Genomic DNA, 52,745 nt, shown 5'->3' on the forward strand with positions numbered 1-52,745 from the left:
CTTCCTGGTCTGGGCCATGATCTTCAATCCGCTGTTCGATGCCGTGATGAGTCGTCTGCTGGCGCGCAAGGCCGCGCGTGAGCAGCAGCTGGCACCCCACAATACGAGGTGATTCGATGAGTTATGTCTTCCTGGCAGTGGCCATACTGGCGGAGGTCGTCGCGACCAGCGCGCTCAAGGCCTCCGAGTCCTTTTCGCGACTCGGCCCCAGCATGATCGTGGTGGTGGGCTACGGCATCGCCTTCTATTTCCTGACGCTGGTACTGCGTGACCTGCCGCTGGGCGTGACCTATGCGGTGTGGTCCGGGCTCGGCATCGTGCTGGTCACCGTGTTCGGTGCGGTGGTCTATCGCGAGATGCCGGACCTGCCGGCCATCCTGGGGTTGGCGATGATCGTGGGCGGTGTCGCCGTCCTGCATCTGTTTTCCAGCGCCAGTCCTCATTAAGCTAGGGGCATCACGGCGCCTCCCGGCTGTGACATGGATGCTCACCGACGACGTCACTGGATGCCTCATGCCCCTATTTCGCACTGCACCGACCTCTGCGCGACCCTCCCGACTGTCTCCCCTGTTGCCCTTGCTGAAGGCGGCGCGCCTCGCAGTAGCGGGCAAGTCGCTACGTTTCACGCGCTCGCTGCGCCGACTGGCCATGGCGGCCGGTGCGACGCTTGTCGTGGCGGGCCCGGCGCAGGCGGCGGGTTTTGACAACCTGACGCGACTGACTGACAAGGGCTTCATCGTCAGTGCCCAGGCGCGCATGCTCGATACCGGCGAGACGCTGGCCTCGGTCAATCCCGACCAGCAACTGACGCCGGCTTCGCTCTCCAAGCTCTATATCGCCGGTGCGGCGCTGGACCGCTTCGGCCCGCAGTACCGTTTCTCCACGCGTCTGCGCAGCACGGGCACGATCAGCGGCGGCGTCTTGACCGGTGACCTGGTACTCGAGGGCAGCGGCGACCCGGCGCTGACCAGTGAAGAGCTGTGGCGGCTGACCGAGGAGTTGCGCTTTCGGGGCATTCGCCGTGTCGAAGGGCGCCTGCTGATCAGCCAGTGGCGTTTCGGGCCGGTGCCCTGCATCAGTACCGATCGCTGCAATGCCTCGCGTCGTTCCAGCAATGCCTATGATGCGCTGTTGTCGTCCGCGGCCAGCAACTATGCCAGCTGGTGCGTCAAGGTGATGCCGGGCGCGGGCAGTCAGGCGCCGGCGCGACTGGCCAGCTGCGACACCACCCAGCCCACCGAGATCTTCGACAACCAGGTCACCACGGTCGGCGCGGGAGGCAAGAGCGCCATCAATGCCCGCCGTACCACCAGCAATGGTCGCGATACGCTGGTCGTCACCGGCACCATCGCCGCCGACAGCCAGCCGCGCAGCATCTACCGCGCCGTCTCCAATCCTGCGCTGTACACCGGTGAGCTGATGCGCGACATCCTGGCGCGCGCCGGGATCACGGTGACCGGCGGGGTGGACATCACCTCGACGGCGCCGCCCTCCAGCGCCGCGCAGCTCGGTAGCGTCGAAGGCAAGCCGATGCAGGAGTTGCTGACGCGCATGCTCAACTACTCCAACAACTTCATGGCGGACCAGCTGACGCTGGCGCTGGTCGGCGGCAGTCAGGCCACCTTGCGCCAGGGCGGCGCCAAGCTCGAGACCTTCGCCAGCGCGATTCCCGGTCACGGCCCGCTGACGATGTATTCCGGCAGCGGCCTGACCTCCCAGAACCGCACCAGCGTCAGTGGGCTGGTGGCGTTGCTCGACAGCATGTATCACCGCCCGGCGCTGTTCCCCACCTTCGTGGCGGGCCTGCAGGCACCGGTCAATGGCCCGATGCGCTTCATCCGGCGTGGCAGCGAGACCTTCCGCAATCACGTGATGGTCAAGACGGGCACGCTCAACAATCCGGTGCCGGTGCGGGCCATCTCGGGATACTTCCGCACGCAAAGTGGCCGCTGGGGTGCTTTCGCGGTGATGGTCAATGGGCGGGCGGCGGTGCCTTATCTGTCCTGGCCGCAGGTGCTGGACCCGGTCGCCGAGGACCTGACCGCGATGATCGAGCGTAACTGAGCTCCTGATCGCGCGCATGAACACGAAAGCCCCGCCAATCGGCGGGGCTTTCGTGTTCATGGCCTGAGTGACAGACACAAAAAACCCCGCCCGAAGGCGGGGTGGACCTCCACACGCCCGGCATGGCTGAGGGGAGGGCACTCGGGACGCTCGACAGGGCGCAACGAGATAACAAGAGCATAGCGTTGTGTGACGGTGTTGGCTAACGCCAAAATCGCTATTGCACCGCAACAATCAAGGACTTGAAGCGTTTCTGGCGCTGCGAGGGCAAATTTTCCGTCGCGGGTCGTGCGTCGAGTGCCTTCAGCGCGTCGGATCGAGCAGCACGCGACCGCTGACGCGTCCGTCGATCATCGCCTCGGCACGTTCGGCCAGGCCTTCCAGACCGACCGTCTTGAGCTGCATCTGGGCGTGCATCTCGTCCGGCAGGTCGGCCAGACGCTGCCAGACCTGTTGACGGCGCTCTGCGTTGATCATGACGCTATCGACGCCCAGCAACGAGACGCCGCGCAGGATGAACGGCATCACGCTGGTGGGCAGGTCGGCGCCCGCCGCGAGGCCCACGGCCGCCACCTTGCCATCGTAATTCATCTGCGCCAGCAGATTGGCCAGCACCTGGCCACCGGCGGTATCCACGGCGCCTGCCCAGCGGCTCTTTTCCAGCGGACGGCCCTTGTCCTCGAAATCACTGCGCAGATGGACCTCACTCGCGCCCAGTGACTCAAGCCATTCACGCTGCTCGGCCTTGCCGCTGACCGCGTGAACCTCGAAGCCTTGCCCTGCCAGCATCTGCACGGCCCAGCTGCCGACCCCACCGGTGGCGCCGGTGACGATGATCGGGCCCTGCTCGGGCGTCAGACCGGCCTCCTCGAGACGCATCACGCACAGCATGGCGGTCAGGCCGGCGGTGCCGAAGGCCATGGCCTGCTCGGCGCTCAGATTGGTAGGGCGCTTGACCAGCCACTCGGGCTTGACGCGCATGCGCTCGGCCAGGCCGCCCCAATGGCGTTCGCCCACGCCCCAGCCGGTCAGGATGACCTCATCGCCCGGCTGATAGTCCGGCGAGTCGGAGGCCTCGACGCGTCCCGCGAAATCGATGCCCGGCACGAAGGGCAGCTCGCGCACGATCTTGCCACGGCCGGTGATGGCCAGCGCGTCCTTGTAGTTGAGACCGGAACGCTCGATGGCCACCGTGACAGGCAGGTCAGGCAGCTGATCATCGGAGAGTTCGACGACTCGGGCGCGTGGGGTCTCGTCGTGCAGCATCAGTGCGCGGGACATGGCAGTCTCCTCGTGATTGGCGTTGGTGTTGGCGCTCTTCCTGCGTGAAGGTGTCACGGCGTCTGGCGTGAGATGCGCCATCTCACAGTGCCTGCAAGCGACGCTGCGGGGAAGTCTCGGGATATCGACATTGGGATGAGACTGACGCAACCGGGGCCGCTGATCAGATGAAGCTGCGCACGGTGGCCAGCCCGACCAGCGTCATCAGCACCGTGTAGGGCAACGCCATCCACACCATGCGCCCGTAGGAGAGTCTGACCAGCGGCGCGATGGCGGAGGTGAGCAGGAACAGGAACGCCGCCTGGCCGTTGGGGGTCGCAACGCTGGGCAGGTTGGTGCCGGTGTTCACCGCGACCGCCAGCGCATGGAAATGCTCGCGGCTGATGTTGCCGGCCACGAACTCGTTCTTGACCTGGGTGATGTACACCGTGGCCACGAAGACATTGTCCGAGATGGCCGACAGCAGCCCGTTGGCCAGGAACAGCGCGCCGGCCTGTTCTTCGATGGGCAGACTGAGTACCCACTGGATGAACGGCTGGAACAGATGCTGCTCGTGGATGACCGCGACGATGGTGAAGAACACCACCAGCAGTGAGGTGAAGGGCAGCGATTCCTGGAAGGCGCGGCCGATCTGGTGCTCATCGGTAATGCCATTGCCGGCGGTCAGCAGGATGATCACCGCCAGTCCGATCAGCCCGACCTCTGCCATATGCAATGCCAGCGCCAATACCAGCAGCACGGCTACCACGGCCTGCACGATCAGCGCGGCGCGCTCCCGTGGCGTACGCCGTGAATCCTGATGATGGTCATAATCCTCGAGAATGCGTCGCACGCTGGCGGGCAGGCGCTGGCCGTAGCCGAACCAGCGGCCACGTTCCAGCAGCACGCACAGGGCGAGGCCGGCGAAGAAGGTCGGCACGGTGACCGGCGCCATGGCGAGGAAGAAGTCGACGAAGTCCCATTCGGCGGCCTTGGCGATCACCAGATTCTGCGGCTCGCCGATCATGGTGCTGACGCCTCCCAAGGCGGTTCCCACCGCGCCATGCATCAGCAGCGAGCGCAGAAATCCGCGGAAATCCTCGAGGTCTTCACTGTGCACGGCTTCGACACTGACATCATTGGCATGATCATGCTGGGTATCGAAATGCTTGCCCGAGGCCACCTTGTGGTAGACGGAGTAGAAGCCCACCGCGATACCGATGATCACCGCCGTCACCGTCAAGGCGTCGAGAAAGGCGGACAGCAGGGCGCTGGAGAGACAGAACATCAGCGACAGCCAGGTCTTGGAGCGCACGCCGAGGATGATCTTGGTGAAGGCATACAGCAGCAGCGGCTTCATGAAGTAGATGCCGGCCACCATGAACATCAGCAGCAGGATCACCGGCAGGTTGCGCTCCATCTCCTGCATGATGGCCTCCGGCGAGGCCATGCCGATGACGACGGCCTCCAGTGCCAGCAGACCGCCCGGCTGGAGGGGATAGCACTTGAGCGCCATCGCCAGCGTGAAGATGAATTCCCCCAGCAGCAGCCAGCCGACGATCACGCCACCCTGCGGGCCGCTGAACCACAGCAGCAGCGGATTGGTGATCAGAAACAGGCACATCAACTGCTTGTACCAGCGTGGCGACTGGCCGAGGAAGTTGCGCGCCAGTCCGCGGCTGAGTGTCTGGCGTGTGTCATGTGATAGCGAAGACATGGGCAGTTTCCGGCGTTGATTTGTTGTTGGAGGACGGGATCGGCAATGCCGCTTCAGCGTGTGCTTTGCTATCATCGCCGCCGTCATCGAGCGCCTGGCGGTATTAGAGCACGCCCGTCGGTGAGGTCTCGGGTAGCCTTTGGTCGTGAAAATCGCGCAGGCAGCGCTGCGCTGTCGCTGGCCGGTGTGCTGCGAGCTCTCCCGAGGCGTGTTGCTGGCAGACGTCGTCCGATTGAAAGATCGGCCTTTGCAGCCTCCGTGCTGCTTCTGTACGAGACCCGAAGATGAAATCACGGCATACCGGCTTGACCCACCTCAAGCATTCCGCGCGTTACTCGCTCAAGGGGCTCAAGGCTGCCTGGAGCAACGAAGAGGCCTTCCGCCAGGAGATCGTGCTGTGCGCCTTGCTGCTGCCGTTTGCCTGGTGGATCGGTGACTCGCATGTCGAGTGGCTGCTGCTGGTCGGCTCCACGCTGATCGTGCTGATGGTCGAACTGCTCAACTCGGCGGTGGAATCCGCGATTGACCGCATCGGCCCGGAATTCCATGAACTGTCCGGGCGCGCCAAGGACATGGGCTCGGCGGCGGTGATGATCAGCCTGATCTTCGCTGGCCTGACCTGGGGTACCTTGCTCTACGACAAGCTGTTCGGCTGAGCGACTTCGCCCCGATCTCATCATTGGAGGCTCAGTGGGCTGGGTCGTGTCATGTGCCTGCGGCCTCCGTTATGCTGAGGGCTGGATCGAAGGAGACGACCATGCCCCAGCCATCCCCCGCGCAGTCCCGCCCACTGTTGCCCGCTGATTTCCTTGCGCCGTCATCGCTGCTGGCCGAGCAGTCGGCTGACAGCCGTGCCACGCTCGAGAGCGCCCTGCACGTAGCCCAAGAGCGCCTCGAAGAGAGCCTGACCCAGGCTGAGAACCTCAGCGAGATGCGTGGCGATGACAGCTCTCCGCTGGCGACCTTTCTGGCCCTCGATAAGCGTCAGCGCAGCCAGCTTGGACGTCTGATCACGCTGTCCGACTTCGCGCTGGAGACGCTGTGCCGCCGCCCTGAACTGCTGTCCGAGCTGCTCGAGAGCGGCGAGCTGGAGCGTGCCTTGCCGGTCGCGCAGCTCACCGAGCGCCTCGCCGCAGGTCTCATCAGTGCCGAAGATGAGAAGGCGATGCAGCAGGTGCTGCGGCGTTTCCGCCAGCTGCGCATGCTGGGCATCGTGTGGCGCGACCTCAACGGCGCCGACATGTGGCAGACCGCGGCGGCGGTCTCGCACCTCGCCGAAGTCACTCTCGAGGGCGCGCTTGGCTGGCTGGAAGCCTCGCTTGAGCCGCGTTATGGCCGCCCCGCGCCGGACCGCTTCGGCGAGCCGCAGCGGCTGGTGGTGCTCGGCATGGGCAAGCTGGGCGCCGGCGAGCTCAACCTCTCCTCCGATATCGATCTGATCTTCGCCTTCCCCGACAAGGGCGAGACATCGGGCGGTCGCAAGTCTCTGGATCATCAGGAATATTTCACGCGTCTCGGCCAGAAGCTGATTGCCGCGCTGGACGCGATGACCGCCGATGGCTTCGTGTTCCGCGTCGACATGCGGCTGCGTCCGCTGGGGGACGGCGGGCCACTGGTCGGCAGTTTCTCGATGCTGGCCAGCTACTACCAGGATCAGGGCCGCGAATGGGAGCGTTACGCGATGCTCAAGGCGCGCCCGGTGGCGGGCAGTGTCGCTGCCGGCGAGCGCCTGATCGCGCACCTGCGGCCCTTCGTCTATCGCAAGTATCTGGATTTCGGCGCCATCGAGTCGCTGCGCGAGATGAAGGCGATGATCAATCGCGAGGTCAAGCGGCGCGGACTGTCCGACAACATCAAGCTCGGCTCCGGCGGCATTCGCGAGGTGGAATTCGTCGCCCAGGCCTTCCAGCTGATTCGGGGCGGGCGTGAGTCGGAATTGCAGGTCACCTCGCTCAAGCAGGCCTTTGCGCGCCTGCCAGCCCTGGGGTTGCTGCCGCAGGCGGTCGTGGATGAGTTGGTGCCGGACTACGTCTTCCTGCGCGATCTTGAGCACGCCCTGCAGGCCCAGGCCGACCGCCAGACCCAGACATTGCCGCTGGATCCGCTGGGTCGCGAGCGCCTCGCTCTGGCCATGAACCTGCCCGACTGGGAGGCGCTCACCGCGCGGCTGGAAGAAGTGCGCAAGCGCATCCGCCATCACTTCGACAACGTGATTGCCGCGCCGGAAGACGACGAGGCCGAGCAGGGCGAAGGCCAGCAGGCGCTGGATGAGTGGCGAGCACTGTGGCGTGGCGAGCTGACGGCGGAGGAGGGCGAGGCACTGCTCGCCGAGAGCGGCTTTGAGAGTGCGGCCGAGAGTTTCCGGCGTCTCGACAGTCTGCGGCGGTCACGGGCGGTACAGGGCATGCAGCGCATCGGCTTTGATCGTCTCGATGCGCTGATGCCGCCTTTGCTGCAGGCGCTGGGCTCGGCGGCGGGCGACCCGGAAAAGCCCGGCGAGCACGATGCCAGCCGAGTGCTGGAGCGCGTGTTGCCGCTGATCGAGGCGGTATTGCGGCGGACGGCCTATCTGGCGCTGCTGCGCGAGAATCCGGATGCGCTGGCGCAGTTGATGCGCCTGTGTGCGGCAAGCCCCTGGATCGCCGAACAGCTGGCGCGCTATCCGGTGCTGCTCGATGAGTTGCTGCACCCGCACAATCTGTACTCACCCGCCGACAAGACGCGCCTCGCCGATGAGCTGCGCACCGCGCTTTCGCGTATTCCCGAAGATGATGAAGAGGCGTTGCTCGAGGCCTTGCGGGTGTTCCGCCACGCCCAGGTGTTGCACGTGGCGGCCTCCGATATCGCCGGTGCCCGCCCGCTGATGAAGGTCAGCGACTATCTGACCTTCATCGCCGAGGTGGTGCTGGAACAGGTGCTGGCGATGGCGTGGAAGACCCTGACCCGCAAGCATGGTTTCCCCATCGGGCGCGATGGCCAGCCGATCACTGGCGACAGCCTGAGTGGCAGCTTCGTGATCGTCGGCTACGGCAAGCTGGGTGGCATCGAGTTGGGCTATGGCTCGGATCTGGATCTCGTCTTCCTGCATGATGCGGCCAGCAAGGGCCAGACGGATGGCCCGCGCCCGCTGGACAATCCACTGTTCTTCACGCGTCTGGGGCAGCGCATCATCCACCTGCTGACGGCGGTGACGCCGGCCGGTGCGCTCTACGAGGTCGACATGCGCCTGCGTCCGTCAGGCAACTCGGGGCTACTGGTCTCGAGTCTGGCGGCCTTCCGGGACTATCAGCTCACGCAAGCCTGGACATGGGAGCATCAGGCGCTGGTGCGTGCGCGGGCCGTGGCGGGAGACCCGGCACTGGCGCTGGCCTTCGAGGAGGTGCGCCGTGAGGTGCTCGGTCAGCAGCGGGACGAGAAGACGCTGCGTCAGGAGGTGATCACCATGCGCCACAAGATGCGTGATCACCTGGGCAGCAGCGCCAAGGACCGCGAGGCCGGCCAGTTCCATCTCAAGCAGGACGCCGGCGGCATCGTCGACATCGAGTTTCTCGCCCAGTACTGCGTGCTGGCGCTGAGTCATCAGGTGCCCGCTCTGCTCGAGTGGAGCGACAACATGCGACTGCTGGAAACCCTCGAGTCCTGCGGACGGCTGCCGGGCGAGCAGGCCGGCGAGCTGCGCGAGGCCTATCTGGCCTACCGCGATGTCAGTCATCGCCTGGCGCTGGAAAAGCACGGCAGCCTGATGCGGCTGGAGCAGCACCCGGTGATTGCCGCCCATCGTGAGCGGGTCATCACCCTCTGGCAGTCACTGTTGGGCGAAGATCAGGTCAGTCACGAGGGGGTTTAACGCCAAATCAATGCTCGCAATCCCCTGTCGCTGTCCCCAAGAAAGGGGGCACCAGACAACGTTGACAGGGGAGGTCAGCATGATGGAGTGGATCGCGAATCACTCGAAAACCATCTCGGCGATTGCCAGTATCGGCTCGTTCTTCATCTGGCTGGTCTACGCGCAGCTGCTGTATCACAACTTCCGTCGCCAGCGTCGCCCGCGAGTGCTGATCAATCGCGGCAAGTCCAAGGGTATCGACAGTCTGTGCATCGTCAGCAACATGAGTGCCGAATCGATCTTCATCGAGCACATCATCGCGCGGCTGGATACCAGTCATGGCAGCCTGCTGATGGATGTCACCGAGTTCGAACGCAGCTATCAGGAAGGTGACGAGCAGGGTGACAATCAGCAGGACGGCGACAGCGAGCAGTCCGCTCAAAAGGCCTCCAGCAGCAGTGAGTGGCGCATCTCCGATACCACGCGTCAGGGGCCGCTGGGCTCGGGCGACTTCCTGCATATCGGTACCTTTGCGGAAGTCATCGAGCGCATGGCGCGCCGCAATGGCATCTCGCTCGAGGGTCACTGGCCCAGCAATGAGCAGCTGAAATTCCAGCGCCTGACGCTGCGTATCATCGGCATCTATGGCAGTGAAGACCATCCGATCGGTGTCGAGCGTGCCTTCCGCCTGCACGATGCCGATGGAGAATGCGCATTGGTACCGGAGCGCTGGGATTCCAATCGCCTGTCATCACGCAGGCAGCGTCACAAGTTGCGCAAGCTTCTGGATCGCATCAGTGGGGAAGACATCAGCGAGCAGTCCACTTTCCAGCCCCCGAGTGACGAGGAGTCGCGCAACAAGGCTTCATGAATGCGGGCGCATGAGGCTGATGCATGAACCACTGGCCGCATGAAGCTAATGCATGAACCATCGGACGCATGAAGTCCCGGTCGCATGAACCACGGGACGCATGAATCATCGTAAGTATGACGGCGGTGTCTTCACACTGTCAGGGCGACGAGGATGGGGTAGGCTTTCCAGAGCCCATTCACGGAGAACCCTCGGATGCAGGAACGCGTCACGCCCTTTCAGTTGTTCATTCTGGTGCTGTCGATCTATGTGATCGGCGCCATGGTGGTGGACCTTGTCTTTGAGTTGTCACCGCAGGTCCAGCGGCTGCTGGAGTACATGGACTACGTGGTCTGCCTGTTCTTCTTCATCGATTTCTGCAAGCGCTTCGCCAGTGCCAAGAGCAAGCGCGAGTACATGAAGTGGGGCTGGATCGACCTGCTGGCCTGTATTCCGGCGGGGCTCTTCCAGGGCGCGAGGCTGTTTCGCGTGGTGCAGGTGCTGCGGGTGCTGCGCGCCATCAAGTCGATGGAAATGATCTGGAAGCTGCTGTTTCGCAACCGGGCCGAGGGGGTCTTCGCCTCGGCGGCCACTGCCACGGTGCTGCTGGTGGTGTTCGGCGCCCTGACCATGCTGATGGTGGAGACACCCAATCCCGACAGCCCCATCAATACCGCCGAGGAGGCGTTGTGGTGGGCAGTGGTGACGGTGACCACCGTCGGCTATGGCGACTACTACCCCATCACGACACTCGGTCGCGTGGTGGCGGTGCTGCTGATGGTCGGGGGCGTGGGGCTGTTCGGGAGTTTCGCCGCCTATATCAGCTCGATCTTCATCGAGGATGACAGTGAGCAGGAGGCGCGCGCAGCGCGTGCCCAGCGCGACATGACGCGTGCGCTCTACCATCAGATCAGCGAGCTGACGACAGAGGTGCGCGAGCTGCGTGAGCGACTGGATCAGGTCGCGCAGGAGCGGGGCGAGTCGCTGGCTGAGCGCGAACGCCACCGCGAGGCGCTGCATCGCCAGGTGAATGAGGAGATGGAACAGCGCCTGGGGGATGCCGCCCCGCCAGACCGCAAGGGCCCCGTCGACGAGCGCTGAGTCGGCAGGCAGGCAGCCAACCAACCAACAAAGAAGCCCCTGGCACCGTGAGGTGTCAGGGGCTTTTTACATACTGTCATCAGGCGTCAGGCAAGCAGACACAGGCGCTGCGACTGCCGTGCATCACCCGGGCGATGATCAGTCGAAGTTGCGCGAGTAGAAGATCTCGAGCATTTCACGACGCAGACGGCCTTCGATGTTGGTGGCTTCCTCGAAGGTCAGCTCGCGACGCGAGGTGCCGAAGAGGTAGTTGTCCAGTTCGAAGTCCTTGAGCAGCATCTTGGTGTGGAACATGTTCTCTTGATACACGTTCACATCGACCATCTGGTAGGCACGCTTGGTGTCTTCCGCCAGGTAATCCTGGATGGAGGTGATGTCGTGATCGATGAACAGCTTCTTGCCATCCACGTCGCGCGTGAAGCCACGCACGCGGTAGTCCATGGTCACGATATCGGAATCGAAGCTGTGGATCAGATAGTTCAGCGCCTTCAGCGGGCTGATCATGCCACAGGTCGAGACATCGATATCGAGACGGAAGGTGCTGATGCCGTTGTCCGGGTGGGACTCGGGATAGGTGTGCACCGTGACGTGAGACTTGTCCAGATGGCCGACGACCGTTTCCGGCAGCGGGCCCGGGCCCGGCGCGGTCTGGGACACGTCCTGCTCTTCCAGCTCGTGCTCGGCGATCAGGATGGTCACGCTGGCACCATGCGGCTCATAGTCCTGGCGTGCGATGTTCAGCACGTGGGCACCGATGATGTTGGTGACATCCTTGAGGATCTGGGTAAGACGCTCGGCATTGTAGAGCTCATCGATATAATCGATATACGCCGTGCGCTGCTCTTCGGTCTGCGCGTAGCAGATGTCGTAGATATTGAAGCTCAACGAACTGGTGAGGTTGTTGAACCCGTGAAGGCGGAGTTGATCGCTCACGTCCAGGCCTCCTTGAAATGGGAGGGTGGTATGACATCCGATGCGCCATTGCATTCAGTCAGAGAGGCAGGCATCGGGCCGAAGAGGACATCTCGAAAGGCCCGTCCCGGCCGCTGGCAGCATGACTCACAGGGAGCATTGCATACCATCCTTGCCACGAGACGACCGGTGAGACGACCGGTTTGAGGGGCGTATTATGCACAGGCAGGGCTGACACGCCAGCGACAATTCCCGCCGATCCCGGCGAGATGTCGTGAGTGGTACGCTCCCTCCCGCCGTCGGCGGGGCCTTGAGGGGCGGGAGGGTGAGGCGTGATCAGGCCGCGATGTCGATGACTTCGTAGGAGTGGGTGATCTCGACACCCCCGGCGGTCAGCATCAGGGAGGCGCTGCAGTACTTCTCGGCGGACAGCTCGACGGCACGCTTGACCTGGGATTCCTTGAGGTTGCGACCGGTGACCACGAACTTGACGTGAATCTTCGTGAACACGCTTGGCACGCTATCGGCACGCTCGGCGCTCAGTTCGGCGTGACAGTCGGTGACCTGCTGGCGGGCCTTTTCCAGAATCTGGATGACATCGAAGCTGGTGCAGCCGCCCAGACCCATCAACATCATTTCCATCGGACGCGGGCCGGTGTTGCGACCGCCGTTGTCCGGATTGCCGTCCATGACCACGCTGTGGCCGCTGCCGGATTCGGCGAGGAACTGGCGACCATCGGTCCATTTGATGCTGGCGTTCATTGCCATGTCGGAACGTCTCCTTCTGATAAGTCGTTGATGTGCTGCCGGCCCGAGGTCAGTGGTTTCAAGGGCCGGGGGCTCCAGTTACAAGAGCGCGGAGAGCACGATGGCGCACAGGGTAGCATTGTCATCGGCGCGCCCGGAGGAACGTCCAGCGCTGAGCTTATATCTCGCTGACTCAAGCCTTGTCGTGGCTCAGCAGCTCATCCAGCTCGGCCAGACGCTGTGGGGTGCCGACATCGATCCAGGCGCCGCGATGATGCAGGCCGCGCACCTCGCCATGCTGCATGGCCTCACGCAGCAGTGGCGCCAGCTTGAAGACGCTGTCAGGGCCCTGGTAGGCCGGTGTCTCGGCGATGGCGCGGCGGATCAGTCGTGGTGACAGCCACGACACACCGGAGAAGGTCAGGCGGCTGCCGGTCTGCACGTCCTTCTCGTCCTGTTCGTCGCTCTCGGCGCGGGCGTCATCCTTCACTATCCCCGTCGGGGTGAGCAGGAAGTCCCCCTCGGGATGGTGTGGCGGGTTATCCACTAGCACCAGCCCCGCCAGCGCCTGGGGCTGATCGGCAAGTGGAGCAAGTGAATGGCTCGCCAGCGCCTGGATGGTCAGCAGCGTGAGGTCGACGTCACACCAGACATCGCCATTGATCAGCAGGAAGGGCGTGTCATCGCCTGCGTCCTGCGTCAGCGCCTCGGGCAGTGACAGGGCGCGAGCGATGCCGCCGCCGGTTTCCAGCGGCGTCTCCTCGCGCGAGAAGATCAGTGTCAGGAAGCGCTTGCGCCCCTGCCAGCAAGCTTCGAGCTGGCCCCGGGCATTCGGTTTCGCTGCGAAGTGGCTCACAATCCTGTCGGCCAGGTGGCCGACGTTGATGACGACCCTGTCCACATCGATCGCTTCCAGGCGCAGCAGGTGGTGCTCCAGCAATGGCAGCCCGGCGACTTCCAGCAACGGCTTGGGGGTGTGGTCGGTCAGCGGGCGCATGCGCGTGCCGAAACCGGCCGCCAGAATCATCGCGCGCATCAGTGGCTCCCTGGCTGGTTATCGGCATTTGCTGCGCTGTCCTTGCTTTCCCCACCTGCCGCAGCGCTCTTCGCCGTATCCGCGGCGGCCGCATTGCGCTGCAGGCGGGCAGCGCGATCGGCGAGTGCTGCCAGCTCATCGTAATCATCGAGGTTGATCTCGGGGCGCTCGCCATTGGCGAGACGCAGGTCGCGCGCCTCGCATTCCTCGGCCAGGCGCAGCGACAGTGCCGGCGTCAGCACCTCATCCAGCCAGTGGGTGAAGGAGATCAGTTCCGGGCAGAAGGCCAGACCCTCGCGCAGGTGACCGAGGAAGCGCGGCATCAGCGTCAGGTAACGTGGCTTGGCATCCCGCAGTGTCAGGCGCGCGAAGATGCCGAGAATCTTGAGATTGCGCTGAACGCCCATGCGCTCGACGCTCTGGCGGTATTCCAGCGGGCTCGGTGCCGGCAGGCCGGCCGCGGCGTAGCGTGGCAAGGCGGCCAGACGCGCCTGCTCGATCCAGCGCGCCATGGCGGGTTCCGGCCAGCGCCAGTGACGGTCGCGCAACAGCGAGATCAGGTCGTAGTTCTCGGGGCCGCTGACGGCGTCCTGGAAGTCGATGATCCACAGTCGCGGCTGGTCCTGGGATGCCGACTGATGCAGGAACAGGTTCTGGGCATGGAAGTCGCGATGCACGGTCACCACCGGTTGCGCGCTGGCGGCCGCGAGCAACTGCCCCGTCAGCTTGTCCCAGGCGGCGTAGCGGCGGTCATGTGGCATGTCGAGCAGCTGGCCGAGGCACCACTCCGGAAACAGCGCCAGTTCGGCAGACAGCCGGGCGTCGTCATAGGCAGGCAGGTTGCCGGGCGGCAGCTGATGCAGCTGCTCGAGCAGCCCGATGGCTTCGCCATAGTAGTGGTCAGCGTGCTCGGTGCTGGTCAGGGCGGTCATCAGCGGGGTGTCGCCGAGGTCTTCCAGCTCCAGGAAGCCGAGTGACTCGTCGAAGGCGAAGATCTCGGGCAGCGGCAGGCCGGCGTCGCGCCATTGGCGAGCGATGGCGACGAAGCCGTGGCTGTCTTCCTTCTCGGGCGGGGCATCCATCAGGATGCGCGCCGGCGTGGCCGGGTCGAGCTCCTCGAGGTGCAGGCGGAAATAGCGGCGGAAGCTGGCGTCGTCAGCCACGGCGCTCATGCGCACGGCCTCTGGCGTGAGGTCGTGGCGGGCGGCGGCCCAGGCGTGCAGCGCCTGGCGGCGGGCGTCGGATGTCATGGGGCTTGGGCTCCTGTCGGCGTGTGCGGGGCCGGCTGTCAGTTGACGCCTGTGCCGCGGCCCCGCATGCTGTCGTGTGGTGACGAGAAGGCAGGCGGAACCGGCAAGCAGGAAGGCCGGTTGCTGGGCCTGTATAATACCGATTCCCCCAGCCAAGGACACAGAGCAGCCATGGCCCAGCGCAGCCATTCATCCCATCCGGGCAAGCCGACGACCGCTCCCGGGCGACGTCAGCGTCGCTTCGCGACTCCCTCTCTGTCTGCTCATTCCCGGCAGGCACCGATAGCCCGATTGGGCGATGACCGCCCGGTCTGGCAGCTCAAGCCACTGGTTTTCCGTCTGTTGTGGACGCTGGCGCCACTGGCCGCCGGCGCCCCTCTGATGGCACAGGCCGCTCCGCCCGAGCCCCTGTCAGCCAGTCAGCTCGATTGGCAGCCCTATGATGAGGTGCCGCGGGGCAAGCTGTGCTCCGGGCGCTATGTCACGCCGGCCTACCGTATCGAGGCGGGCGACACGCCGGAGCAGGTCACGACCTCGGCTGACAAGGCTAATTACGGCAACGATGGCGTCGCCACCCTGATGGGGGAGGTGGTGCTGCGCCGCGGCGATTCCCAGCTGGAATCGCCCGAGGTCAGCGTCAACGAGGCGCGTGACACCGCCACCGCCAAGGGGCCTGTCACCTATCGTCAGCCCGGGGTCCTGCTGCGCGGCGACGACGCGCGGGTCTCGCTCAACAGCGATGCGGCCAGCGTCGACAACGGTCACTACGTCTTTCACGAACAGCATGTGCGCGGCGACGCGGTGCAGCTGGCACGTCTCGAGGATGGTCGCTACCGCCTGAAGGATGCCAGCTTCACCTCCTGTGAGCCGGGCAACAGCCTGTGGCGCCTGGTCGGCAGCGACATCACCATCGATCAGGATTCCGGCTGGGGAACGGCCAAGCATGCGCGCATGGAAATGGGCGGCGTGCCGGTCTTCTACTGGCCCTACGTGCGCTTCCCGGTCGATGACCGCCGCCACACGGGCCTGCTGTGGCCGCAGTTCAGCTACACTAGCTCCAGCGGCTTCGATTACGCCCAGCCGATCTACCTGAATCTGGCCCCCAATTACGACGCCACCCTCACGCCGCGTTACATCTCCGAGCGTGGCGAGATGCTGGAAGGCGAGTTCCGCTATCTATTGCCGCGTGGCGATGAAGGCAGCATCGAGGGCGCCTGGCTCGCCGATGACGATGGCGGCAGCGATCCCGACGATGATGAGGAAGACCTGATCGGCGAGGACCGCTGGTACATCAACTACCAGCATGCTGGCCGCTATGATGCCCGTACCGACTACCAGTTGAAGTACGGCGCCGCCTCCGATGGCAATTATTTCGACGACTTCGGGCGCAACTTCGGGGAAACGGAAACCGATAGCCTCGAACGTCTGGCACAGCTCGATTACCACGGCGATGTCTGGGACCTGCAGTTCAAGGCGCAGGGCTATCAGCGCATGGACTACCCGCTGGATAACGATGACAAGCCGTTCTACCGTCTGCCGAGCCTGACCGCGGATGGTCGCTGGAGTCAGTCCAACGGTTTCTACGAAGAGTGGAATTCCAACGCGACCTACTTCTGGCGTGACGTCGATGAGACGGATACCGACATCGACGAAGACCAGGCCGCCAATGGTTCGCGCCTGCGACTGGCGCCGGCGCTGGGCTGGCGCAGCGACCAGAGCTGGAGCTTCATCGAGCCGCGCGCGCAGTTGGTCAGCCTGTCATACAGCCTGGACTATGGTGACCGCGAGACGGACCGCAGCACCAGCCCGTCCGCCACCATCCCGGTACTGTCGCTGGACAGCGGCCTGATCTTCGATCGCGAGACCGAATGGTTCGGCGACGGCTATACCCAGACGCTGGAACCGCGCCTCTATTACGCCTACGTGCCGGAGGTTGATCAGTCCGATCTGCCCGACTTCGACACCTCGGAAGACGCCTTCAGCTGGAATCAGCTGTGGTCTCCGTACCGCTTCAGCGGAGGTGACCGTGTCGGCGATACCAACAAGGTCTCCTACGGCGTGTCGTCACGCTTCATCAGCGATGAAAGCGGCCGTGAACGCCTCAAGCTGGGCGTCGGCCAGTCGAGCTACCTGTCGGACCGCAACATCGACATGGACGGTGATCCGGACAAGACCTCACGCTCCGACTTCGACAGCTACTCCGACTACTATCGTGCGACGCGTGACCGCTCGCCGGTGGTCTTCCAGGCCGATGTGGTGCTCAACGACCAGTGGACCGCCTCCCAGGCCGTGTTCCAGGATTTCGATCGTGGCGTGACCGAAAGTGCCCAGACCTCGCTGCGTTATCGTGCGGAACAGGGCACGGTACTGAACTTTGGCTTCAATCGTGAGATCGAAGGCTTCGTGCCTTACGACGATGAGGACGAGGATGACGTGCTGGGCTATACCCGCAACGAGTGGGATTTCTCCTTCGCGACGCCGATGAGCGAGAGCTGGTCGCTGCTGGGCCGCTACATGTATGACAGCACCAATTCCCGTTCACTGGAGAAGGTGTTGGGCGTGCAGTACAACGATTGCTGCTACGGCGTGCAGGTCACCTGGCGTGAATGGCAGGATGACAACGACACCGCCAACACCATCTCGGATGACGAAGAGAAGAATGGCATCTTCCTGACCTTTGAATTCAAGGGCTTGGGAGGCGTTGGCCAGAGTGCTGACAGCTACCTGGAACAGGCCGTACCGGGCTATCGCAACGCGGGCTTCTGAGTCGCCGCGCCAGGCCGTGAACGATGACGCCAAGGCGCCGCCGCAGGGCGGCGCCATCAACATTTTTACGCCGAGAGAACATGTGATGCGCAAGACCCTGATTGCCCCGCTGGGGCTGGCATTTGTGCTGGCGAGTCTGCCGGCCGGTGCCGCCGAGTTGCTCGACCGCGTGGTTGCCGTGGTCAACAAGGACGCCATCATGCAAAGCGACATGGAGCAGCGCGTCACCCAGGCGAGTCAGCAGTTGCAGAGCCGTGGCATCAACCTGCCGCCGCGCGACGTGCTGGAGCGTCAGGTTCTTGATCGTATGGTCAATGAGCAGATTCAGCTGCAGCTGGCGGAACAGGCCAACCTCAGCATCGATGACACCCAGCTCAACGCCACCCTGCGCGGCATCGCCAAGGACAACGGCATGAGCCTGGAAGCCTTCGCCGACAAGCTCGAGCAGGACGGCATGTCACTGGCCCAGGTGCGCGATCAGGTGCGTCGTGAGCTGCTGGTGCAGCAGATCCAGCAGCGCAGCGTCGCCAGTCGGGTGCGGATCTCCGATCGTGAGATAGATCGCTATCTCAATCAGCAGAATGTCGGCAGCGACGTCCAGTACCATCTGGCCCACCTGCTGGTGGCACTGCCCCAGGAGCCGACGCCGGACCAGGTCAAGGCCGCGCGCGCCAAGGCCGACAGCCTGCGCCAGCAGATCGAGCAGGGCACCGATTTCGCCCAGCTGGCTGCCGCCGAATCTGCCGGCAGTCAGGCACTGAGCGGCGGTGATCTCGGCTGGCGTTCCGGCGGTGAGCTGCCGACGGTGTTCGCCGATGTCATTCCGAACATGCAGGCCGGCCAGGTCTCCGAGCCGCTGCGCAGTGCCAGTGGCTATCACCTCGTCAAGCTGATCGAGAAGCGTGGCGCGGGCAAGGCGTTGATTTCCCAGACGCGCGCACGCCACATCCTGATCCAGCCCAACCCGAACCTCAGCGATCAGCAGGCGCTTGAGCGCGCCGAGTCCATTCGTCGCCGTCTGCTGGGGGGCGAGGACTTCGCCGCGTTGGCCCAGGAGTTCAGCGACGACAAGGGCAGCTCTCTCAAGGGTGGCGAACTGGGCTGGGTCAGCCCGGGCCAGACGGTCTCCTCCTTCGAGACGGCCATGAATGGTCTGGACGTGGGCGAGATCAGCCAGCCGGTCAAGAGTCGCTTCGGCTACCACATCATCGAAGTCGAGGAGCGTCGCCAGCAGGATGTGACCAACTCCAGCCAGCGTGACAAGGTCCGCAAGACCCTGTTCCAGCGCAAGCTCAATGATGAGCTCGAAGCCTGGCAGCAGCAGGTGCGTGCCGAGGCCTACGTCGACAACCGTCTCGATGAGCAGTAAGTCCGAGTGGAGCAGCGAGACACCGTCATGAATCGTCGCGAAGAGATTGCGCCCGATATCATCGCTCTGACCGCCGGTGAGCCGGCGGGCATCGGTCCCGAGCTGCTGGTGATGCTCGCCGGTCAGGCGGAAGCGTTCCCTGCGCAGCTGGTCGCCGTGGCAGACCCCGCCTTGCTGGTCAGTCGTGCCCGCCTGCTGGGTCTGCCGCTGGTGGTGCATGAGTTGTCGCCGGGCGATCCGCTGCCGCCGGTTCGCAATGGTGAGCTTGCCGTGTGGCCGGTGCCGCTGGCAGTGCCCAGCGAGCCGGGCGTGATCGATGCGCGCAATGGCGATCATGTGCTGGCGATGCTGGATGTCGCCATCGCCGCCTGCCAGGCGGGGCATGCCAGTGCCATGGTGACGGCGCCGCTGTCCAAGGCCGCCGTGATCGAGGCCGGGCATGCGGGCTTCACCGGCCACACCGAATACCTGCGCGATGTCTGCGGGGTGGAGGAGGTGGTCATGATGCTGGCGTGCCCCGGGCTGCGGGTGGCGCTGGCCACCACACACCTGCCGCTGCGCGAGGTGGCCGAGGCCATCACGCCCGAGGGCTTGACGCGGGTGATGAAGATTCTCGCCAAGGACCTGACGCGCTACTTCGGCTGTGCCGCACCGCGCATCGCGGTGTGCGGGCTCAATCCGCATGCCGGCGAGGGCGGGCACCTGGGGCATGAGGAGATCGAGGTGATTTCCCCGACGCTGGATGCCCTGCGCGCGACCGGCATGCAGCTGGATGGCCCGCTGCCGGCCGACACCCTGTTCACGCCGCGGCATCTGGAGGGCGTGGATGCGGTACTGGCGATGTACCACGACCAGGGCCTGCCGGTGCTCAAGTATGCTGGCTTCGGTGAAGCCGCCAACATCACGCTGGGCCTGCCGATCGTGCGTACCTCCGTGGATCACGGCACGGCGCTGGACCTCGCCGGCAGCGGGCGTGCCGACGTCGGCAGCCTGTTGCAGGCCGTGCGTGTCGCCATCGAGATGGCAGCCGCCGCGCGAGCCTGAGATAATCCCCGCATCACTCGGGCGTGACCGCATGGCGGCACGTCAGGCGTGCGCCACAGCGTGGCGTCTCGCTACCCCAGTCATTCGACCATCGAGGATGGTCTCGCCGCCCCGGTCTGCCTGTGTCCCTGCAGGCCATGGCGGCGTCTTGTTGTCGGGAATCCCGACGGATTCCCAGGAGGAAGGTCAGTCCCATGTCCCAACATTTCCCCGCGCATCGCGCTCGCAAGCGTTTCGGTCAGAACTTTCTGCAGGACCTTGGCGTCATCTCTCGCATCGTGAATGCCATTCGTCCCGCGGAAGGCGAGCGCCTGGTCGAGATCGGTCCGGGGCAGGGTGCCTTGACCGGCCCGCTGTTGGAAGCGGCAGGCAAGCTGGAAGTCATCGAACTGGACCGTGACCTCATTCCGGGCCTGCGCGTGCAGTTCTTCAACTACCCGGACTTCGTGATCCATGAAGGCGATGCCCTGCGCTTCGACTTCCCGGAGCTGGTCGGTGATGGCCCGGCACTGCGCGTGGTCGGCAATCTGCCGTACAACATCTCCACTCCGCTGATCTTCCACCTGCTGGAAGCACGCGGCGCGATCTCCGACATGCACTTCATGCTGCAGAAGGAAGTCGTCGAGCGTCTGGCCGCCGAGCCGGGTGGCACCGACTGGGGCCGCCTGTCGGTGATGACCCAGTATTACTGCGCAGTGGAAAATCTGTTCCTGGTGCCGCCGAGCGCCTTCTTCCCGGCGCCGAAGGTGGATTCCGCCATCGTGCGTCTGGTGCCGCACCGTGAACTGCCGCATCCGGCCAAGGACGAGAAGCTGCTCGCCGTCATCGTGCGCGAAGCCTTCTCCCAGCGCCGCAAGACGCTGCGCAACAACTTCAAGGGCCGCATCGATGCCGACCAGCTGACCGCGCTGGGCATCGATCCCTCGCGTCGTCCGCAGACACTGACCGTCGCTGAGCTGGTGATGATCAGCAACCACCTCAGTGAGCAGGGCATGACTGTGGACAAGGCCAACAAGGCACCGAAGAAGCGTCCGCGCAGCAATGTCGGCCACGGTGCGCCGGCAGCCGACAGTGCCAGTGATAGTCATCGTGATAGCGCCAGCGGCGAACGCCTCGATGCCGAGAGCGATGCCAAGGGCGACGCCCGCAACGCCAGCGACCACGACGCATGAGTAGCGTGGCGGACATCCGTATTGACGCCGTACCCGAGTACTGCGCCGACGAGAGTCGTCCGAGCGAGAACCGGCACGTGTTCCGCTACACCATCACCGTGCACAACGGGACGAATGAGACCGTGCAGCTACTGGCGCGCTACTGGAAGATCACCCAGGGCAGCGGCGATCAGCAGGAAGTGCGTGGCAAGGGCGTGGTCGGCAAACAGCCGCTGATCGCGCCCGGCGAGAGTTTTCGCTATACCTCGCGCGCCGTGCTCGACATGCCGGTCGGTGTGATGCAGGGGGCCTATACCTTCTGTGACGCGACCCATGCGCGCACCTTCGAGGTCGCCATCGCACCGTTCCGGCTCGCCGGGCCGCATCAGGTTCACTAGGGTGGCCGCGTGATGCAGTGTTTCGTATTCAAGACAGCAAGTCAGACCGCCACGGCGGTCAGGGAGTGGGCATGACGCAGTGGGCGATTGGCGATTTGCAGGGCTGCCACGAAGAGTTCGAACGGCTGTTGCAGCGCCTCGATTTCACGCCGGGGCGCGATGTGCTGTGGCTGGCGGGAGACCTGGTCAATCGCGGGCCGGGCTCGCTGGAATGCCTGCGCCTGGTCAAGTCGCTGGGTGATGATGCGCGGGTGGTGCTGGGCAACCATGACCTCCACCTGCTGGCGGTGGCGGAAGGTTTCAGCCGTCACAAGCGCTCCGATACGCTGACGCCGATTCTCGAGGCGGCGGATCGCGACGAGCTGCTGGACTGGCTGCGTCGTCAGCCGCTGATGGTGGATGCGCTGGTCGGCAATCGCCGCACGGTGATGAGCCATGCCGGCGTGTTGCCGAGCTGGACGCTGGACCAGGCGGCCGGCTATGCCCGCGAAGCGCACGCTGTGCTGGCGGGAGACGACTATCGGAGCTTTCTCGGCGAGATGTACGGCAATACGCCGGACCGCTGGCAGGAGGAGCTCGAAGGCACGCCGCGCCTGCGCTGCATCGTCAATGTCTTCACGCGCATGCGCTTTCTGCACAGTGATGGCCGACTGGATTTCGCGGCCAAGGAAGGGCTGGACAGCGCGCCGGAGGGATGTCGCCCCTGGTTCCAGTACCCACGTCCCGAAGGGGCCTGGGATGATTCGCCGCGCCTGCTGTTCGGCCACTGGGCTGCTCTGGAGGGCGAGGCACCGGCGGCGCGTCAGGATGTCGAGGCGCTGGACACCGGCTGCGTGTGGGGCGGTGGCTTGACGGCGCTCAATCTCGAGACGGAAGAGCGCGTCTTCGAGCCGGCGCTGACCTCGCGCTGAGCGCCCTCCCGTCGCCAGTGACAGCAGGTCTGCCGTCGCTGGCGAATGCCTTTCCCCTTACTCAACAAGCGGAGTCCGCATGAGTTTCGAACATCTTGATCTCGCAACCCTCAGTGACTGGCGCCAACGCGACCCGTCGCTCGTGGTACTCGATATCCGCGATCCGCTCAGCTTCACGCAGGGGCGTATCCCGGGCAGCCGTCATCTGGACAACGCCAGTGCCGGTGCCATCCTGGAAGACACCCCGCGTGACAAGCCGCTGGTGGTGGTCTGCTATCACGGCCATTCCAGCCAGCAGGCCGCCGCCTGGCTGGCGGGGCAGGGCTTCGAGAAGGTCTATTCCCTCGATGGTGGCTTTACCCAGTACCAATTGACGCATGGCGATGACGTCGAGAGCGGTAGCTGACGCCGCCTACACGTGACAGCCGTCACTGGCCGTACTTCCTCACTTTCCTCATTCAGCTTTGTATCTCGTGCCGCAGGGCAAGGACACTCGCATGACTCAGACGACGCCTTATTCACCGACCGATTCGCGTGACCGCCTGTTGAGCGGGCTTGAGGTCTATCGCGTGGGCGGCGCGGTGCGTGATGCGCGCCTGGGTTGGCCGTGGCACGAATGTGACTTCGTGGTGGTGGGGGCAACGGTGGAAGACATGCAGGCGCGTGGCTTCCGGCCGGTCGGGCGGGACTTCCCGGTCTTCCTGCATCCGCAGACCCAGGAGGAGTACGCGCTGGCGCGTACCGAGCGCAAGTCCGGTCACGGTTATGCAGGCTTCAGCGTGCATGCCAGCCCCGATGTGACGCTGGAAGAGGACCTCATTCGTCGCGACCTGACCATCAATGCCATGGCCGAGCCGCTCGATAGCACGCCGGGGCAGGGCGAGGTGATAGACCCTTACGGTGGCCTGGCGGATCTCGAGGCGCGCGTGTTGCGTCACGTCTCGAGCGCCTTCAGCGAAGACCCGCTGCGCGTATTGCGCGTGGCACGCTTTCTGGCGCGCTATCAGGGGCTCGGTTTCACCGTCGCGGATGAGACGCGGCAGATGATGGTCGCCATGGTCGAGAGCGGCGAGGTCTCGCATCTGGTGGCCGAGCGGGTCTGGAAGGAGACCGAGAAGGCGCTGGGCGAGGCCAGTCCCGAGGCCTACTTCCAGCTGCTCGATGAGCTGGGGGCGCTGACGGTGCTGATGCCGCCGCTGACCCGCGATGCCGAGCAGCTGGCAGCGGCGCTGGCGCGTCTGGACCGCCTGCCGCGACAGCTGGTCGATGAGGCGGAGATGGTCTGCTGGCGCATGGCGCGCCTGGTGGAGCACCTGTCACGCGACGAGATCGATGCCCTGGCGCAGGACTTGCGTCTGCCCAGCGCCGTGCGTGACGCCGCCCAGCAGGCGCGTCTGTGCCGGGAATTGAACGAGGCCTCGCGGCGGGAAGGTGGCGTGAGCGCAGCCGATCTCAAGGCCTGGCTGGATGGTGTCGATGCCTGGCGGCGTGGCGAGCGCCAGTCGGTGCTGGTGGCCCTGCTGGCCGTCGAGGACAAGGGGTTGGCACGGTTGGGCAATGCCGCTTGGCAAGCCGCGACGGCGGTGTCGCCGCAGTCTCTGGTCCAACAGGGCCTGAAAGGGGCGGAGATCGGGCGTGCGCTCAGTGAACAGCGCCAGCAGGCCATCGAGCAGGCGCTGTGCGAATGGCAGGCCATGCCGGAAGTGCACGCGCCTCATTGCGGCTGCGGACACAGTCACTGATCACCTGCTCGCTGCTGAGTACCTGACCCCGAAAGCCCCGGCCCTGCGCTGGGGCTTTTGTGTTTTGGTTGCAGGAAGGGGGTGTGAGAGAGCGAGCGTATTTTTCAAGAAGAACGCAGTGTGTGAGCAGAGCATGCTTACAGGCGCGGTTCGCTGCCATCGCTCAGGCGGCGCAGATTCAGCGCATGACGAATCACGATCAGACTGGCGAAGACCAGAATCACGCCGCTCATCTGCGGCGCCAGCCACAGGCTGAACAGGGGCGCCGCCAGTCCGGCCACCAGTGAGGCGATGGCCGCCGTACGCAGTCGCCAGGCCAGCCCGACCCATAGCGCGGCGCAGCTCAAGGCGACGCCCGGAGCCAGCATCAGCAGCACGCCAAAGGCAGCGGCCACGGCCTTGCCGCCGCGATGACCACGGTGCCACAGCGGCAGACTGTGGCCGATCAGCACGGCCAGCCCGATCAATCCCAGTGCCCAGGGTGGCAGCGAGAGCGCCAGCCCCAGCCAGAGTGCCGGCATGCCCTTGGCGGCATCGAAGACCAGCACCAGGGCAGCGGGCAGTGCGCCATGCAACCGCAGCACATTGGAGAAGCCCGGATTGAAGGACCCCGCCAGGCGTGGGTCGGGCAGCCCCAGTCGCTGACAGATCCACACCGCGCCCAGTACCGAACCGCTGGCATAGGCCACGGCCATCAGCAGGCTCAACTGTTGCCAGGAGGCCAGTTGCGCGGTCCACTCGATCAGGCCCGTCAGCATGATGTCGACTCGCTGCGAGCCCGAGGTGTCGCGCACAGGCAGGGAGAGAGGGGCTGGCAGCTTGGCCAAGCAGGGGCCGGGTGCAGTAGAATCAGTCGCATGATGGCGGGGCCTTGGGCGTCGTTTTTATTCGTTCATTCGACAAGCATAGAGGTAACGCCGTGGATCGTGTGCTGATCGAGGCTCTGGCCGTGGAAACCGTGATTGGTGTCTATGACTGGGAGCGTACCATTCGCCAGCGTCTGGTGATGGATCTGGAAATGGCCACGGATATTCGTGCCGCAGCTGCCGACGATGACCTGACGCACACCCTGGACTACGCCGCCATCAGCGCGCGCATCCAGACCTTCGCCGCAGAGAGCCGTTTCGAGCTGGTGGAAACCTTCGCCGAGCGCTTGGCAGCGCTGCTGCGTGAAGAGTTCGGCATTCGCTGGCTGACCATGACGGTGCGCAAGCCGGGCGCCGTGCCGGAAGCCGCCGCCGTTGGCGTTCGCATCGTGCGTGGCAGCCTCGAGACCGCCTCGGATGCGCCGGCATGAGTCTGGTACTGATCTCCATCGGTAGCAATATCGAGCGCGAGCATCATGTGCGGGTCTGCCTGGATGCCCTGCAAGCGACCTTCGGCAACCTGACGCTATCCTCTGTCTACGAGAGCGAGCCGGTGGGCTTCGTCGACGGGCGCAACTTCCTCAACCTGGTCGCAGGTTTCGAGAGTGACTGGAGCGTCGGCGAATTGCAGGCCTGGTGCAAGCAGCTCGAGCTGGCCAATGGTCGCCTCAAGAACAGTGCCAAGTTCAGCCCGCGCACCCTGGATCTGGACCTGCTGACCGTCGGTACCCTGACCGGAGAGGTCGATGGCGTGATGCTGCCGCGCGATGAGGTCGATCGCAATGCCTTCGTGCTGCTGCCGCTGGCCGAGTCGTTCGGTGAGGAGCGCCACCCCGTCACCGGCGAGGATTACGCCTCGCTGTGGAAGGCGTTCGTGGCCGCAGGGCGCGCCGAACAGCAGCCTTTGTGGCCGGTGGATTTCAGTTGGCGTTGCCGCATGATCTCGCGCGCTGGTGCCATGGTCTGACGCCATCAGGCACCACGTTGCCGGTGTCAGTGACCGGCGGTGAGCTTGACCGGCCCCTCAATGACAACGCCCTGCCGATTCTCATCGGCAGGGCGTTGTCGTCTGGCAGGGCACTGGTGTCTAGCAGGGCGTTGTCGTCTGGCAGGACTTAGCCTCAGTCCTGCGCTGTGCTCGGGGCCGCCAGACTGTCCAGCGGCCAGCGCGGCACGGCCTTCATCGGGCCAGTGTCCTGCTCGCCGGCATTCAGGCGTTGCGCGCCCACGTAGGCGATCATCGCACCGTTGTCGGTGCAGAAGCGGCCGCGCGGGTAGTAGGCGCGGGCATTGCGCTTGGTCAGCTCATGGCTCAGGCGCTCACGCAGGCGGGTGTTGGCGCTCACCCCGCCGGCGACGACCAGGCGCTTGAGGCCGGTCTGGTCCAGCGCGCGACGGCACTTGATGACCAGAGTGTCGACCACGGCTTCCTCGAAGGCGCGTGCGATATCGGCGCAGTGCTGCTCATCCAGGTTGTCCGCGGCCTTGGCCTTCTTGAGCGTGACCATGGTGTGGGTCTTGAGACCGGAAAAGCTGAAGTCGAGGCCCGGGCGGTCCGTCATCGGGCGCGGGAAGCGATAGCGCCCGGGGTCGCCCTGTTCGGCCAGCTTCGCGACCTGCGGGCCGCCGGGATAGGGCAGTTCCAGCATCTTGGCGGCCTTGTCGAAAGCTTCGCCGGCCGCGTCATCCACGGACTCGCCGAGCAGCTCGTATTCGCCCAGTCCGCGCACCGCGACCAGCTGGGTGTGTCCGCCGGATACCAGCAGCGCCACGAAGGGAAATTCCGGTGCATCGTCTTCCAGCATCGGTGCCAGCAGGTGGCCTTCCATGTGGTGGACGCCGAGCACCGGTACCTGCCAAGCCTTGGCGAGCCCATGCGCGGTGGACGCGCCAACCATCAGCGCGCCGACCAGGCCCGGGCCTGCGGTATAGGTGATGGCATCGATGTCAGCGGCCTTCAGCTGTGCTTCGTCCATGACCTGCTGGATCAGCGGCAGCAGCTTGCGAGTGTGATCACGCGACGCCAGTTCCGGCACCACGCCGCCGAACTCGGCGTGCATGGCGATCTGGCTGTAGAGGGCATCTGCAAGCAGGCCCTGGTCCGTGTCGTAGATGGCGACGCCGGTCTCGTCGCAGGAAGTCTCGATGCCGAGCACACGCATGGCTGACTCTCAGGAAATATCAGAAGTAGAGGGCGGCACGGCCAGCGAGGCTGCCTGAGCGAGCCCGAGAGGCGTGTGTGCCGTGAATGCGCGACATTCTACTGGCTGTGAGCACGGGTGTCGCGCCAGCTGGCGTTGAGGGAGAGAGGATTTCCGGTTTCCGCGTTTGCAAAGCCGGGGGCGGGTGTCTAGAATATGGCACTCTGCAAGACTGGGTCGTGCATCCGACCACCCCGCAAAAGCTCCCCGAATCATGATTCCAGCCAGCGACGGCTACCCTCACCGGTGGTGTCGCAGGCGACTGATTGATGCTGGATCGACCTGCAGGTGGCGGTTTACCGTCGCTGGCTGGTGGCTCCTGAGGAGTGGCTGCACCGGATGTGCGTTCAAACCGAACTCATGATCTCAAGGTAGGTGAGTGTTTAATGCCTTCAGTTAAAGTACGTGACAACGAGCCGTTCGACGTCGCCCTGCGCCGTTTCAAGCGCTCCTGCGAAAAAGCCGGTGTTCTTTCCGAAGTGCGTCGTCGTGAGCACTACGAGAAGCCGACAGCTGTTCGCAAGCGTCAGCAGGCGGCCGCTGTAAAGCGCCACGCCAAGAAGGTTCAGCGTGAGCGCAAGCGTTTCGAGCGTCTCTACTGATCCGTACTTTTGGGGAGTGATATTCTGCTCTCTGGAAGGACACCAAGCGGCTGCCTCACGGTGGCCGCTTGTTTTTGTCTCTAGTGGTCCGTTTGTTCTCGAGCCGTGTGCCGTTGCCTGGCACATGTCGCTAACTCGAGGAATGGCCTGACCCGAAGGTAGCCGCTCACTCCACTGAGCCGACACTATCTTGCGGTCAGTCCGTTTTTCCACGACTTCTGGCGAATCATGGCTGGTCTCATCCCTCAAGGCTTCATTGACGATCTGCTGGCCCGCACCGATGTGGTCGAGGTGGTGGGTGAGCGCGTCCAGCTGAAGAAGGCCGGCAAGAGTTATGTCGGCCTCTGCCCGTTCCATCAGGAAAACTCTCCCTCGTTCAACGTCATCCCGGACAAGCAGTTCTATCACTGCTTCGGGTGCGGGGCGAGCGGCAGTGCCCTCAAGTTCCTGATGGAATTCGATCGCTTGCCGTTCCCCGAGGCCGTCGAGCAGTTGGCCTCGCGGCTGGCGCTTGAAGTGCCGCGCGAAGGCGGCAACCAGAGTCCGCACGAGCGCCGTGAGCGGCAGCGTCGTGAGCAGGCCCGCGAAGAGGGCGTCAATCTGCTCGAGGCGGCCGCGGACTTCTATCGTCAGCGCCTGACGGAACCGGCCGCGCAGCCGGCGCGTGAGTATCTGGAAGGGCGGGGTCTGTCGCGCGAGGTCATGCGTGATTTCGGCATCGGCTTCGCGCCGGAAGGCTGGGAGCATCTCAAGCATCACCTGAGCAAGCTGGGTGTCAGCGAGGATGTGCAGATCGAATACGGTCTGCTGATTCACCACGAGGAAAGCGGTCGCCGCTATGACCGCTTCCGCGATCGCGTGATGTTCCCGATCCGTGACTGGAAAGGCCGCACCATCGCCTTCGGTGGTCGCGTGATGGGCGATGCCAAGCCCAAATACCTGAATTCTCCCGAGACTCCCGTCTTCCACAAGGGACGCGAGCTCTACGGTCTGTATGAAGCCCGTGAGGCGAATCGCAAGCTGGAACGCATGCTGATCGTCGAAGGCTACATGGACGTGGTGGCGCTGGCGCAGTACGGCATTCGCAATGCCTGCGCGACCCTGGGCACCGCGACCAGTGAGGAGCACCTCAAGCGTCTGTATCGCCTGGTCGATGAGGTGGTGTTCTGCTTCGACGGCGACAAGGCCGGTCGGCAGGCGGCGCGTCGCGCGCTGGAGACCGTGCTCGAGGTCATGATCGATGGACGTCAGGCGCGCTTCCTGTTCCTGCCCGAAGGCGAGGACCCGGATTCCCTGGTACGCAGCGAGGGGCAGGAGGCATTCGGGAAGCGTGTCACCTGCGCCTCCGGGCTCTCCGAGTTCCTGTTCGAACAGGCCGCGGAAGGACGTGACCTCAAGCGCATGGAGCAGCTCGAGCGGTTCGTGACCCAGGCGCTGGAGTGGATCTCGCGCGTGCCAGAGGGTGTGCTGCGCTCGCTGCTGCTCAAGGAGCTGGAGCGGCGCAGTGGTCTGGAGCGTGAACGGCTGGATGCCATGCTGGTCGAGCGCGCCGCGGCGCGTGAAGCCCAGCAGGCTCGGCTGCGTCAGCACCAGCAGCTACGTCAGCAACCGCAGCATTTGCAACAGCAACAACGTCAGCCCGGCGCGCCGCGTTCAGCGCCCGCTGCCAGTCCTCAGGACGGCGCGACGCTGAGTGACGCACAGGATGAGTGGTCGTCGCTGGAGGCGATGGCAGATGCCGGCTTCGGCGATAGCGAGTCCGATGGCTGGCAGCCGGATGACTGGCAATCGCACGGCGAGATGTCAGCGGGCCAGGGTGCTCAAGCTTCGCGCGCGACGCCGGCCAGGTCTCAGAAGCGCACCTCGGTCAGCATGCTGACGCGCCTCTTGCATCTTCTGGTGCACGAGCCGCAGCTGGTCGCCGAGCTGCCTGACGCCAATGAGTGGATAGAGGGGGCGGGCGAGCCGGTCGACAGCGAGGATGCGCAGCTGTTGAACGATGTGGTGCGTCTCTTGAAGGCGGGGCAGTATCGTTCGCCACAGGTGCTGTTGGCACACTTCCTCGGCACCGCACAGGGACCGAGACTTGAGCAGCTGGCAGCCCGCGAATTGCTGATTCCGCGTGACGTGCGCAGCGAAGAGCTGAAGGGTCTGGTGGAGCATTGCCAGCATCAGCAGGCGCGCACGACGCCGGAAGCGGAATATCAGGCCTTGCTGGCCAAGGAAAAGCGTGGCGAGAAGTTGTCGGCAGAAGAGAAGCAGCGGCTGATGGCCCTGCTGATGGAGCTGGCAACACGGCGCTGACGCAGTCTCGGTGCCAGGAAGGCCGACAATGGTGGAAATGCCGTGAGAGCTGAGGTGATGGCGCAGGAAAATACGTCCCATGGCCTTGAAAGACGCACTCATGCCCACTATTTAATGAGGTAGCTCCCGATGCGGACTGCCGCAACGTAACCGATAACGCTAACACACCTGGATGGTCCGGCAAATACGCCGCTGGCAGCATCTCCTGATGGCACGCTATACTGGTGCGCTTGATGCTCTCTTCGTCCCTATACCGGCGCCATGCTCACTTGCTGAGCCGCGTCGCGTCCAGGTGCTTCATTCTTCTTCGTCGAGATAGGGGTTCTATGGCTGGTAATGCGCAGCAGCAGTCGCGTCTCAAGGAGTTGATCGCGCGCGGCAAGGAACAGGGTTACCTGACCTATGCCGAGGTCAACGATCACCTGCCCGAGGATATCGCTGATCCCGAACAGGTGGAAGACATCATCAGCATGATCAACGATATGGGCATCAAGGTCGCGGAAGAAGCGCCCGATGCCGATACCCTGATGATGTCTGATTCCTCCACTGACGAGTCTGCCGCCGAAGAGGCCGTTGCTGCCCTCGCCGCGGTGGAAAGCGATGTGGGACGCACCACCGACCCTGTCCGCATGTACATGCGTGAGATGGGCACCGTGGAACTCCTGACCCGCGAAGGCGAAATCAAGATCGCCAAGCGGATCGAGGAGGGCACGCGTGAGGTGATGTCGTCGCTGGCATTCTTGCCGGGGGCAGTCGACTCCATCCTGGAAGCCTACGACGGCACTCTGGGCGAAGACGGCGGACGTCTGTCCGATCTCTTCTCCGGTTTCATCGACCCTGACGAAGGCGTGCCGGGTGTCGCCGAAGTCGAAGTCGAGGAAGTCGAAGAGATCCCCGAGGGCGAAGAGTCCGAAGGCGACGAAGACGAAGATGACGATTCCGCTTCTGAAGGCGGCCCGGACCCCGAGCTGGCCCGCGTCCGCTTCGAGCAGATCCGTGAGCAGAACGAGGCGACCAAGGCCGCCATCGAGAAGTACGGCTCCGGCTCTGCCGAAGCGAAAGCCGAGCAGGACCGTCTTGCCGAGCTGTTCTCGCCGATCAAGCTGGTGCCCAAGCACTTCGAGCGCCTGGTCGGCCAGGTTCGCGTGTCCGTCGAGCAGGTGCGCGAGCAGGAAAAGGTCATCCTGCAGATCTTCGTCAAGCGCGGCAAGGTGCCTCGCAAGAGCTTCATCAAGGCTTTCCCGGGTCATGAGTCCGACATGGACTGGTTCGACAGCTTCATCGGTGGCAGCAAGAAGTACGCCGACAAGCTCGAGCCGTTCCGTGCCGACGTGCTGCGTGCCCAGCGCAAGATCGCCTTCGAGCAGGACATGGTCCAGCTGCCGGTCAGCGAGCTGAAGGAAGTGAACCGTCGCCTGTCGATCGGTGAAGCCAAGGCGCGTCGTGCCAAGAAGGAAATGGTCGAGGCCAACCTGCGTCTGGTCATCTCCATCGCCAAGAAGTACACCAACCGTGGTCTGCAGTTCCTGGATCTCATCCAGGAAGGCAACATCGGTCTGATGAAGGCCGTGGACAAGTTCGAGTACCGTCGTGGCTACAAGTTCTCGACCTACGCCACCTGGTGGATCCGTCAGGCGATCACCCGCTCCATCGCGGACCAGGCACGCACCATCCGTATTCCGGTGCACATGATCGAGACCATCAACAAGCTGAACCGTGTCTCGCGTCAGATGCTGCAGGAAATGGGTCGCGAGCCGACGCCGGAAGAACTGGGCGAGCGTCTCGAGATGCCGGAAGACAAGGTGCGTCGCGTGCTCAAGATCGCCAAGGAGCCCATCTCCATGGAGACGCCGATCGGTGACGATGATGATTCGCACCTGGGTGACTTCATCGAGGACGGCACCATGGTCTCGCCGATCGACTCCGCCACTGGCGAAGGCCTGATCGAAGCGACCCGCGGCATCCTGTCCGGCCTGACCGCACGTGAAGCCAAGGTGCTGCGCATGCGCTTCGGTATCGACATGAACACCGACCATACCCTCGAGGAAGTCGGCAAGCAGTTCGATGTCACCCGTGAGCGTATCCGTCAGATCGAAGCGAAGGCGCTGCGCAAGCTGCGTCACCCGTCGCGCTCCGAGTCACTGCGTTCCTTCATGGAAGAGTGATCTGAAGCGTTCGGGGCCACGCCTCAACTGCTGGCTCCGCTGACAAGACAACGCCCGCCCCCATGTGAATGGGAGGCGGGCGTTGTCGTTTGTGGGCTTTACGTTACGGGCTTTTCTTTGCCGGGCTTGCTCTACGGGCCATGCCATCTTCGAACTGTGTCGTTCCAGAGTTGAGTGATGTGCCCTGGGGGCTGTCAGGCGCCGTGGCGCAGCTGATGAGACGAAGGCGTTGCCGCCACGCTGAAGACGACACGGCCCTTGATGCACTGCCGGGAAACCGGGCCCATCTGCTCGCTGCTCAAGCCGTCGGGATGCTCGCCACGTAGCCAAAGGCGGCCGTTGTCATCGATGCGATGCAGGCGCTTGACCAGCTGGCCCAGCCTGGGATGTTCCACCACGACGGTGGCGCCGGGTGTCAATCGCCAGCGGCTGGGCCAGCGCATGCTGATGATGAGGCTGTGCTGCGGGAGACTGGGGGCAAGACTATGACCGTGCAAGCGGTAGCTACTGAACCAGCGCATGTGAGGCTCCTTGAGAATGAGGGCATGACACGGTCAAGATCCTGTCGGTGCTTTCCTGTGGCAGTGGCGATAGTTGAATTGTATCCACTGCTTAGTAAAATATAATCATTCTCATTTGATGTCCAGTCGTTTCCTGTCAGCGTCTCGCGCAATGGCTATCGAGAGACGGCTGTCTCGCGAAGCCTGTCGAGAGAAGACTGTTGAAAGTAAAGACGAAAAAAAGCCGCGGCTCTGGTGAGCAGCGGCTTTCGGGAGAGTCACGGGTCTGTCTGTCTCTTGCGCTTCGTGCTGTGCTTCATGTCATGTCACGTCACTTCGCGTTGTTTCATGGGGCAGCGCGAAGTGACGGTCGTGCGACAGGTCTTGCATGCAGCTCGGCAAGAGGGTTTTGCTGCCGGGCTCAGTCGTTGGCGTTGAGCTCACGCAGCAGGGCGCGGCGCTGGCGGCCCATGCGGATCGCCAGCAGCACGATCTCGATCACGGCGATGGCCATCAGGGTGTAGCCGAACAGTTCGGTGACTTCCTCGGCGGCATTCTTGACCGAACGCAGGTAGGAGTCCCCCATCAGGGTTTCCCAGAATTCCGAGCGACCATAGAGTCGTGAGAAGACGTAGGTCGCGAGGAAGCCGGCGCCGAACAGGCCGAACGCGAAGCTGCGCCCGAAGTGCTCGAACTCGGCGATGAAGCGGCTGCGGTTGCGCCATACGCCGATGATGACCGGGATCGCGACCACGCTGACCAGGAACTGCCAACTGCCATCGCCGATCATGCCGTCGAGCAGGGCATCCTGTTCACGGATCAGGGACGCCGCGAACAGGCCGAACAGCAGCAGGCTGATGGTACGCAGGTCCGGCAGGCGTGAATGTACCAGCCACATGGTGGCTGCGCTCAAGGCCAGCAGAGTGCTCTGCATGTGTTCTGTCCAGCTGGCTTCGCTGAAGCCGACATCACCGAAGTGGTGGGCATCATGCATGACCAGCGACATCATCGCGGCTACCAGTGGCGCATAGATGGCCAGGCGCAGGCAGGCTTGCATGAAGAGCGAAGTGGGCTTGCGCCCATACAGCGGTTGTTCGGCGCTGATGGGGAGCGGGACAGCGTTATGGTGCTGGGTATGCGAAGTCAGGCGAGACAAGGGACTCTCCGGACAGTCCATGGACTGCCTGTCAGGGTGAGGGTGTTGTTTGCCTGCTCATTATAACGATGCAAAGGTGCTCAGTTAATATTCTGGTAAGAAAACTGTGAGATTCCATTTCAGCATCGATGTTGCGCCGAGCGGAAATGTTCGTCAGTTCTGACGTAACCGATCACGCTCGGCCTCCTCGACGATCCAGTCATGCACGGCCTGGATACGGCCATCATCCAGGGTGCCGTGGGGGTGGACGATGACGTAGCGCTTGCCGGTCAGTACCCGCTGCGTGAAGGGCGCGATCAGCGTGCCGCGGGACAGCTCGTCGGTGATCAGCGTGCGCCTTGCCATCGCGACTCCCATGCCGGCGATGGCAGCTTCCATCGACAGATGGTTGCGGTTGAAGGTATAGCCACGCTGAACGTTGATCTCGGGAGCGCCGATGCTGGCCAGATAGAATTCCCACTCGGCGTGATCGTGACTGCCGCGCCAGGCGGTGATGTCGTGCAGCAGCGGATACCAGGCGAGGTCCTCTGCGCTGCGCAGCGGTGGGCGGCCGCGCATCAGACCGGGATGACAGACGGGGAAGATCTCCTCTTCCATCAGGTCGGTGACCTGCATGCCCGGGTAGTGACCATCGTTGAGGTCGACCGCCAGCTCGAAATCGCCCTCGCGCAGTGGCGAGTCACTGTCTTCGGCGCGCACGTGCAGCTCGATATCCGGGAAGCGTGCCTGCAGGCGCGGCAGCCGGGGCGCCAACCATTTGGAGAGAAATGACGGCACCGAACGCAGCCTGAGTACACCGCTCATCAAGCCGCTGCGCAGCCGTTTGACCTCCAGTCCCACCGCGCTATAGGACTGCTCCACCACGCGCGCCAGTCGCGCGCCTTCCCCTGTCAGTTCGAGTCCGCGTGAACGACGCAGAAACAGCTTGAAGCCCAGCCGCTCCTCCAGCTGCTTGATCTGCTGACTCACCGCGCCCGTGGTGACGTGCAGTTCTTCCGCCGCACGCGTGAAGGAGCCGTGGCGCGCGGCGCAGGCGAAGACCTGCAGCCAGGCATGGGTCTGACCATTCAGGTGGCGCAGGCTCGGTGTGGTGGCGGGCGTGCCGGTCGCCGCCGGCGGCACGACGGGGCCAGTGCCAGGCGAGTTGTCGAGGGAAGACGTCATGGGCAGGTCTCATGCAAGCGCTGGAGGCAGATAGAGGGCGAAACCGCGATGGCCAGACGCAGATGGCGGTGATAGCTAAAGGCATCAGGGCACAAGGTGGCGTGAAGAGCATAGTTTACGCCGTTTTTGATGCATAGAGTTTAGTCAGGCTAAACCCACGACCAATTTTTATGGTTTGTCGCGTCCCGTCCCCATCCATCATCATTGCCTCATCCACTGGCAGGCGCTCAGGCGCGGCGAGTTTCCGAGATGAGGTGTTGTCATGTCCATCAGTGTATTTGATCTGTTCAAGGTCGGTGTCGGCCCCTCCAGCTCGCACACCGTCGGCCCGATGCGTGCTGCCGCGCAGTTCGTCGAGACCCTGCGCTCGCGTGACCAGCTGGAGCGCGTGGCGCGCATCGAGGTGCAGTTGCATGGTTCGCTGTCTGCCACCGGCGTGGGCCACGGCACCGACAAGGCGACCATTCTCGGCCTGATGGGCGAGCTGCCGGAAACGATCGACCCTGCGATCATCGATCCCTGCATCGAAGAGCTGCTGGAGTCCCAGACACTGCTGCTCGACAACCGCATCGCGGTGCCCTTCGTGTGGGTACGTGACATGCAGTGGCACGATGCGCCGCTGCCGTATCACCCCAATGCCATGCGTCTGATAGCCTACGGCCATCGCGATGAGCTGTATCGCAATGTCTATTACTCGGTGGGCGGCGGTTTCGTGGTCGACGAAGTCGAGGCCGCGCGTGACCCGCTGCTGGAAGATGAAAGCCTGCGTCTGCCGTATGAATTCAACACCGCCAATGAATTGCTGGCGCTGTGTCGCATGCACAAGATGCGCATCAGCGAGCTGATGATGGCCAACGAGTGTGCGCTGCGCAGTGAGACCCAGGTGCGACGTGGGCTATGGCGCATCTGGGAAGTGATGAACGAGTGCATCGACAACGGCCTGACGCACGAAGGCGTGCTGCCCGGCGGGCTCAACGTCAAGCGCCGTGCCAAGCGTCTGCATGCGCGTCTGCTGGATGTGGAATCCAGCAAGTCGATCATCACCTCGACCTTCTCGGCGATGGACTGGGTCAACCTGTTCGCGCTGGCGGTCAATGAAGAGAACGCGGCCGGTGGTCGCATGGTGACGGCGCCGACCAATGGCGCGGCCGGCATCATTCCGGCGGTGCTCAGCTATTACATGAAATTCCAGGAAGATGCTCGCGAGGAGGACGTGGTCGACTTCCTGCTCACGGCAGCCTCGGTGGGCATCCTGTGCAAGAAGAACGCCTCCATCTCCGGCGCGGAAGTCGGTTGTCAGGGCGAGGTGGGTTCCGCCTGCGCTATGGCGGCCGCCGGGCTTGCCGAGCTGATGGGCGCGACGCCGGAGCAGGTCGAGAACGCGGCGGAAATCGGTCTGGAGCACAATCTGGGACTGACCTGTGACCCGATCGGCGGCCTGGTGCAGATTCCCTGCATCGAGCGCAATGCGATTGCCTCAGTCAAGGCGATCAATGCCGCCCAGATGGCGATGTGTGGCGATGGCGATCACTTCGTCTCGCTGGACAAGGCGATCCGCACCATGCGTGACACCGGCCGCGACATGCAGGACAAGTACAAGGAGACCTCCAAGGGCGGTCTCGCGGTCAACGCCATCGAATGCTGATGCGCCCAGTGGCCACTGACAGGTTCACCGGCTCTGACTGGATTGAGTCTGCGCGATGTGAACCTGTGTGATGTGAGCCTGAGTCGAACTGCCATGACTTTCCGCCGGAGGCCAGCCGCCTCCGGCCAAACCCGTTGTCTCTTGTCAGGTACATGATCTCCGGCCAGAGGTCATGATCTCGGCAACCCTCGTTGACGCCTCTTCGGCGCGGTATTCCGCGACGGGCAGGCGTCTTTTTTATGGCGGAAATAGCGCTCATCTCGACTGTTCGGCTCGGGTTGCTGGGGGAAGCTGCCGGCCTCGAGATGTCTCGGGAGAGCTACTTTGTAAAGAACTCGCTGATATATCGGCTATTGGTCGAGTGAGCGCGCTTGCCGCTGGCAGCGCGCCTCTCGCTATTCTAGTTTACGTTAACGTCAGTTGCGTCGGTCGCAACGATGGCGCATATCAAGGGCCTGTGGATAGCGCCTGTTGATGCTGTGTATCGATGACGAACCGCGATGTTGCGGGCATCCACGCTGACGAACAGCCCTCATGTCTCTTGGAAGACACAGACCACCGGCTTGCCGGTCAGGACGGAGTACTGACATGCCATCACCGCCCATTCAGGGGCCGCGTGCCAGCGGGGGCGCATCAGCGACAGCCCCGATTCTCGAGACGCGTGGCTTGAGCAAGGATTTTCGGGGTTTCACGGCCGTCGATGACGTCAATCTCCAGGTGCAGGAAGGGCATATCCATGCCCTTATCGGCCCCAATGGTGCCGGCAAGACGACAGTCTTCAATCTGCTGACGCGCTTTCTACCGGCCACCCGCGGCGAGATTCTCTATCGCGGCAAATCCATCACTCGCATGAAGTCGCATGAGATCGCGCGCCTTGGGTTGGTGCGCTCCTTCCAGATATCGGCGGTGTTTTCCCAGATGACGGTGCTCGAGAACGTGCGGGTCGCCCTGCAACGCCCGCAGGGCACCTCGTTTCATTTCTGGAAGCCGGAACGCAGCCTCGACAGCCTGAACGAGCAGGCATTGCATCTGCTGGAGCAGGTAGGGCTGCGCGATGACGCCCACCGTGTGACCGCCAGTCTGCCCTATGGCCGCAAGCGGGCGCTGGAGCTGGCGACCACGCTGGCGCTTGAGCCCACGCTGATGCTGCTGGACGAGCCGACCCAGGGCATGGGCGCCGAGGATGTGGACCGTGTGGTCGAGCTGATTCGTGTCGCGGCGCGGGGCCGTACGGTGCTGATGGTCGAGCACAACCTGAGCGTGGTCAGCCGTCTGTGCGATCGCATCAGCGTGCTGGCGCGCGGCCGGGTGCTGGCGGAAGGCGATTACGCCAGCGTGTCGGCCAACCCCGAGGTGCGTGAAGCGTATCTGGGCAGTGAAGCGCCCGAGTCCACGGCGGATGAGCACAAGGAGGTTTCATGACGGTGGTTATGGAGCAGGCGACGGACAGGCAAGCCTCGGCGGCCGACTCGCCGCTGGGGGAAGAGCAGCTCTGCCTGCGCGAGCTGAACGCCTGGTATGGCGAGTCCCATGTGCTGCATGGCGTCAACATGACGGTGCGGCGCGGCGAGCTGGTGACCTTGCTGGGGCGCAACGGGGCCGGTCGCAGCAGTACGCTACGCGCGATCATGAATATGGTCGGCCGGCGCAGCGGCGAGATCCTCATCAAGGGGCAGGACAGCATGGAGCTGGCGCCGCACCGCATCGCCCATCTCGGTGTCGGCTTCTGCCCCGAGGAGCGTGGCATCTTCGCCAGCCTGAGCGTCGAGGAGAATCTGCTGCTGCCACCGCTGGTCAAGAGCACAGGACATGACCAGGGCCGGAGCCAAGGCCAGGGCATGTCGCTGGATGAGCTCTATGCGCTGTTCCCCAATCTGCATGAGCGGCGCACCAGTCAGGGCATGCGCCTCTCCGGTGGCGAGCAGCAGATGCTGGCGTTGGCGCGCATCCTGCGCACCGGGGCAGACCTGCTACTGCTGGATGAGATCACCGAGGGGCTGGCGCCGGTCATCAACCAGAAGCTGGCCGAAGTGCTGATGATGCTGAAGGCGCGCGGCATGACCATCGTGCTGGTGGAGCAGAACTTCCGCTTTGCCGCACCGCTGGCCGACCGTCATTACCTGATGGAGCACGGCACCATTCTGGAAGAGATCAGCGCGGCCGAATTGCCGGCCCGCCACGAATATCTGCACAAGGTACTGGGGGTCTGAGCTCCCGCTCGAGCTGAGCTGCACAGGGCTGGCCGCCATGCACAGCCTTGCACTCGCCAATCTGAAGTCCGTACGTCTCGCCACAACAATCACAATATTGCCGGGAAACCGGTCTGGAGATGTCATGCACGCCACTGCTTCATCCAACGCCACCGTTTCATCCAACGTCACCCCTGTCGCGTCACCGTTGTCACGCCGCATCACGGCGGCCACACGCCGGCGCCTGTTGCCGCTGTCCGCGCTCATGATGGGGTCACTGCTGTCGGCGGGAATCGCGCAGGCCGATATCAGCGATGGCGTGATCAAGATCGGCTATCTGGCCGACATGTCGGGCACCTATCGTGACCTGGCCGGCCCCGGCGGCCTCGATGCGCTCAAGATGGCCGTCGAGGACTTCGGTGGCAGCGTCAACGGCATGCCGATCGAGGTATTGAGTGCCGATGACCGCAACAGCGCCGATGTCGGTGCCAATACGGTACGCGGCTGGATCGATCAGCAGAATGTCGACATGGTCGCAGGCCTGGTGGCCTCATCGGTGAGCATCGCGGTGACGCGGATTCTCGCCGAACAGGACACGCTGGGAATCGTTTCCGGCTCGGCGGCTTCCAGTATCACCAATGAGCATTGCACGCCCAATCATGTCCACTGGGTATACGACACCTATCCGTTGGCGCACGGCACGGCCAAGGCGATCGTCGATGAAGGCGGCGACAGCTGGTTCCTTTTGACCGCGGATTACGCCTTCGGTCATGCCCTGGAAGGCGATGTGGAAAAGGTGGTGAACGAGAACGGCGGCACCATCGTCGGCAAGGTACGTCATCCGTTCCCGACCAGTGATTTCTCCTCCTACATCCTGCAGGCGCAGGGCTCCGGGGCCAAGATCGTGGGGCTGGCCAACGCCGGGGCGGACACCGTCAATGCGTTGACCACGGCGAGTCAGTTCGGCGTGGTGCAGTCGGGGCAGTCGCTGGCGGGGCTGTTGATCTTCCTCAACGACGTGCATGCCCTGGGGCTTGAGGTCGCGCAGGGGCTGCAGCTCACCACCGGCTGGTACTGGGACCTCAATGACGAGACGCGTGCCTGGTCCCAGCGCTATCACGAGCGCAATGCGCGCATGCCGACCATGGTGCAGGCCGGTATCTACTCCAGCACCCTGCATTACCTGAATGCGGTCGCGGCCACCGGCAGCGATGACACCGCCACCGTGCGGGCGAAGATGGGCGAGACGCCGGTCAATGACATGTTCGCCAACAACGGCACCATCCGTGCCGATGGGCGCATGGTGCACGACATGTACCTGGTCAAGGTCAAGACGCCCACCGAGTCCCAAGGCGAGTGGGACGTCTATGACGTGATCCGCACCATTCCCGGCGCTGAGGCCTACCGACCGCTGGCGGACAGCCAGTGCGAGCTGGTCAAGGGCTGAAGGCGAACGTCAGTCGAGTCGCTGAGACGTATGGCATGGCGCTGCCGGTCAGATGATCGGCAGCGCCGAGCGGCTGACGCAAGTGGGCGCTGAAAAGGACTGAGCGGATGACGATGATTCTTGGAATACCCCTGATGGTGCTGTTCGGTCAGCTGATGCTGGGGCTGATCAACGGTGCCTTCTATGCATTGCTGAGTCTGGGGCTGGCGGTGATCTTCGGTCTGTTGCGCATCATCAACTTCGCGCATGGTGCCCAGTACATGCTGGGCGCCTTCGCGGCGCTGCTGGGGGCGCAGTATCTGGGGCTCAACTACTGGACGGCGCTGATCGTGGTGCCGCTGGTGGTGGGGGCGCTGGGCATTGTTGTCGAGCGCTTCCTGCTGCGCCGCATCCAGCATCTTGATCACCTCTATGGCCTGCTGCTGACCTTCGGTCTAGCGCTGATCTTCGAGGGCACGCTGGTGAATCTGTTCGGTGTCTCGGGGTCGAGCTACCCGATTCCCGAGGCGCTGAGTGGCGGCTTCAAGCTGAGCTTCATGTTCCTGCCCACCTATCGCGCCTGGGTGCTGGTGGCGGCACTGGTGGTCTGCTTCGGAGTCTGGTTCCTGATCGAGCGCACGCGTCTCGGTGCCTATCTGCGCGCGGGAACCGAGAATCCTGAGCTGGTGCAGGCCTTCGGCATCAATGTGCCCTTGATGGTGTCACTGACCTACGGACTGGGTGTGGCGCTGGCCGCCTTCGCCGGCGTGCTGGCCGCGCCCCTGTATCCCGTCTCGCCGACCATGGGCTCGAGCCTGCTGATCGTGGTGTTCGCGGTGGTGGTCATCGGCGGAATGGGCTCGATTCTCGGCGCCATCCTCACCGGGCTCGCGATGGGGCTGATCGAGGGGCTGACCAAGGTGTTCTATCCCGAGGCCGCCAATACCGTGATCTTCGTGGTGATGGTGATGGTCTTGATGCTTCGCCCCGCCGGGCTGTTCGGAAAGGAGGCCTGACATGGCCGTACTGCAACAGGACCACCAGGCCGCGCGTGCAGGCAGCGCGCCGCGCAGAATCACCCCGCTGGGCGTGCTGTATCTCGTGCTGTTCCTGCTCGGGTTGCTGGCGCCCTGGGTCGCCTATCCCGTCTTTCTGATGAAGATTCTGTGCTTCGCGCTGTTCGCGAGCGCCTTCAATCTGCTGCTCGGCTTCGTGGGGCTACTGTCCTTCGGGCATGCCGCCTTCCTGGCCACGGGTGCCTACATCACCGGCTTTCTGCTCGCGGAGTATCCGGGCCTGAGTCCCGCGCTGGGCATCGTGGCCGGCACCTTGGGGGCCGTGGTGCTCGGCACGCTGTTCGGCGCGCTGGCCATCCGGCGGCAGGGCATCTACTTCGCGATGATCACGCTGGCCCTGGCACAGATGATGTTCTTCTTCTTCATCCAGGCGCCGTTCACCCATGGGGAAGATGGCCTGCATGGCGTGCCGCGCGGTGAGCTGTTCGGCGTGTTCGATCTGGCGGACAACCACACGCTCTATTACGTCGTGTTCGCGATCTTCGTGGCGGCCTTTGCCCTGATCCGCCGTGTGGTGCATTCCCCCTTCGGTCAGGTGCTGAAGGCGATTCGCGAGAACGAGCCGCGTGCCATCTCGCTGGGCTATCACACCGATGCCTACAAGCTGGTCGCCTTCGTGCTGTCGGCGGGGCTGGCGGGGCTGGCGGGAGCGACCAAGACGCTGGTGTTCCAGCTCGCCTCGCTGGGCGATGCCAGCTGGCACATGTCGGGGGAGGTGATCCTGATGACATTGCTGGGCGGCGTCGGCACGCTACTCGGGCCATTGGTGGGCTCAGGACTGGTCATCGGGCTGCAGCATCAGTTGGCGCAATCCGCGCTGGGGGATTGGGTCAGCGTGATACTGGGCGCCATCTTCGTGGTCTGTGTGCTCAGCTTCCGCAGCGGCATCATCGGTGAATGCCAACGCTGGATCGCGCGTCGTCAGCAGCGAAAAGAAAAATGAGCGGCGAGGGTAGGGATGAGAAGCGCGGTCAGCAAGAAGGTGCAGGTGGCGCGTACTGCTCTCAAGCAAAGTAAATCAATGGCTTGCCGATGACGTCAGGCATAAAAAAAGTCCACCCAAGTGGGTGGACTTAAATGCCATTGTATATCGAGGGGGATACGCCGGTCCCGGATCCTCGACTCAGCAATGAGCACGCCATGCGAGATAGCCGCCATTTGCCATCTCGCTGTATAGATTGCATGCCCGATGCCAGGTTTTCAATGTTCTCAATAAAAACAATAGCTTGAGGAGTTTTTGTCCGTTCCTGGCCTGCCAAGTGGCGGTCAGCTGAGTCGTGGCGTGCGCACTGCTGGGCGATTCATGGTGCGTTGCAGCATGGTTATGCACCAAATATGTGCCGTTTTTCGAGCATATGCGTACGTCATCAATAACTTATGTGGATTGTGGGTGTGGATAGCGGGCGTGGCTGGCAGGCATCGTCCGCCCGCTCGCTAGCACTGTATCTGTACCTCGCCGCCAGCCAGACGCACAGGCCACACCGTCAATGCGAGCGTGTCGTCGTCCAGGCATTGGCCATCACTGAGTCGATAGCGCTGCTTGTAGAGTGGTGAGATCACCAATGGCTCTCCGGCATGATCGCCCAGCAGGCCGCGGGCAATCACGTTGGCGCCTGACACCGGGTCATGATGGTCGATGGCGAACAGCGTGAGGTCGTCGCTATCGGCGGTGGCCGGTAGCGTGAACAGGGCGATCTGGCAGGCCTGACCATTCGCCTCAAGCCAGGCGGCGACGCCGGAGCCCGGCACCAGGTCCTCGCGCTGACAGAGTGTCACCCAGCGATGGGATGATGTCGCCGTGGCGGAGTGGGGCGATGCAGTGTTCCGTGTCGTGGCAGGTGCAGGCGATGTCATGAGCGTACCTCCGTGGCCAGGTGGGTCGTTGACTGAGGCTGATGTTCTGCCACTGCTTCGCGTGCACCACCGTCGCTGGTGATCAGATTGCTACTGGCCAGTTCATCGCGGCTGGCGGGGCGGATCTGGTCGCGTTCGACGATGTTGACCACGGCCGGGTCCGGGCGCTGATCATTCACGTAATTGCGGAAGCGTTTGAGCTTCTCGGGGCTCTTGAGCGCATTGGCCCATTCACATTCATAGCGGTCCACCACCTGCTGCATCTGCTCTTCTAGGGTTTCGCCAAGCCCCAGACTGTCCTCGAGGATCACCTCCTTCAGATAGTCGAGCCCGCCTTCGAGACCCTCGCGCCAGACGGAGGTGCGCTGCAGACGGTCGGCGGTGCGAATGTAGAACATCAGGAAGCGGTCGATGGTGCGGATCAGGCTCTCGTCATCCAGGTCGGTCGCGAACAGCTCGGCATGACGCGGACGCATGCCGCCGTTGCCGCAGACATAGAGGTTCCAGCCGTTCTCGGTGGCGATCACGCCGACATCCTTGCTCTGGGCCTCGGCGCATTCGCGGGTACAGCCGGAGACGGCGAACTTGAGCTTGTGCGGGGAACGCAGACCCTTGTAGCGGTCTTCCAGCGTCAGCGCCATTGCCATGCTGTCCTGCACGCCATAGCGACACCAGGTGCTGCCGATGCAGGATTTCACCGTGCGGGTGGACTTGCCGTAGGCGTGGCCGGTCTCGAAGCCGGCGGCAATCAGCTCGCTCCAGATGTCCGGCAGTTCATGCAGCTGGGCACCGAAGAGGTCGATACGCTGGCCGCCGGTGATCTTGGTATAGAGGTTGTAGCGCTTGCCGATCTCGCCGATGGCGATCAGCTTGTCCGGTGTGATCTCGCCGCCGGGAATGCGTGGCACCACGGAATAGGTGCCGTTCTTCTGCATGTTGGCCATGAAGGTGTCATTGGTGTCCTGCAGCGGAATGTGCGAGGACTCGGTGATCGGTGCGTTCCAGCATGAGGCCAGAATCGAGCCCACCGCCGGCTTGCAGACCTCGCAGCCCAGGGCATCGGGATGGCGACCGTGGCTGGCCATCAGCTCGGCGAAGGTCTGGATGCCTTCGACGCGCACCAGTGAGTAGAGCTCCTGACGGGTATGCGCGAAGTGCTCGCACAGCGAGCGATCGACCTCGACACCACGGCTTTCCAGCTCGGCATCCACCACCTTCTTGAGCAGCGCCGCACAGCCCCCGCAGCCGGTACTGGCCTTGGTGCAGGCCTTGATGGCGCCCAGATCGCTGTTGCCGGCGTCGATGGCGCTGCAGACATCGCCCTTGGAGACGTTGTGGCAGGAGCACAGGGTGGCGCTGTCAGGCAGAGCATCCGCGCCCAGGGTGATGGCTTCGCCACTGGCATCCGGCAGGATGAGTGCCGCCGGATCCTTGGGCGCCGCGATGCCATTGGTGACGTACTGCAGCAGGGTGTCGTAGCGCGAGTTGTCACCGATCAGTACCGCGCCCAGTACCTGCTTGCGATCCTGTGAGACGATAAGGCGGCGATAGACACCGTCGGCCTCGTCACAGTAGCGATAGCTGATCGCACCCTCGCTCTTGCCGTGGGCATCGCCGATGGAGCCGACATCCACCCCCAGCAGCTTGAGCTTGGTGGACATGTCGGCGCCCTGGAAGCGGAAGCGCTCCTGCGCATCGCTTGTGGCATCGCCAGTGCTGGCGGCCAGCAGGGACGCCACGCCGCGTGCCATCTGATAGCCGGGCGCGACCAGCCCGAAGATGCGCGATTGCCATAGGGCGCACTCGCCGATGGCAAAGATTTCCGGGTCCGAGGTGCGGCATTCGTCATCGATGATGATGCCGCCGCGCTCGCCGATCTCGAGGCTGGCGCTGCGTGCCAGTGCATCCTGAGGACGGATGCCGGCGGAGAAGACGATCAGATCCGCTTCCAGATGCTCACCGTCGGAGAAATTCATCCGCCACTGGTACTCCTCGCCGGGCACGATGTCGGTGGTGGCGCGATTTAGGTGCACGCCGACCCCCAGCGCAGTGATGTGTTGCTTGAGTGCCAAGCCGCCATCCTCATCCAGCTGCACCGGCATCAGGCGCGGCGCGAATTCGACCACATGCGCCTCCAGGCCGAGTGACTTGAGAGCGTTGGCGGCCTCAAGTCCCAGCAGGCCGCCACCGACCACCACGCCACGCGTCTTGCCGTCGGCAGCGGCGCGTATCTGGTCGAGATCTTCCAGGGTGCGGTAGACCAGTCGATTGCTGGCGGCAGCTTCGCTGCCTGGCTCGCCAAGGCCCTGGATGGGCGGCACGAAAGGCGTGGAGCCGGTGGCCAGCACCAGGCTGTCGTAGGGATAGCGCCCTTGGGGAGTGATGACATGGCCGCCGTCGCGATCGATCGCCGTGACGCATTCGTCGAGGTGCAGCGTGATACCGGCGCTGGCGTAATCCTCCACGCTGCCGAGTGCGAGAGATTCAGCATCGCGCCCGGTGAAATACTCCGAGAGATGCACGCGGTCGTAGGCGATGTGGCGCTCTTCGCCGAAGACATGAATCTGGTAGTGCGCGGTGGCGCCCAGCGCGATCAGCTGTTCGACGCAGTGATGGCCAACCATGCCATTGCCGATGATGATCAGGTGTTTCATGCGGCCTCCTCGAAGGTGTCAGGGGTGTTGTCGTTCTTGTCTGTTGTGTCGATCTTGTCGGTCTTACCAGAAGCGTCTTGAGTGCCTGACTTGCCACTGGGGTCATCGGGTGCCGTCGGTGGTTCGTCCTGCGTCAGTCCCGCCAGGGCTTCTGCCGGCATCAGCAGGAGGCCTTCGCGAATCCTGGTCAGAAGTGTGCCGGCCTTGAGGGCATCGAACAGGGCGTTGCCGGCACTGACGTCGCCGTAGAGCACCACGCCGACCAGGCGCTTCTCGCGCAGCAGCAGTCGGCGGTAGTCGCCCAGGGCGTGGTCCTGATAGACCAGCACCTCATCATTCGGCAGTGGGGCAAGCTCACCGCAGCTATAGAGGTCTATTCCGCTGACCTTGAGGCGCGTCGCCAGTGGCGCATTGCGATAGGGCGAAGTCGGTTGCGCGAGAAGCTGGCGGGCGAGCACTTCGATCTGCGCCCAGATGGGCTCGATCAGGCCGAAGGTCTCGCCATCCACCTCGCAGCATTCGCCCAGCGCATGAATGTGCGGATCGCTCGTGAGCAGGTGGCCATCGACCTGGATGGCGCGCTGGCAGGCCAGCCCCGCAGCACGCGCAAGCTCGATCTCGGGGCGAATGCCGGTGGCGGCGATGGTCAGTCCGGCGCGCAGTTCGCGGCCATCCTTGAGGCGTACGCCGCCGATGCGGCCCTCCGGGGTCTCGAGCCACTCTTCGAGGTGCGCGGCCGTGATGATGTCGAGGCCACGCTCGCGAAGTTCCTGCTCCAGCAGCCCGGCTGCGACCTGATCCAGCTGACGGTTCATCAAGCGCTCGCTGCGCTGCAGCAGCGTTACCTCAAGGCCACCCTTGCGCAGGCCCTCGGCGGCCTCGAGCCCGAGCAGCCCGCCGCCGATGACTATCGCGCCAGTGCCCTGGTCATCGGCGGCGAGGCAGGCAGCCTGCATCCGCTCGACATCCTTCAGATCGCGAAAGCCCATCAGCCCCGGTGGCCAGTCATTGGTGTCGAGTGCCTGTGGCTGATGAGCTGGGAGTGGCAATGGCAGCGCCGGACGTGAGCCTGTCGCGATCACCAGCCGCTGATAGGGGATGCAGCCACCGCTGGCGGTCTCGACACAGCGGGCGGCGCGGTCGATCTGGGAGACAGGTTCACCGCTGACCCGTGTGATGCCGTGCCGCGAGAACCAGTCGGCCTGCTGGCTGATCAGGTCATCGGCGTGTGTCTCGCCCGCCAATAACGGCGAGAGCTGAATGCGGTTGTAGGGCAGGTTGGGCTCTTCGCCGATCACCGTGACCGGCCAGGGCAGTTGCTGATCAGGGCTCAGCGAGACCAGCTGCTCCAGCAGTTTCTGCGCCGCCATGCCATGGCCGATGATGACCAAACCTGGCGCATTCCCGCGGGTGAGAGATGATGCGTGCATGCTGCCTCCTTGCGCTGATGTTCTGACGCATGAAAAAGATGCATAAAAAAAGCGCCTGCTTGCCGCCGTGATGATCACGACGTCAAGCAGGCGCCTTTGCCTGGAAGATGAGGGCTAAGCATTGGATAGCGAGTGGCAGTATCAGGTGACGATGTCGCTGTTACCCGGCACTGCGGCAGGTCTGGCGGACCGTTGGCTGCTGCATGTCACTCATCAGAGTGATGCGCTGCGAGACCTGCGATTCGGGGTCGTCATTGACCCAACCTGCCAAGACAACAGCGAATTTGATGCCGATTGATAAAAAAACTCTTGTTTTCATTGGTTTGTGTGCAGGACGAGAGTTGAGTGCAGCTACCTTGACGAGGGGAAGGGGCATGAGAGAGTGCCTCGGCGGCAGTGTGTGGTGCAGACATCTCTCGAGGTGCACAGGGCTGGTGCATCAAAGGGTGCCAGGTAGCGAGGGGGCTCAGGTTCTCTCATTACCTTGCAGAGCCTGTGTAGCGCAAGTCGCTGTTATCCATGATGAAGTGTTGATGTTGGTCTGGTATCTGCCTTCTTCAGGACAATACCTGTGCGGCATGATCGAGGGATATGGGTTCGAGTCGACGAGGACTCGGAGCGCTTCATCCAGCCAATGGCGGCGATATCTGTCATGTCTCGCAGCGACCCGTTCAGGGTCTGACCGCTATCAACAACAGGCAAAGGCGCCTGATGACCGACATTCGTGTCCGGTCGTCAGGCGCCTTTTTCGTGGCCAATGTTTTCGTGCTCCAAGCACCAGGGAGTGATATCGATGCAGATCAAGAGTCCCCCGCACACCTCGGACCCCACCTCGTGTCGTGCCACCACCACTTGCCCATATTGTGGTGTCGGATGTGGTGTGGCTGTCGAGCTTGAGCAGGCGCCGGACGGTCTGCGCATCGCGTCTCTGAGTGGTGATGACGACCACCCGGCCAATTACGGACGTCTGTGCGTCAAGGGCTCTGCGCTTGCCGAGACACTGTCACCCAGCGGACGCCTGACACATCCGCAGATACGTGATGCTGCAGGTGTGCTGCGAGAGGTCAGCTGGGATACGGCGCTGGATTTGATCGCCGCTCGCTTCGGTGAGCTGCGCAGCGCCCATGGTGGGGACAGCATCGCCGCCTATCTGTCGGGACAGCTGTTGACCGAGGACTATTACCTCGCCAACAAGCTGTTCAAGGGCTTCATCGGTACGCCTCACCTGGATACCAATTCGCGGCTGTGCATGGCCTCGGCCGTCGTGGCGCACAAGCGTGCCTTCGGGGCAGACGCTGTGCCTTGCAGCTATGAGGATCTCGAACGTGCCGAACTGGTGGTGCTGGTCGGCAGCAATCTGGCCTGGAATCACCCGGTGTTGTTCCAGCGTCTCAAGCAGGCACGTATCGACAATCCGCTGCTGCGTATCGTGGTGATCGACCCGCGCCTGACCGATAGCTGCGAGATCGCGGACCTGTACCTGGGCATTCGCCCCGGCAGTGATGCGCGCCTCTTCAATGGCTTGCTGGCCTATATGGCCGAACGCGGACGCACCGACCGTCTCTATCTGGAGGCCCACACCCAGGGCTTCGATGCAGCGCTCAAGCAGGCGAAGCGTGACGACTGCTCGCTTGCGGCGATCGCGCGGGATTGCGATATCGACGTGGAGCGTCTCGAGACCTTCTATTACTGGTTCGCCACCCAGCTGCATGTGGTCACGCTGTTTTCCCAGGGCGTGAATCAATCGACCAGCGGCACCGACAAGGGCAACGCGATCATCAATTGCCATCTGGCGGGCGGAAAGATCGGGTTACCGGGGGCGGGGCCGTTTTCCATCACCGGGCAGCCCAATGCGATGGGCGGTCGCGAGGTCGGGGGGCTGGCCAACCAGCTGGCGGCACATATGGATTACGACACGCCGGGCGCGCGGGCGCTGGTCAGCGAATTCTGGCAGGCCCCGAACCTGCCCGAGGGGCCTGGTCACAAGGCGGTCGAGCTGTTTGCGGCGCTGGGGCGCGGCGAGATCAAGGCACTGTGGATCATGGCGACCAACCCGGCGGTGAGCCTCCCGGATAGCGCACGAGTGCGTGCGGCGCTGGCGGCCTGCCCGCTGGTGATCGTCTCCGAGTGCATGGCCGACAGTGACACCCTGGATTACGCCGATGTGGTGCTGCCGGCCAGCAGCTGGAGCGAGAAGGATGGCACCGTCACCAACTCCGAGCGCTGCATCTCGCGCCAGCGGGGCCTGCTAACTCCGCCGGGCGAAGCGCGTCATGACTGGTGGCAGCTGGCGGAGGTCGGCAAGCGCATGGGCTTTCAGGAGGCTTTCGACTACTCGGGGCCCCACGCGATCTTTCGAGAGCACGCTCGTCTTTCGGGGTTTCGCAATGCTGCGCCGCGTCTCAAGGCCGGTCGCAAGCCATCGGCGACTTCCTCGGTCAAGCGGCTGTTCAACATCGCGCCGCTGGCGGAGCTGGATCGCGCGGGCTACGACTCGCTCAAGCCGATCCAGTGGCCGGTACGCCGTGGGGACAAGGGCGAGCTGGTCGGCACGCCGCGCCTGTTCGAAGATGCCACCTTCAATACGCCCAATGGTCGCGCACGGCTGGTGCCCGTAGTACCCCAATTGCCGCAACAGGCGCTGAGCGATGCGGCGCCGCTGCGCCTCAATACCGGGCGCATTCGTGATCAGTGGCACACCATGACGCGCACCGCGCGCAGTGCCCGCCTGATGAATCATCGTGCCGAGCCTTTCGTGGAGCTTCATCCGCAGGATGCCGCGGCTCGCGATTTGCAGGATGGTGGTCTCGCGCAACTCAAGGGGCGTGATGAGCAGGGCGGGCTACGTGGGGATTATCGGGCTCGCGTGCGCATCAGCAGTGGCCAGCGTCGCGGGGAGGTGTTCATTCCGATGCACTGGAGCGACCACTTCGCGAGTCATGCCCGGGTCGGTGCGCTGCTGGCGGCGCTCGTTGATCCCTTTTCCGGTCAGCCGGAATCCAAGCATGGCGCGGTCGAGGTCGCGCCATTGCCGTGCGAGTGGCAGGCCACTCTGTTGATCGCCCCCTCCATCCTGGCTGAGCGTGAGGATCTGGCAGATGCCGTGGCCCAGCTCGACGGGCGCTACTGGGCGCGTATTCCGCAATCGGCATTGGTGCGCTACCAGCTGGCAGGTCAGGGTCAGCCGGATTGGCCGCATTGGTGCGAAAGCCATCTGGGTGTCCCGGCGGGGCTCTGGGCGCAGGACGCCGCCCTGGGTGGCATCAGCGCCGCGGGCTTTCGTGATGGGCGCCTTGTCTGGTGGTTGAAGGTGATGTCGGGTGACGCGCATCTCGATCGCCAGCCCAATATCGCCTGGCTGGGCGAGTGCTTCGCATCAGAGCAGCTCTCCGCGCATGAACGCCGCAGCCTGCTGGCGGGGCGTCTCTCGGGACAGGCGGATGTCGGGACTATGGTCTGCGCCTGTCATCAGGTCGGCGAGCTGACCATTCGCCAGGCCATCCAGTCCGGTGATTGTTCCGTGGAAGCCCTGGGCGCGCGCCTGGCCTGCGGCACTCGCTGCGGTTCCTGCCTGCCTGAACTCAAACGTCTTGTGGAAGAGGAGCGATCCGATGAGCGGACTGATTCGTTGGAAATGGCGTGACCTGATGTCGGTATCCAGCAGCACAGAGTCTCTCGGGATTCTCATGGCGCGACTGACCGATGGCCTGATGTCGCGGCGCGAATGGCGTGGCGAGAATCGGCATGTGCCAGCGCGCAGCGACGCCAACGGGATTTCTCCCGCCTGGGAGGCGTTTCTTCCGGGCCAGGTCGCGCTGGTGGGCGCGGGGCCGGGGGATCCGGACCTGATGACGCTCAAGGCTTGGCGAATGCTGAATGCCGCGGATGCGGTGGTCTATGACCGCCTGGTCGGCGATGAGATTCTCGCTCAGCTACCGGTTCACTGTGAGCGCTATTACGTCGGCAAGGCCTGCGGCAATCATAGTGTGCCGCAGGACGAGATTGGTGCGCTGATGGTGCGCCTGGCGGGGGAGGGCATGCGAGTCGTGCGCCTCAAGGGCGGTGACCCCGGTGTCTTCGGGCGCATGGGGGAGGAGCTCGCGGCCCTCGATGATGCCGCCATCACGCGTCATATCGTGCCGGGTATCACCGCAGCTTCCGGTGCGGCCGCTGCCCTGGGGATGCCATTGACGGACAGGGCGCATGCACAGCGTCTGCGTTTCGTGACCGCTCAGCTCTGCAGCAAGAGCGAGCAACCTGAATGGCAGCAGCTGGCGCGTCGCGATGAAACGCTTCTCTTCTATATGGGGCTCAATCGTCTCGAGGTGATCTGTGATGAGCTGCAGCGTCATGGATTGCCGGCGGACTGGCCGATGATGCTGGTCGCCAATGCCAGCCTTCCCGAGCAGCAGACTCTACATGGCACCTTGGGCAATATGGCGGCACGTCTGGCCAAGCATCTGCTGCCGACCCCATGCCTCATCATTGTGGGCAGTGTCTGTCAGATGGCGGCGGGGCGAGAGAGTGCGCTGGCCGATGCCGTCGCGCATGCAGCGGCTCACATGTCTTGCAGGGAGGCTTTTGAAGAATCATGTTGAGGGTTTGGAAGGTGCGCTTGATGGGGTGGCGCTGGAAGCGCCCGTGGAAAACTGACGGTATAGAGGGCTCTCCATGTGGGCCCTTTGAGGTCTGGCTCTGATGGCATTGGTAACGCATGGGCCTGCTTTGCACTCTTTTGGGCATTACTGCCAAATAGCCCTTGCCCTCACGGCGGTTCGTGCGTAAAGTACGCATCCGCTGCCGGGGACGCATGGCGTTACCAGCGGTGAAAGAGGTTTGCAGGTGATTGTTTTGTTTGATGTTTTTGAAGCCCGCTTCGAAATCATCGATTGACAATCCCGGGCGATTCGCTAGAATACGCCGCACTCCTTACGGAACAGGTGATCGAGCAGCGCTCCTCACCGCTGGATGATGCTTAGAGGCAGTCGACTGACTCATCATCAAGTGCTTGACTTCTCAAGCGTTCCAAGTAGAATATGCCTCCTCGCTTAACAGCGACGCTCTTTAAAAATTTGATCAGGTAATTCGTGTGAGCGCTTGCCGATGAGTGGTGACAAGGTCACCAAATATCGGAGCAAGCCTCTCACGAGAAGTTTGACTCTGAACCAAGTTTGGTCTGCTTAACAGACTATCAAGCTTTCAACTGAAGAGTTTGATCATGGCTCAGATTGAACGCTGGCGGCAGGCTTAACACATGCAAGTCGAGCGGAAACGATTCTAGCTTGCTAGAAGGCGTCGAGCGGCGGACGGGTGAGTAATGCATGGGAATCTGCCCGATAGTGGGGGACAACCTGGGGAAACTCAGGCTA

General features: G+C 63.6%; 41 protein-coding genes, 1 rRNA gene and 1 pseudogene (1 of these 43 cut by a window edge). 29 read left to right on the forward strand and 14 right to left on the reverse strand.

Going from position 1 to position 52,745, the window contains the following annotated elements; genetic code table 11:
- The 3 genes from CDPAHKCJ_RS03110 to dacB form a co-directional block, all read left to right on the forward strand.
- A protein-coding gene (locus CDPAHKCJ_RS03110; protein ID WP_166018665.1) for a PACE efflux transporter crosses the window boundary here: on the forward strand, positions 1-112 show its 3' portion. The gene continues 338 nt to the left of window position 1, outside the view; only the last 112 of its 450 coding nucleotides appear in the window; its start codon lies off the left edge, out of view; it ends in the stop codon at positions 110-112.
- Positions 113-116: 4 nt separating this feature from the next.
- Positions 117-446: a multidrug efflux SMR transporter gene (locus CDPAHKCJ_RS03115; RefSeq protein WP_166018666.1), complete on the forward strand. Its 330-nt coding sequence runs from the start codon at positions 117-119 to the stop codon at positions 444-446.
- Between the two features lie 67 nt (positions 447-513).
- Entirely contained in the window at positions 514-2,064 is a 1,551-nt protein-coding gene (gene dacB, locus CDPAHKCJ_RS03120) for a D-alanyl-D-alanine carboxypeptidase/D-alanyl-D-alanine-endopeptidase (RefSeq protein WP_240916636.1), read from the forward strand.
- 303 nt (positions 2,065-2,367) lie between these two features.
- Here dacB and CDPAHKCJ_RS03125 read toward each other — a convergent pair whose 3' ends face one another.
- Positions 2,368-3,345, reverse strand: coding sequence for an MDR family oxidoreductase (locus CDPAHKCJ_RS03125; protein WP_166018667.1), 978 nt, complete (start codon positions 3,343-3,345; stop codon positions 2,368-2,370).
- A gap of 163 nt (positions 3,346-3,508) precedes the next feature.
- A complete protein-coding gene (gene nhaB / locus CDPAHKCJ_RS03130) occupies positions 3,509-5,041 on the reverse strand; it encodes a sodium/proton antiporter NhaB (protein WP_166018668.1) in 1,533 nt (510 codons plus the stop codon).
- A 284-nt stretch (positions 5,042-5,325) separates the two neighbouring features.
- Between nhaB and CDPAHKCJ_RS03135 the strand changes: the two genes are divergently transcribed.
- The 4 genes from CDPAHKCJ_RS03135 to CDPAHKCJ_RS13445 all read left to right on the forward strand — a co-directional run bounded on the left by CDPAHKCJ_RS03135 (position 5,326) and on the right by CDPAHKCJ_RS13445 (position 10,818).
- Complete coding sequence (locus CDPAHKCJ_RS03135) at positions 5,326-5,697, forward strand: diacylglycerol kinase (RefSeq protein ID WP_043334615.1); 372 nt, start codon at positions 5,326-5,328, stop codon at positions 5,695-5,697.
- 101 nt (positions 5,698-5,798) lie between these two features.
- Positions 5,799-8,888 carry a bifunctional [glutamate--ammonia ligase]-adenylyl-L-tyrosine phosphorylase/[glutamate--ammonia-ligase] adenylyltransferase gene (gene glnE, locus CDPAHKCJ_RS03140; RefSeq protein ID WP_166018669.1) on the forward strand — a complete coding sequence of 1,030 codons (3,090 nt, stop codon included), beginning with the start codon at positions 5,799-5,801 and terminating at the stop codon, positions 8,886-8,888.
- A 79-nt stretch (positions 8,889-8,967) separates the two neighbouring features.
- On the forward strand, positions 8,968-9,738 hold the full coding sequence (locus CDPAHKCJ_RS03145; protein WP_166018670.1) for a hypothetical protein: 771 nt from the start codon (positions 8,968-8,970) through the stop codon (positions 9,736-9,738).
- Between the two features lie 195 nt (positions 9,739-9,933).
- Positions 9,934-10,818: an ion transporter gene (locus CDPAHKCJ_RS13445; protein ID WP_166018671.1), complete on the forward strand. Its 885-nt coding sequence runs from the start codon at positions 9,934-9,936 to the stop codon at positions 10,816-10,818.
- A 138-nt stretch (positions 10,819-10,956) separates the two neighbouring features.
- Here the strand turns inward: CDPAHKCJ_RS13445 and speD are convergent, their stop codons facing one another.
- From speD to CDPAHKCJ_RS03170, 4 genes are all read right to left on the reverse strand, one after another.
- On the reverse strand, positions 10,957-11,751 hold the full coding sequence (gene speD / locus CDPAHKCJ_RS03155; protein WP_043334620.1) for an adenosylmethionine decarboxylase: 795 nt from the start codon (positions 11,749-11,751) through the stop codon (positions 10,957-10,959).
- Positions 11,752-12,066: 315 nt separating this feature from the next.
- On the reverse strand, positions 12,067-12,492 hold the full coding sequence (locus CDPAHKCJ_RS03160) for an OsmC family protein (protein ID WP_166018699.1): 426 nt from the start codon (positions 12,490-12,492) through the stop codon (positions 12,067-12,069).
- A 178-nt stretch (positions 12,493-12,670) separates the two neighbouring features.
- On the reverse strand, positions 12,671-13,513 hold the full coding sequence (locus tag CDPAHKCJ_RS03165; protein WP_166018672.1) for a nucleotidyltransferase family protein: 843 nt from the start codon (positions 13,511-13,513) through the stop codon (positions 12,671-12,673).
- Positions 13,513-14,763, reverse strand: a complete 1,251-nt coding sequence (locus tag CDPAHKCJ_RS03170) for a phosphotransferase (protein ID WP_166018673.1) — start codon at positions 14,761-14,763, stop codon at positions 13,513-13,515. The genes CDPAHKCJ_RS03165 and CDPAHKCJ_RS03170 overlap by 1 nt, the downstream gene beginning before the upstream one ends.
- A gap of 171 nt (positions 14,764-14,934) precedes the next feature.
- Here CDPAHKCJ_RS03170 and CDPAHKCJ_RS03175 point away from each other — a divergent pair, with 171 nt between their 5' ends.
- The 8 genes and pseudogenes from CDPAHKCJ_RS03175 to CDPAHKCJ_RS03210 all read left to right on the forward strand — a co-directional run bounded on the left by CDPAHKCJ_RS03175 (position 14,935) and on the right by CDPAHKCJ_RS03210 (position 24,144).
- On the forward strand, positions 14,935-17,529 hold the full coding sequence (locus CDPAHKCJ_RS03175) for an LPS-assembly protein LptD (RefSeq protein ID WP_240916637.1): 2,595 nt from the start codon (positions 14,935-14,937) through the stop codon (positions 17,527-17,529).
- A gap of 85 nt (positions 17,530-17,614) precedes the next feature.
- Positions 17,615-18,898 carry a peptidylprolyl isomerase gene (locus CDPAHKCJ_RS03180; RefSeq protein ID WP_043334629.1) on the forward strand — a complete coding sequence of 428 codons (1,284 nt, stop codon included), beginning with the start codon at positions 17,615-17,617 and terminating at the stop codon, positions 18,896-18,898.
- Positions 18,899-18,925: 27 nt separating this feature from the next.
- A complete protein-coding gene (gene pdxA / locus CDPAHKCJ_RS03185; protein ID WP_166018674.1) occupies positions 18,926-19,942 on the forward strand; it encodes a 4-hydroxythreonine-4-phosphate dehydrogenase PdxA in 1,017 nt (338 codons plus the stop codon).
- Between the two features lie 194 nt (positions 19,943-20,136).
- A pseudogene (rsmA, locus tag CDPAHKCJ_RS03190) lies at positions 20,137-20,925 on the forward strand (16S rRNA (adenine(1518)-N(6)/adenine(1519)-N(6))-dimethyltransferase RsmA); the annotation flags it as partial.
- A 185-nt stretch (positions 20,926-21,110) separates the two neighbouring features.
- The gene (apaG, locus tag CDPAHKCJ_RS03195; RefSeq protein WP_166018676.1) at positions 21,111-21,491 is read left to right on the forward strand and encodes a Co2+/Mg2+ efflux protein ApaG; all 381 of its coding nucleotides are present in this window, start codon (positions 21,111-21,113) and stop codon (positions 21,489-21,491) included.
- A gap of 71 nt (positions 21,492-21,562) precedes the next feature.
- On the forward strand, positions 21,563-22,402 hold the full coding sequence (locus CDPAHKCJ_RS03200; protein ID WP_166018677.1) for a symmetrical bis(5'-nucleosyl)-tetraphosphatase: 840 nt from the start codon (positions 21,563-21,565) through the stop codon (positions 22,400-22,402).
- 79 nt (positions 22,403-22,481) lie between these two features.
- Entirely contained in the window at positions 22,482-22,808 is a 327-nt protein-coding gene (gene glpE, locus CDPAHKCJ_RS03205; RefSeq protein ID WP_054557228.1) for a thiosulfate sulfurtransferase GlpE, read from the forward strand.
- Between the two features lie 91 nt (positions 22,809-22,899).
- On the forward strand, positions 22,900-24,144 hold the full coding sequence (locus tag CDPAHKCJ_RS03210; protein ID WP_166018678.1) for a polynucleotide adenylyltransferase: 1,245 nt from the start codon (positions 22,900-22,902) through the stop codon (positions 24,142-24,144).
- Between the two features lie 137 nt (positions 24,145-24,281).
- Here the strand turns inward: CDPAHKCJ_RS03210 and CDPAHKCJ_RS03215 are convergent, their stop codons facing one another.
- Entirely contained in the window at positions 24,282-24,902 is a 621-nt protein-coding gene (locus tag CDPAHKCJ_RS03215; RefSeq protein ID WP_166018679.1) for a glycerol-3-phosphate acyltransferase, read from the reverse strand.
- Positions 24,903-25,063: 161 nt separating this feature from the next.
- Here CDPAHKCJ_RS03215 and folB point away from each other — a divergent pair, with 161 nt between their 5' ends.
- Both folB and folK read left to right on the forward strand, forming a co-directional pair.
- Positions 25,064-25,441: a dihydroneopterin aldolase gene (gene folB, locus CDPAHKCJ_RS03220; RefSeq protein WP_166018680.1), complete on the forward strand. Its 378-nt coding sequence runs from the start codon at positions 25,064-25,066 to the stop codon at positions 25,439-25,441.
- The gene (folK, locus tag CDPAHKCJ_RS03225) at positions 25,438-25,977 is read left to right on the forward strand and encodes a 2-amino-4-hydroxy-6-hydroxymethyldihydropteridine diphosphokinase (protein WP_166018681.1); all 540 of its coding nucleotides are present in this window, start codon (positions 25,438-25,440) and stop codon (positions 25,975-25,977) included. The genes folB and folK overlap by 4 nt, the downstream gene beginning before the upstream one ends.
- 154 nt (positions 25,978-26,131) lie before the next feature.
- Here folK and tsaD read toward each other — a convergent pair whose 3' ends face one another.
- Positions 26,132-27,172, reverse strand: a complete 1,041-nt coding sequence (gene tsaD / locus CDPAHKCJ_RS03230) for a tRNA (adenosine(37)-N6)-threonylcarbamoyltransferase complex transferase subunit TsaD (RefSeq protein ID WP_166018682.1) — start codon at positions 27,170-27,172, stop codon at positions 26,132-26,134.
- Positions 27,173-27,597: 425 nt separating this feature from the next.
- On the opposite strand from tsaD, the gene rpsU reads away from it, so the two are divergent.
- The 3 genes from rpsU to rpoD all read left to right on the forward strand — a co-directional run bounded on the left by rpsU (position 27,598) and on the right by rpoD (position 32,282).
- A complete protein-coding gene (gene rpsU / locus CDPAHKCJ_RS03235; RefSeq protein WP_024951433.1) occupies positions 27,598-27,813 on the forward strand; it encodes a 30S ribosomal protein S21 in 216 nt (71 codons plus the stop codon).
- 228 nt (positions 27,814-28,041) lie between these two features.
- Positions 28,042-30,117, forward strand: coding sequence for a DNA primase (dnaG, locus tag CDPAHKCJ_RS03240; protein WP_166018683.1), 2,076 nt, complete (start codon positions 28,042-28,044; stop codon positions 30,115-30,117).
- Positions 30,118-30,443: 326 nt separating this feature from the next.
- Complete coding sequence (gene rpoD / locus CDPAHKCJ_RS03245; protein ID WP_043334650.1) at positions 30,444-32,282, forward strand: RNA polymerase sigma factor RpoD; 1,839 nt, start codon at positions 30,444-30,446, stop codon at positions 32,280-32,282.
- Between the two features lie 194 nt (positions 32,283-32,476).
- Here the strand turns inward: rpoD and CDPAHKCJ_RS03250 are convergent, their stop codons facing one another.
- The 3 genes from CDPAHKCJ_RS03250 to CDPAHKCJ_RS03260 all read right to left on the reverse strand — a co-directional run bounded on the left by CDPAHKCJ_RS03250 (position 32,477) and on the right by CDPAHKCJ_RS03260 (position 35,102).
- Positions 32,477-32,803, reverse strand: a complete 327-nt coding sequence (locus CDPAHKCJ_RS03250; protein WP_054557224.1) for a hypothetical protein — start codon at positions 32,801-32,803, stop codon at positions 32,477-32,479.
- Positions 32,804-33,203: 400 nt separating this feature from the next.
- Positions 33,204-33,938, reverse strand: a complete 735-nt coding sequence (locus tag CDPAHKCJ_RS03255; protein ID WP_107335965.1) for a hypothetical protein — start codon at positions 33,936-33,938, stop codon at positions 33,204-33,206.
- Positions 33,939-34,091: 153 nt separating this feature from the next.
- Positions 34,092-35,102, reverse strand: a complete 1,011-nt coding sequence (locus CDPAHKCJ_RS03260) for a LysR substrate-binding domain-containing protein (protein ID WP_166018684.1) — start codon at positions 35,100-35,102, stop codon at positions 34,092-34,094.
- A 262-nt stretch (positions 35,103-35,364) separates the two neighbouring features.
- Between CDPAHKCJ_RS03260 and CDPAHKCJ_RS03265 the strand changes: the two genes are divergently transcribed.
- The 6 genes from CDPAHKCJ_RS03265 (at position 35,365) to CDPAHKCJ_RS03290 (ending at position 42,381) form a co-directional block, all read left to right on the forward strand.
- A complete protein-coding gene (locus tag CDPAHKCJ_RS03265; RefSeq protein ID WP_043334655.1) occupies positions 35,365-36,747 on the forward strand; it encodes an L-serine ammonia-lyase in 1,383 nt (460 codons plus the stop codon).
- 588 nt (positions 36,748-37,335) lie between these two features.
- Complete coding sequence (locus tag CDPAHKCJ_RS03270) at positions 37,336-38,169, forward strand: ABC transporter ATP-binding protein (protein ID WP_052384708.1); 834 nt, start codon at positions 37,336-37,338, stop codon at positions 38,167-38,169.
- A complete protein-coding gene (locus CDPAHKCJ_RS03275; RefSeq protein WP_166018685.1) occupies positions 38,166-38,957 on the forward strand; it encodes an ABC transporter ATP-binding protein in 792 nt (263 codons plus the stop codon). The genes CDPAHKCJ_RS03270 and CDPAHKCJ_RS03275 overlap by 4 nt, the downstream gene beginning before the upstream one ends.
- A 244-nt stretch (positions 38,958-39,201) precedes the next feature.
- A complete protein-coding gene (locus CDPAHKCJ_RS03280; RefSeq protein WP_166018701.1) occupies positions 39,202-40,383 on the forward strand; it encodes an ABC transporter substrate-binding protein in 1,182 nt (393 codons plus the stop codon).
- Between the two features lie 107 nt (positions 40,384-40,490).
- Complete coding sequence (locus tag CDPAHKCJ_RS03285) at positions 40,491-41,378, forward strand: branched-chain amino acid ABC transporter permease (RefSeq protein ID WP_166018686.1); 888 nt, start codon at positions 40,491-40,493, stop codon at positions 41,376-41,378.
- Between the two features lies 1 nt (position 41,379).
- Complete coding sequence (locus CDPAHKCJ_RS03290) at positions 41,380-42,381, forward strand: branched-chain amino acid ABC transporter permease (RefSeq protein ID WP_166018687.1); 1,002 nt, start codon at positions 41,380-41,382, stop codon at positions 42,379-42,381.
- Between the two features lie 491 nt (positions 42,382-42,872).
- Here the strand turns inward: CDPAHKCJ_RS03290 and nirD are convergent, their stop codons facing one another.
- Genes nirD through CDPAHKCJ_RS03305 form a run of 3 tightly spaced genes read right to left on the reverse strand, consistent with a single transcriptional unit; the run spans position 42,873 to position 47,376 of the window.
- Positions 42,873-43,292, reverse strand: a complete 420-nt coding sequence (gene nirD, locus CDPAHKCJ_RS03295; RefSeq protein ID WP_166018688.1) for a nitrite reductase small subunit NirD — start codon at positions 43,290-43,292, stop codon at positions 42,873-42,875.
- Complete coding sequence (gene nirB / locus CDPAHKCJ_RS03300) at positions 43,289-45,946, reverse strand: nitrite reductase large subunit NirB (RefSeq protein WP_166018689.1); 2,658 nt, start codon at positions 45,944-45,946, stop codon at positions 43,289-43,291. Before nirB ends, nirD begins: the two co-directional genes overlap by 4 nt.
- On the reverse strand, positions 45,943-47,376 hold the full coding sequence (locus tag CDPAHKCJ_RS03305; RefSeq protein WP_166018690.1) for an FAD-dependent oxidoreductase: 1,434 nt from the start codon (positions 47,374-47,376) through the stop codon (positions 45,943-45,945). Before CDPAHKCJ_RS03305 ends, nirB begins: the two co-directional genes overlap by 4 nt.
- 793 nt (positions 47,377-48,169) lie before the next feature.
- On the opposite strand from CDPAHKCJ_RS03305, the gene CDPAHKCJ_RS03310 reads away from it, so the two are divergent.
- The 3 genes from CDPAHKCJ_RS03310 to CDPAHKCJ_RS03320 form a co-directional block, all read left to right on the forward strand.
- Positions 48,170-51,019: a nitrate reductase gene (locus CDPAHKCJ_RS03310; RefSeq protein ID WP_166018691.1), complete on the forward strand. Its 2,850-nt coding sequence runs from the start codon at positions 48,170-48,172 to the stop codon at positions 51,017-51,019.
- Complete coding sequence (gene cobA, locus CDPAHKCJ_RS03315) at positions 50,988-51,974, forward strand: uroporphyrinogen-III C-methyltransferase (RefSeq protein ID WP_240916638.1); 987 nt, start codon at positions 50,988-50,990, stop codon at positions 51,972-51,974. Before CDPAHKCJ_RS03310 ends, cobA begins: the two co-directional genes overlap by 32 nt.
- A 602-nt stretch (positions 51,975-52,576) precedes the next feature.
- Positions 52,577-52,745: ribosomal RNA gene (locus tag CDPAHKCJ_RS03320) — 16S ribosomal RNA — on the forward strand; the annotation flags it as partial.

Origin of the sequence: Cobetia sp. MB87 (assembly GCF_011319755.1) — a bacterium.
Lineage (GTDB): Bacteria > Pseudomonadota > Gammaproteobacteria > Pseudomonadales > Halomonadaceae > Cobetia.

Bases quoted from the DNA above. Each gene is read 5' to 3' on its own strand.
- CDPAHKCJ_RS13445 (WP_166018671.1), top strand. From the start codon at position 9,934: ATGCAGGAACGCGTCACGCCCTTTCAGTTGTTCATTCTGGTGCTGTCG.
- rpoD (WP_043334650.1), top strand. From the start codon at position 30,444: ATGGCTGGTAATGCGCAGCAGCAGTCGCGTCTCAAGGAGTTGATCGCG.
- CDPAHKCJ_RS03280 (WP_166018701.1), top strand. From the start codon at position 39,202: ATGATGGGGTCACTGCTGTCGGCGGGAATCGCGCAGGCCGATATCAGC.
- CDPAHKCJ_RS03160 (WP_166018699.1), bottom strand. From the start codon at position 12,492: ATGAACGCCAGCATCAAATGGACCGATGGTCGCCAGTTCCTCGCCGAA.
- CDPAHKCJ_RS03125 (WP_166018667.1), bottom strand. From the start codon at position 3,345: ATGTCCCGCGCACTGATGCTGCACGACGAGACCCCACGCGCCCGAGTC.
- CDPAHKCJ_RS03215 (WP_166018679.1), bottom strand. From the start codon at position 24,902: ATGCTGACGGGCCTGATCGAGTGGACCGCGCAACTGGCCTCCTGGCAA.
- dnaG (WP_166018683.1), top strand. From the start codon at position 28,042: ATGGCTGGTCTCATCCCTCAAGGCTTCATTGACGATCTGCTGGCCCGC.
- CDPAHKCJ_RS03180 (WP_043334629.1), top strand. From the start codon at position 17,615: ATGCGCAAGACCCTGATTGCCCCGCTGGGGCTGGCATTTGTGCTGGCG.
- CDPAHKCJ_RS03135 (WP_043334615.1), top strand. From the start codon at position 5,326: ATGAAATCACGGCATACCGGCTTGACCCACCTCAAGCATTCCGCGCGT.
- pdxA (WP_166018674.1), top strand. From the start codon at position 18,926: ATGAATCGTCGCGAAGAGATTGCGCCCGATATCATCGCTCTGACCGCC.
- nirD (WP_166018688.1), bottom strand. From the start codon at position 43,292: ATGACATCGCCTGCACCTGCCACGACACGGAACACTGCATCGCCCCAC.
- CDPAHKCJ_RS03170 (WP_166018673.1), bottom strand. From the start codon at position 14,763: ATGACATCCGACGCCCGCCGCCAGGCGCTGCACGCCTGGGCCGCCGCC.
- CDPAHKCJ_RS03115 (WP_166018666.1), top strand. From the start codon at position 117: ATGAGTTATGTCTTCCTGGCAGTGGCCATACTGGCGGAGGTCGTCGCG.
- CDPAHKCJ_RS03310 (WP_166018691.1), top strand. From the start codon at position 48,170: ATGCAGATCAAGAGTCCCCCGCACACCTCGGACCCCACCTCGTGTCGT.
- CDPAHKCJ_RS03210 (WP_166018678.1), top strand. From the start codon at position 22,900: ATGACTCAGACGACGCCTTATTCACCGACCGATTCGCGTGACCGCCTG.
- nhaB (WP_166018668.1), bottom strand. From the start codon at position 5,041: ATGTCTTCGCTATCACATGACACACGCCAGACACTCAGCCGCGGACTG.
- folK (WP_166018681.1), top strand. From the start codon at position 25,438: ATGAGTCTGGTACTGATCTCCATCGGTAGCAATATCGAGCGCGAGCAT.
- CDPAHKCJ_RS03175 (WP_240916637.1), top strand. From the start codon at position 14,935: ATGGCCCAGCGCAGCCATTCATCCCATCCGGGCAAGCCGACGACCGCT.
- CDPAHKCJ_RS03270 (WP_052384708.1), top strand. From the start codon at position 37,336: ATGCCATCACCGCCCATTCAGGGGCCGCGTGCCAGCGGGGGCGCATCA.
- CDPAHKCJ_RS03305 (WP_166018690.1), bottom strand. From the start codon at position 47,376: ATGCACGCATCATCTCTCACCCGCGGGAATGCGCCAGGTTTGGTCATC.
- CDPAHKCJ_RS03275 (WP_166018685.1), top strand. From the start codon at position 38,166: ATGACGGTGGTTATGGAGCAGGCGACGGACAGGCAAGCCTCGGCGGCC.
- cobA (WP_240916638.1), top strand. From the start codon at position 50,988: ATGAGCGGACTGATTCGTTGGAAATGGCGTGACCTGATGTCGGTATCC.
- CDPAHKCJ_RS03285 (WP_166018686.1), top strand. From the start codon at position 40,491: ATGACGATGATTCTTGGAATACCCCTGATGGTGCTGTTCGGTCAGCTG.
- glnE (WP_166018669.1), top strand. From the start codon at position 5,799: ATGCCCCAGCCATCCCCCGCGCAGTCCCGCCCACTGTTGCCCGCTGAT.
- rpsU (WP_024951433.1), top strand. From the start codon at position 27,598: ATGCCTTCAGTTAAAGTACGTGACAACGAGCCGTTCGACGTCGCCCTG.
- CDPAHKCJ_RS03165 (WP_166018672.1), bottom strand. From the start codon at position 13,513: ATGCGCGCGATGATTCTGGCGGCCGGTTTCGGCACGCGCATGCGCCCG.
- nirB (WP_166018689.1), bottom strand. From the start codon at position 45,946: ATGAAACACCTGATCATCATCGGCAATGGCATGGTTGGCCATCACTGC.
- glpE (WP_054557228.1), top strand. From the start codon at position 22,482: ATGAGTTTCGAACATCTTGATCTCGCAACCCTCAGTGACTGGCGCCAA.
- tsaD (WP_166018682.1), bottom strand. From the start codon at position 27,172: ATGCGTGTGCTCGGCATCGAGACTTCCTGCGACGAGACCGGCGTCGCC.
- apaG (WP_166018676.1), top strand. From the start codon at position 21,111: ATGAGTAGCGTGGCGGACATCCGTATTGACGCCGTACCCGAGTACTGC.
- CDPAHKCJ_RS03260 (WP_166018684.1), bottom strand. From the start codon at position 35,102: ATGACGTCTTCCCTCGACAACTCGCCTGGCACTGGCCCCGTCGTGCCG.
- CDPAHKCJ_RS03145 (WP_166018670.1), top strand. From the start codon at position 8,968: ATGATGGAGTGGATCGCGAATCACTCGAAAACCATCTCGGCGATTGCC.
- dacB (WP_240916636.1), top strand. From the start codon at position 514: ATGCCCCTATTTCGCACTGCACCGACCTCTGCGCGACCCTCCCGACTG.
- CDPAHKCJ_RS03200 (WP_166018677.1), top strand. From the start codon at position 21,563: ATGACGCAGTGGGCGATTGGCGATTTGCAGGGCTGCCACGAAGAGTTC.
- CDPAHKCJ_RS03265 (WP_043334655.1), top strand. From the start codon at position 35,365: ATGTCCATCAGTGTATTTGATCTGTTCAAGGTCGGTGTCGGCCCCTCC.
- CDPAHKCJ_RS03250 (WP_054557224.1), bottom strand. From the start codon at position 32,803: ATGCGCTGGTTCAGTAGCTACCGCTTGCACGGTCATAGTCTTGCCCCC.
- CDPAHKCJ_RS03290 (WP_166018687.1), top strand. From the start codon at position 41,380: ATGGCCGTACTGCAACAGGACCACCAGGCCGCGCGTGCAGGCAGCGCG.